The sequence below is a fragment of the Okeania sp. SIO2C2 genome (genome assembly GCF_010692625.1).
GTDB lineage: Bacteria > Cyanobacteriota > Cyanobacteriia > Cyanobacteriales > Microcoleaceae > Okeania > Okeania hirsuta.
In genome coordinates this window covers 1-57,671 of the sequence record NZ_JAAHGM010000025.1, presented here as the reverse complement: position 1 = coordinate 57,671, position 57,671 = coordinate 1, and the positions used below count along the sequence as shown (strand labels likewise).

The following is a 57,671-nucleotide window of genomic DNA, read 5'->3' as shown; positions in this document are numbered from 1 at the left end:
TGTAGCTAAGTTGTTTAATCCTATATAAATACTGGCACAACGATTTTTCTCTAGCTCATATTGTTTTTCATTAGCTTTATAAATGACCTCTATTACATAAGTACCTAGACAAAATTAATTGTATATTCTGTGCCAAAGTTTACGAGAATTTCTTCTACGGCTTCTACTAAAGTAGAATAATTCTCGTAAGCCTCACTTTCTAGCCATTTATATTTGATCAAGCGCCACAAAATTTCGATCATATTTAAATGTGGAGAATAGGTGGGCAAAAAAAATATTTCTACCCCTTTTTCTCTCCATTCATTTTCTTGATCCCAGAAATTATTATTTTGATGTATTGAAGAGTTATCCATTACCAAAAATCTCTTGTTCGTTACTGTTTCACAAAATTTATCTATACAAGCGATAACCACATCACTGTTTATACTACATCTAAAGGTATATGCATCTAATTTATTGGATTTACTTAAGATACCTAAAACATTTAATCTTTTACTTTGTTGGCTCTTGATTTCTATTTTTTGACCAGTCTCTTGCCAAGCATAAGGAACATAAGGTCTTCAACAAAAACCACTTTCATCTACATATCTTATCTCTATTTCTCCTATTTCTTCTTTCCTTTTTAATTCTTCTAGTTCTTCTACTTTTCTCTGATAAAAACCGGGGCATGGCTCCCCTCCTACCTTTCTTTTTATTCTATGCCATTCCATTTTTATTGATTTTATTACCCTCTTTATTGTTTTTTTGCTGACTTTGATTTCCCATTGCTTTTTGATTTTTTATTGAACTTTATCGAGGTTTTTCGGTGTAGATTTTACCCAGTCCTTTATTTGTTCTTCTTATGCTGAATCAAAGGTTTTATTTCTGCCACGACCTGGTTGATTATATCATCCTACCAAGCTTGATGATTCCCACAAATTGAACCAATTATAAATTGTGTTACGAGTTACTTTAAAGATTTTCATTAATTCCGAAATCTTAGCTCCTTGATAGCTGAGTTTAATCCAATGCGTTCTCTGTCTTACTTGATAATATTTGCTATGTTTATAAATTCTGTCTAAGAGTTTCAATGTATCTTTTGTTAAGTCCTTTATGTATCTCATTTTTGTCCTGTTCTTTTTTAGCGATCGCGCTACTTTATTTTTCTCTAAAACTCATGATAAAATAGTTATTTTAAAATATACAATTAATTTTGTCTAAATAGTTAATGATTAATTTTAAGGACGAGACGAACTTGTTTAATTTATGAAGTAGGTACTAATGTTTTTAGATCAATCCATGTTTTACTTGGATTAATAATTACTTGTTTAACTTGCCTATGGCTGATGGCTTGTTTTGTATAAACTACAATATTTCTTCCCGTTATTTTATTTTTATATCCCGGAAGACGAGGACGAGCATTAAACTTTGATGGCTTGGTGTTGATAAACTTCGTTCGCTGCTAAAAAACTCTTCGGTGTTTCGATCTATTATCATCAAGATTTGTTGAGATACTTTAGCTGGCATTGCTTGATAGTCTCCTTGAGATTGTAGCTTCTTTTGCAGGTCTAAATAGTGACGATAAGTATTTTCAAATATCAAATACTGATGAACTAAATAATTAGCATGAGTTTAAGAGATTTTTCGACAAGAAACACGGTCGGTCAATTTCAGGATAAAACCGATGATTTTTTTGAATCATAAGTCTCTCAAATAATCTCATAAATCAAGGGGTTAAAATTATATGAGGAGCAGAGCATTTATTAATCTTTATTATGGTGATTTAGCCAGGGATTCTCAGCTACCTGCCGATTATACCATTAAACATAAAGCCTTTGAGTTATTAAATTTTTCAAATATTTAGTAGCTAGTGAGTACAATTTCACGAAGATATTTGACATTGTTTGACTACATAAGACTATATTTATGTACAACGTTTATTATACCATTAAATCTTGGGCAACTTCATTAGATTTCTTTGCTCTTCAAAGTTAAAATTTAATTTTGCTTTCTCTGACGATCGATTAGAGATAAATAAATTAACTTATGTGATAGATAACTTTTTTTATCTAACTAACAACCTACTCAAAAAAATATATAATCCACTTAATCTATTTTGATTCTAGACATTTTTAAATCTAAATTTTGACCAGGATAATCTGTCAGTTCCAAGGAAAGTTCTTTGGCATTATCTAATAATGCAACTGGAATCGTAATAATACCATAATATCTTCTACCATTGGGTGGTAATTCTCCTGGTAAATCTTCTGTACTTGCGCTGAGAGACCTTCCCTGGTCATCTGTAACATTCAAAAAACTGTACAGAAATCTTACAGCTCGGTCTCCTTCATTTTTTAAATTGACATCTAAAACTAGAGAATTACCCCATCGACGAACATCATTAACTTCTAGAGCTACTCCAGCGTCACTACTCACAATTGGAAAACTTTGCTGGGATTGATTTTCTTGAGAAGACTTTGCTTTGGCTTGTTTGTTCTGGGAGTCTTTTTTAGTAGTTTTTTCTTCAATTACTCCACCATTTCTGATAATATTTTTTACACTGGTAATAATTTTTTCCTCTTCTAACAAGACTAATCCTTCTTTGCGATTTGAACTGTCTCTAGCACCTGCTAAATTATTAGTGGGACGAGTATCTGGTTGAGTAATTCCTTTTAAAGCTTCCCTTCCTAGCTTAAACCCCCAAGAAGCACTACCCAAACCTGCACCAAACATTAGGGTTAGTAAGCTTAGAGTTAGCACAATACTAGAATTCATAGTTTTTTTATTTCTTAGGCATAATATTGTTTTCTGTTATGATATACTATGTTTTAGTATAAGTTTAAAAATATTTATGTCCAAAAACTTAACTTAACTCCAGAAACTATGTTATGATACGTTAGATTATTTGAGAAAAGTCCAAGCTAGCTTAATGTGATGATATAAAGGTAAACTTAGAAATAGGCGCCTTTGGCCGATTGGGGAGGCAGCGAGCTCATAATTCGCTTTCAGGCTGGTTCGATTCCAGCAGGGCGCATACAACTCTATCAAATTAATTCCTCGAAATATACTAAAATCTTTGCTGGTTAAAGGTTTTAGCATTTTATATCTGAAATGGAGCTAGAGGACTCCCGGTATAATATCCGATTTACCGGGAAATGAATCGCGACCAAACAAAAAATAAGCACTCCATTCAGATAGAATTATCGGGACTGGTGGTGGTGCATAGTAATGGTAAAGGAAGCACCGGGAGTTTGGGGGGATGGGGAGATGGGGAGATGGGGAGATGGGGAGTGTGGGAGATGAGGAGTGTGGGAGAAATTAAAAAATATGTATCCTACCATTACTATGCAGGACTATCTCGGGACTTAGGCAAATATAGATGGGCAGAGGCTTTTGCGTTAAAAAGACATAAATACTGAATTACTAAGGGTTCTAGCCATTTTTAAGGCATCGATGTAATTCCCTTGTCTAGACTGACTTTAACGCATTTTTCCTACTAGAAAATGCCTAAATACTACTAACTTCTTTGTAAATCAGGAAAAAAATCCATATCAGGACTTTGATATTTTTGACGGTGAAAATGGCTTTAAACTCAACAGTAGCAAAGAAAATACGTCAACAGGATAAAAATGGTTCTTTGGGTAGCATGACCCAGGAAAACCTAAGATATGTCAAGAAATAGCCTATTTTAACGTTAAAGCATTACCCAGCAAGATTTTAAGGCTTTTTTTAAGGCGTTTTTTGCTAAAGTCCCGATATATAGCAGTCGAAGCAAAAGTTAGGACACTAGACAGTGCAAAGTTCTGGGAATAACTATTGCTAGTCAAGGGTTTCACGGACTCAAGGTTAAAAATTCTCCATTCACAACAGTAGGTGCTGTAAACCTTTCCCAGTAACACTTTCAATCTTGAGAACCAACTGTTTTTTAGCAGAACTTTGTACTCTCCAGTTAAGACATATCAAAAGCTTAAAACTCAGACAACGCAAAATTTTTCCAACTTCAGTCCTTCCTTCTTTCTTCTGCTATGCAAGTATCAGCATTATTTATGATTACTATAATTATGACTTATTTAAACTTGTCCATGTCTTGAAGAAGTAGGTACAAATACTAAAATAATTAAAAATTATCAAAGATAAAATTAAACATTAGTTATTTAAAATAAAATTAGCAAAATTAGTTCAACATCCCTTTTTAAGGTGCAATTTAGGGCGAAAAAAGATGCAATCGCACCTCTATTTCCTACTCCTATATAAAAAGCTGAAAATCTTGATAGATAAACAATACAGCATTGATTGCTCAAAAGTAAAATTTAGTGTATTTTGGAATTAAGAATTTGGCTATGCCTAGAAGCTTAATAAAATGAATTGAGATAAATGGGATTGCAAAACAGAAATTGTAAATATAGGTAGAGTATATTAATGGCAATCAAGCTCAGAAAAAAATTGTCACATTCCAACTCCCTAAAAGGGCACAAAATTTATCATTCCTGAATAAGCTACAACGAATACTCAAACCCTTGAAATTCCAAGAAAACTATACTGGATAGTACGGTGACATTTTTATCCTTCCTGTTTGTTGAGCCAATCATAATCATCAGCAACCCAAAAGCATTTTTCGACTCCCTACTCCCTAACCGAAAATAATTTTGTGGTCTACTTAAATAGACATCTCCAAAAATCATCAGGCACTTGCTATAACTATCTTTACTGGAGCGATCGCCAGCTCCTCCAGAGCGTCATTTTTTACGCGTTTTACAGTATTATGCCAACTTGATAAATGTTTACTACAAAAAAAGCATATTTCTTAGGAGTCAGGAGTCAGGAATCAGGAGTCGTATGGGAATGGCTTTAATAGCAGTTTTTAAGTATGAATTTATCTTTTTAGCCCAAGAGACATCTCCTATAAAGTATTTTAATTGCCCTGATTATTCGTAACATTCTTTTTTTTAATAGTATTATAGACAGTCATTGTTAATTATTAAACATTTTTATCTAGTTTTTTATTACTATATTAGACATCTCCAAAAATACTCAAAGGCCTATCCTAACTATCTTTAGTGGAGAGATAGCGTACGCTTAACCGGAGGTTATCGCCACTCATGAAGGTAGTTAATTTGTACAGTTTTATGGTTATCAGAGATACTTCGTGTTACTAATATAAATATTTATTGTACTTTTATTTCTTATTTTAATCCCAATTTTTGAGGAGGTTTACTAATATAAATATGCCAATTATTAGTCTGACTAAACCACATATTGTTAAGATTACTTTTTGATAATTATTATCTTTTAATCTGAATCTTTCTCTAGGAACTCCAAATATTTTAATTAATCTTATTACATGTTCTACAAATATTATCTTTTTGGCTTTTTCTTGATTTTATTCTTTGATTTATGGTAGCATTTCTTTTGTTCTTGGTTTCTTTTTTGGTGTAGTTGTTCTTTCTACTCCTTCATCAGCTTTATCTCCTTGAAATTTTTTTTTTATCAAACTCCCATTCGTTGTTTTCTGAATATATTTACATCATTTACTAGACCTTTTTATCCTACTATTACATCTACTATTTCTTTTCCTGTCTTGAGTGCTTCTTACATTCGCCGTGCGACGGCGAATTAAGCACTCGCTTTTGGTGTCGTTATTATTTGATTTTTAAAAGTATGATTTTTCTTTTTTCCTGAGTAATATTTTTCTTGGTCTTTATATCACTTGGTCTTTCTCTACTTTGTTCTATACTATCTACAATTAATTCTAATTCTGTTAATATCTCCTTTACCAATTCCAATTCATTTTCTTTTTTTTTACTTGTTATAATCAGCTTGCTGGCAGTAATTCTCTGAGAATATCTATCTAGTAATGAAAAATATTATTAGCACTTGATTCACTTATACGAAAGTTGATTCCTAATGTTTGAAAACTTGGTATTTGATGTAAATAAAATAACGTTAAAATTATTTCTTATTCCTGAGTTAAATTCTTTTTTCTTCCTCCATCTGCTGTAATTAATCTTTTTTCTGTTTTGGCGTTGGCGGAGCCTAGCGGCAGCTACATCGCCTCTTTTTTTTCTGATTCTATTATTTGGGCATTTTCTATTAATTTTATTAGCTGTTTGTCAGTAATACCAATAATTCTTTTTGTTGATGAGTGGATGGTTATAAATATATTCTAAAATTGGATTCATTTGGGATACTACATACATAAATGGTTTTGATGATTTTACCTGATTTTCTATTTTGGAGATATCTATTGCTTCTAGTAGCTGAAATTTTGGTACATGATGCAAATAATATAACGTCAAAATTATTTCTTCCCCCTTGCTTAAAGACTTTTTTCTTGCTCCTCCTACCTTGATTAATATCTTTTCTTGACTAGCGTTAGCGTTAGCGATGCGGAGCATTATCGCCTGTCTTTTTTTTATTCAACTTTTTGAGCATTTTCTATTAATTTTATTAGTTGTTTATCTGTAATACCAATAATTTTTTTTGTTGATGAGTGGATGATTATAAATATATTCTAATACATTAGACTAATTGCCAAAAGTAATTATCTACTTAGGTAACACTTCAGTTATTAAGTAATTAAACTATCCTAATATTTTTTTTGCTAATTTGAGCATATTTAATATGAATTATTATTATTTTTACTTCTCCCCCACTCCCCCACTCCTATACTCCCATACTCAAGAAAATGTAGAAAAGTTTTTGAGAAATGGTGTTATTTATTTGGGGACAGCGTATATATAGCGCTGTGCGCAGGCAACAGGCAACAGGCAACAGGCAACAGGGGGAATAAAAATCTGATAATATAAGACTTTTAGCTATTGGACAGTTCTTGTAATTTGTAAATATGCCAGCGCACATTGCTATATAATTGGTCACTACAATTTTACCTTAATTTTGATTTTGGAGATGTCTAATGAAAAGCGCTGTAAAGATACATGATATAAATCAACATTTTGCTTCCTTTTATCTGAGGATATATTTTGATGATAAAAATAGGCAATTATAGTAGTTTAACTTAAAAATGAGACGTTTTTTCGTCTGAAACTCTCTCATAGCAAGAAAGCTTTGTCTCAATCTAAAGTAAATGACTATAATTTTGTGTGTCTACTAAATGCCTGGGCAAAAACTTACAGCGCTTTTCACTCGAGTAGACCAGAAGGTTAGTCATCTATTGTGGAATTCGCAGCCCTCGTTTCACCTACCACCTAACTTTTTAACTGTGGTTTACCCATCTAAAAACTGCCGTAGTTTCCATGCCGATGTCTATGGGTCGTGCTCATCTTTCATACTATCAATAGTTTTGATAATCTTTTCGTATTCTTGTCGCTTTCCTTGTTGTTGATAAATTTCTGCTGCTTTGTGTAAATCATCAAGAGCAGCTTGAAAGTTTCCTAATTTCATATATCCTTCACTACGAAAAGAATAAGCGTGACCTAGATTAGGATTAATATCTAAAGCACTGCTTTGATCCTTAACCGCTTGAGCATAGTCTTTTAACTTCATATAAATTAGCCCTCGGTTAATATAAGCGTCTATTTTTCTCGGATACAATTTTAATACTTCGTTATAGTCTAGAATAGCTTGCTGCAAATCTCCCATTTCACAGTGAATTAAGCCCAAATTATAGTAGGCTAAACCATAGTTGGGGTTGATTTTTAGCGCTGCTTGACAATCAGCGATCGCCTCAGAAAAGCTTCCTAATTTCAAACGAGCTAAACCTCGATTATTATAAGCAGGAACATAGTTGGGACCAATGCGAAGAGTCTCGCCAAACTCATCAATAGCTCCCTGAAAATCTCCTGTTTGAAAGCGAGCATTTCCGAGATTATTATGTGCTTCGGCATAGTTAGGATTAATTTGTAGAGCTATCTCAAAGTCTTTCATTGCGCCTTTTATATCTCCTAATCTAAATTTGGTAAAGCCTCGGTTATTATGACCTTCGGCATAGTTAGGATTAATTTGTAGAGCTGTTTCAAAGTCTTTCATTGCCCCTTTTATATTTCCCATTCTCAGACGTACAATGCCAAGGTCGTTATAAGCTTGATGATATTGGGAGTTGAGATGTATGGCGGTCTGAAAATCAGCGACTGCTCCAGGAAAATTTCCCAGACTTCGCTGAGTGTTACCTCGATGATAAAAAGCTTCTGCATTTTTGGGTTGAAGTTGTACTGCACGGTTTAAATCTTCTAGGGCGCCACGATGTTCTCCAAGATCGAAACGAACTATACCTCGTTTGATATAAGCATCCATATAGTTAGGATTAATTTGTATAACCTGGTTAAAATCTTTTAGGGAGCCATTGTTATCTCGCATCAAACGGCGAACTACAGCTCGGTTGTAAATGGCTTCAGGATGTTTAGGATTAAGTTTAATTGCTTCGTTGAAGTCGGCGATCGCTCCTTTTGTATCTTTCATGTCAAACTTAACAGCACCTCGTTGGGTATAAGCATCTACAACTTGAGGATTGAGTTTTAATAATGTGGTAAAATCATTAATTGCACCTTGCCTATCTCCCAGGGAACGACGGGCAATACCTCGATTATAGTAAGCTTCTATTTTTGTGGGATTAAATTTTATTGCTCGATCATAATCTGCGATGGCTCCTTGTGGGTCTCCTGCTTTAAAATGAACTACTCCTAAGTTATGGTAAATTTGAGAGTCTTGAGGATTAAATTTCAGAGCTTGAGAAAAAAAATCTATGGCTTGATTTAACTTGCCTAATTCTGCATAAGTTGCCCCTAAATTATGATAATTTTGGAGGTCTTTTGGTTCAAGTTTTAATGCTTTGTGAAAATTTGCTATTGCTGCCTTTAAGTTTCCCAATTGAGCCATTGCAATACCTTTGTTTTTGTAAAATTGATGATTATTTGGGTCTAGTATTATTGCTCGGTTATAGTTTTCTATAGCGCCAGTATTATCTCTTTTTTGTAGTTTAATTAGTCCTTGTTTATGTAGTTCGTTTACTCCTCGAAGGCGGCATTTTTTTGCTTTTTCTTCCATTCCTGCTATTTGATATTGAGTAATAGCTTTTTCCCATTGTTTTTTGTTTTCAAATTCTTTGGCTCTACACAATGCTGCTTTCTGAGGAATTTTGGCTAAGTCATATTTATCAGCAGCTTTAATCCATTGTTTTTTCTCTTCAAATTCAATAGCTTGGTATTCTGCTTTTTTTTCGGGAATATTCATTTTACAGCGTTTATAATTAGCAAAGTTTTCGAGTTCTTTCCATTTCTTTGCTGCTGCTAACCATTCTAAATTTACTTCTAAGTTGTAAGCTTCACAAATTTTTTGCCTCTGATTTTCTCCAATTTTTCCCCAACATTTTGCTGCTGATTGCCATTTTTTTAATTTCTCAAATAGTAGTGCTGCTTCTTGCCATTCTCTTAACTCAAGAAAAATTTTTGCTGCTTCATCATAAGCTTGTTTTTGAATTAATAATTTGGCTTGAGCTTGTTTTTCTAAAGTTAGATCGCCGGATTTAGTAAAACATTCTTTTGCTTGTTGATAGAATCCTGCTTTTAAATAATATTCCCCTTGTTTACGCCATATTTCTGAACTAGGATTTACTCGGTCGCTTCTTACTAATTCGGGAATTATTGACTGAAATAAACCTTGAAATTCTGGTTCTTGCCAGAGGGTACTAAGCTGTGATTCCCAAATATTTAATATTCTACTAGCACGGGTAATTGCTACATAAAGTAAGTTTAATTCTAGTTGAAATGCTGGTTTTTCTTTTTCTTTTATTAAGCCACCTCGTATGACTTTACCCCAAAGTTTTTTTGTAGGCTGAAAAAATTCTACGAGAAAAACTGTATCAAATTCTAATCCTTTGATTTCTTCAATTGTAAAAACAAAACTAGAATTTAGTTCAGCTCTAATTTTTTCTTTATCTGATTCTTGTCTGACTAAAATAGCATCACCAGGATATAAAGATGTTTCTTTTAATGTTTTTATTAATGTTTGATAATCTGCTGAAATCGTCCTAGCTAATTGACCCTTACTACTATTTGTCGTCGAATAATTTCCTTTAGGTTCTCCTAAGTATCGAGAGCGTAATTTTAGTAGTTTATTCGCTAAATTTACTAAACTTCCTACACTACGAAAATTAAACTTTAGGGTTTGTCTATCTACTTTTCTGTGAGGATAAAATTTATCTTTTAGTTTTTCCCATTGAAAACCACTAGGACTAATCATCTGATAAGAGTCTCCAGCAAAAAATAAATTTCCATTGGGATTAACTAACTTAAATAATAACTCTAATTGTATTTCTGTAAAATCTTGCACTTCATCACAAACAATCAGATCGTATTTTTCACTATGATTATTTTCAATCAATTTCAACACTTGTCTGACTAAATCTATTTCATCATATAATTTTTCTTTTTGAAGTTTTTTTTGATACCATCTTGCAATTTTATAGATTTCTCTACGATGTCTTTCCTCCAGACAAGTCATACTATTTTTACTGATTTCTTCGTAAGCTTTTTCAGACAAAATATCTTCTGTTATAGATAGTTGTTTTCCTTTAATAGCACTTCTAATTTCTTCCCACACTAAAGACGTTGAATATTGTTTTTTTCGAGGATGTGCCTTGTACATTTCCGAGAAAACTTGATAGTTTACTTCATTTTGAACGTAATATTCTTGATGATAGCTACTCAGAATTTCCAAACATAGTTCCTGAAGATTTTTAAACTCAAAAATTATTTGACTTATTTGATTATTTTCTGCTTTTTCTAATTCACTATCTGCGACTATTTTATAAAATTGTTCTTCTGCATTATTAACCAGCAAATTATTATAGGCTATATATAAACGTTTCCCTGAATTTTTATACTCTCTTTTTTGCAGCATTCTATATAATGCCACTGTGGTTTTGCCTGTACCAGCACTACCATTTAATAAAAGATTTCCTGAAAGTCTAGCAAGTTCATATTCTTCTGCTGTCAACTTTAAAGGTAAATCTGTATTTTGCTCAATAATTGCTTTTTGCCATTCCGTTTCTGACTCTAATACTCGCCACTGAATATTTCCTAACAATTCATCATCTGTAAAATCTGAATTAAGTTCTAACTCTAGAGCTTCTACTATGTCAATCTTTGTTTTTTCTGCTGCTGAATATTGATTATTTCCATCTGCGTAATTATCTAAATTTTTAAAGTCGCTAGTTTCTAAAACCACTTCCACTTCTTCTGTTTCTAACCATTCTGAATCAGGACTTTTATTCCTCGCTTTAGCACGTCGTGATACATCATCATGGTCTACACAAATATCTTGAATTACCAGATAAACTTGCGTCCTTCCTGTTTCTGGTTGCGATGACTTATTGTAGGTAAAAATTAAGCGACTAGCACTGTTAATTCTAGCTTCCCATACTCTTTTATTGATTCCCTTCAGCTTTTTAACCCGCAATCCACCATCAAATTTTTGCTGCTTCAGTTTTTTAATACATTCCCATACTTTTTTTTGTAAATTACTTTCCACATCTTTTCGGAGAAATTCAACTATATCAGGATGTAAAACAGCAGGCAGTAACATACATTGACTTTATTACTCTTCGATATTTATAATAATAAATAGTTTAACACAGTACTATTTTTCATGTAATCTACGAAAGTAGAAGAAGGAAGAAGGAAGAAGGAAGAAGGAAGAAGCAAAAAGTGGATTGGGACTCAAACCCCAACCAATTGTTAACACCCTCAGACGGTGGGGTATTAAACCCAAAATCAAAAGATAAATTACTATCTCTATTTGTTCATTTTCTACTGAGCGGAGAAGAGTAAAATTCTAATCTTATAGCGATCGACTCAATAGACCTCTTTGGAAAAAAGGGAGTAGGGAGTAGAGAGTAGGGAGTAGGGGGAAAGAATTGATAATTTCTACGGGATAATTGATTTGATTTTTTATTATTGGAGATGTTTAATAATCTCACAAATAATTGAACAATAAACAAAAAAAATAATCTGAAGTTCTTATCAGCTCAAGTTTTCAGACAATAAGTATTACTCAATAAATATTAGTTTTGACGATCGGATAAATGTATTAAATAGTACAGTAATATATATTTTTCTATGTTAAAGGCTGAAGAATTAAGAAAATGGTAAATAGCTAATTAGTCAAAGTGTTGGAATTCAATGAGCAAAGATAAGAAATTCAACTCAAAAATATCTTTAACTGGCAATGTTAAAATTATCAACTATAGCAATCCTAAATAAGTTGTGACAAATCAAAAAGTAGATAAAAAAACTGAAACTCCCACCTGTTCCCTGTTCCCTAAAAGCGGTAAGATTTTTATACACAAATAAAATAGAATTGCTATAGCTAAACTCAAATTCTTAAAAAGTATGACCTTTATTCTCACCAACGATGATGGAATTAATGCTCCTGGCATTAAAGCACTTTGGGAAGCTGTCAATAATGTCAATTTACCTTTAGCATCTTCTAAAAAAAGTATAATTGTCGCTCCTCAAGAACAATTATCTGGCTGTGGACATCAAGTTACGACTCAAGAACCAATTAATATCCAAACTCTGTCTGAGGTTGAGTATGCGATCGCCGGTACACCAGCAGATTGTACTAGAATTGCCCTAACACACATCGACAATAATGTCAAATGGGTACTTTCAGGTATTAACTCAGGGGGTAACATGGGTGTAGATGTCTACATATCTGGTACAGTAGCAGCAGTAAGGGAAGCAGCATTCCACAGAATTCCAGGAATCGCCCTTTCTCAATATCGTCAAGCAAAAAAACCTGTGAATTGGGAAAGAGTAACTCGTTTAGCAGAAATAGTATTAGCAGATTTACTCAACCGCCCCCTTGAACCAGGAGCTTTTTGGAATGTAAACTTTCCTTATTTAGAACCCGAAGCACCAGATCCAAAAATGGTATTTTGCACACCATCAACCCAACCATTACCAGTAGCTTATCAAATGGAAGGAGAAGATTTTTATTATACCGGAAAATATGGAGAACGCGACCGCACTCCTGGTACGGATGTAGATGTTTGCTTTGCTGGTAATATTGCGATTACCAAGATTCAACTTTAATCAACTATTAAACATTTATATTATGTCCGGTTGAATAGTTATAAATAACTAGAGAGAAGTCAGAAGTCAGTCCTCAGGAGTCAGTAGGGAAAAACAAGGAAGAAGAAGAAATGAAGGGGAAATAAGAAAGAAGAAGAGGAGAAAATTTTTTCATCACTAATTATCCGGACATGATAGTTATAGCTTGCTGATTAATTCTCAAAGGATTGATAGATAAAGGTAAGTGCCTTTTTAGAACAAAAAAAAGTGCAACAATATTTAAGCTGGAGCGACCAAAAAGTTAGCATTTTGAGCAGACAAGGGTAGAAAAATTCAAGGACAAAATATTCGACCACATCCTTTGTAATTCCTGTTTCTCCTGTCTCCTGTCTCCTGTCTCCTGACTCCTACCCTCACCCAAAGGCGTTGGTAAAGCGCGGGTATGATATTAATCTTAATTACTTAGGAGTCAACCCACCCCTAACCCCTCCCAGGAGGGGGAGGACCGATTCAGGAGGGAAGAAAGAAGAAGAAATAAGGAATAGAAGGAGAAAGTTTTTTGTTTGCACTCTTATCCGGACAATATATCATACCTCTTTTCACCAACACCGAATTTAATTTTGACTTTGCACAGACCTGATACCAGAAGGAGGAATTTGCTCAATATTAATCAAAGACTTAATGACCGACTTAACAATAGGAGCTGCCACCTTTCCCCCACTACCCTTAATAGGTTCATCAATAACCGCCAAAACCACATAACGGGGAGACTCCATTGGTAAAATACCAACAAAACTCGTAATCTTAGCCTTCTTAGAATAACCCCCAGTCTCAGAAGCTTTTTGAGCCGTACCAGTTTTACCCGCAATTCGATATCCACGAATTTTGGCTCTTTTACCAGTACCACTTTCAACCACCCTTTCCATCATTGCCAATACTTCTGTCGTAGTCTTAGAAGAAAACACCTGTCTAGGACTTGGCAAAGACAACTGCCAATATGGTTGTCCTTTACTATCAAACAAACCACGCATCACATGAGGCGTCACTAACTTACCCCCATTTGCTAAAGCTGCATTAAGCTGTGCTAGTTGTAGAGGAGTAAGAGAAAATCCCTGGCCAAAAGCAGTAGTAGCAGCTTCCACTGGTACCATTAAAAACTGGTTGCGGCCCTTTAAAATACTCGGTGCTTCAAAGGGAAGGTCTGTACCAGTAGTACCTCCTAATCCTAAGCGTTTAAGGCCATCATAGAAAACAGCTCGAGGCATTTGTTCAACAATTTTCACCATACCTACATTACTGGAGTGTTGAATAATCTCAGTCACAGTGCGTGCCCCACCGCTACCATCGGAGTTAAATATAGGCCAATTTCCGATGACTATTCTACCTGTGTCGTAAAATACACTATCTCCCTCAATTGCTCCTACTTCTAAAGCTAAGGCCACATTTACTGGTTTAAAAGTAGAACCTGGCTCATAAACATCTGTTACAGCCCAATTTTTGAATAGTGTTACGTCATAGTTATAGTATTGATTGGGGTCATAAGAAGGTTCTGATACTAGAGAGAGTATAGAACCATCATTAGCGTCCATCACTATCACAGTACCTCGTTTGGCCTCATACTCTTCTAATTGTTCTTTGAGGATAGTTCGTGTTGCTCGTTGCAAGCGAGAGTCAATAGTTAGATGCAAAGAAAGGTCATCTAACTGTAGAAAACCTGTAGTTAGTTTGTCTGGAACAAGAACACCTTTGATTAAGCGCCGAAATTGGATTTTTGGTACAGAGCGCTCTAAGAGATTTTGTTGGCTATATTCAATCCCAGCTTGACCTATACTTTCTCCATCTACATATCCTACTACTTCAGCAGCTAGTTCTTTTTGAGGATAAACACGTTGTGGATGTTGAATTAATTCTAAGCCATCAACAAATAAATTAGTAATTTTATCTGTAGTTTCTTGAGGTATGAAGTCGGCAACTTTTATACCTGTCTCTCTTTCATTGAACATTTGGAGTAGGTCATTTGAAGTTAGGGTTTTCTCTAAATTTGCTCCTTCTAAAATAGTTGATAATTGATAAGCAACTTCTTGTTTTGAACGATTAAAAATTTGGGGATGAGCATAGAGGGTATAGGCTATTTTATCAATTGCTAAAGTATTGCCATTTCTATCAACTATTGGGCGTCTGGGAACGAAAGGAATTGATTCTTCAGTTTGCTGGTGTTTTGCTTGTTCTTGTAATGCTTTGCCTCGCAACACTTGTAAGTAGAATAGGTTAATTATTAATCCTAATAAGCCAAGTATTAAAAGTACCCAGACCTGGTAAAGTCTAGATTTTTGACATTTTTCTGGTTTTTGGCGAGAGGGCATTGATAATAATTTTTGATGAGTATTTTTGACAGAATATGTTTCACTTTGAGACTTTTTATTTTTGAGTTTAGAACTAGATTGTTCTGTTTGTTTGTTTTTGAAATACTTACGACGAACTTGAGTATTTGAAGTATAGTTATAACCAGACATTTGAGTTATTTATTAATAATAATTAATCAGGAAAGAAGAAGCATTAATTTGTGGTTAAATCTCTAATTTAATGTAAGCAACTTTAAGAAGTGGGAGATTTAAACCCTTGCCTTCTTTAATTTTCTTCCTTTGAGTTAAATATTAACTAATTTAGTTGTTTGCTTGTTTGTGAAGCCATCAATGGTCAAAAAAATCTACAGATAGAGCGAAGAAGACTTATCCGTGGAGAAGGACAAATGCTTTCAGTCTTCCAAGAATGTTGATTAATTAATGGGGTAAAAGTATGGGTTCCACGAAACTGTTGATTTTCAAGTAATATTATGTCCGGTAATACCAATTATTAATACTAATGATCTGTTTAATTAGACTCTCAAATAAATGTCTATGACTAATACTAATACTCCGAAATGATGGACGATGTATTCCTACTTAGGAATAGAGTTATTCTGTATTTTCCAGAGTGCTCTGTATTCAACGGCCATGATACAAGGAAGCATTTATCAGTAAGCAAAGTATTGTTTGATTAAGTGCTTGAAGAAGTAGTAAGTAGTTGATAGTTGGTAGAGCTGAGAATGGGGTCAATGGTAATTCTCACCTCATCAACCCTATTAAAACTGCAGGTGATGGTGGGTTATTAAACCAATAAGGGAAAAGATCGAGCTTAGGTTTAAATCCTCACTGTCTACACAGCTCATAGTTTCAGGCAGGATTCAAATCCCCAAAAAGCATTCCGTAAGAAATGCTATTTAATATCCCACTGGTGTTTTGAGCAGATATTTATGACCAGAAGTAGATTCTAGATAAGGTTTAGGAGCATTAGGAGCAGGACGTGGAGGTGCTGGGTCTAAAAATATCCGCTTTACAGAATTTTGTGAAACTAAACCATTATCAGAATTTGAAGCTTGTTCAGCTATTTGATTTTTCAATAACTCATTAGCCACACTTATCTGTTGTTCTTTTTGTCTAAGTTTTTGTAATTTTTGATATTCTGTCGTCCATTTCGACTGACCATAAATTGTCCAGCCATAAATTGCTACACTGGTACTTGCTAATAATACTGTTACCATGGATGAAGTTAGTTGTGTCGCCATCAAAGATTTTAACCAGAGTGGTTTGGACTTAGGTAAGGATATGACTTGAGCCAAATTCTGTTCTTGAATTATTTGTGAGTCCCTACTATTTTCTGAAGCATAGCTACTATGAGATAAATTTTCTTCATACGTTAGTTTTTGTCGGCGAGCTGATTTTTTTGAGACGACAGACAAATTTGTTTTTGGGGACTTATTGTTTGGGGCTAAAAATGTACTTCTAACTGCAACCATATAATTTACCTATACTGACATCTAATTTATAAGCATACAAAATATAACAGTATCTAATTTTGAGTATATGTTTTAATTTCCCATTCAAATTTTAATTTGAATTTTTATATCTATCAGCTTCTAAGTTATTTGATTGATAGTTTTAGTTGTATTTCCTACCTTGACAATTATTGTAAAAGATTATCTATTATATCAGATTACTTTAATTGTATATGAAAAATTTTGAAGCTAAAACTTTTAAATAGCAATGTTAATATACCAATTTAGTTCTTATTTAATCGATCGTAATTTATTTTGAATAGCTATACAACATTTAGTCGTACAAATTAATATTAATCTTAGTTAATATTTTCCCAATTGTAATTAAACTGCAAAGTATCTATGCTGATTTAGATACAATTTCCCATCAAATTTAATTTTTTAATAGTCGATCGCATTTGTCATAAAATCCATTTAAATGTCCCAATAGTCACCGATTAAATAGACAAAAATTTAATTTAAAGGAAGAATAGATAAATAAAGACAAAACACATAGAGGTATATAGAAAATAGAATTATATAAGCTTCTTTTAGGGATAATTTTCTCTTTAATGTCGAGAGAATATCTGCACCATAAGGTACATTTTCCTGACACAAAGCTGACGCTTTTTCCTACAGAATGCTGCCTCTTAGATCAAATCTTACGCATTTTTGCTACACCTTATTGAGAACAGGGAGTAGCAGTGCGACCCCGCGACGACGACAGTCGCAAGTAGTCCAAACCCGACGTTCCCCTTCCGGGACCATAGGGAACAGTCTCCTCACCATGGGAATACCGACCAAGAGAGGGAAAGTGCACCAAGATAGGGAGTAAGTGAATAACGAATTTGTATTCATAATTTGTATACTTAACATTAATTGTGTAAAACAAAAAATCCTTTTATAACTATTGAGCGTGTCAGAAGCACTTGTCATGGTAAAAAGGTGAAAGTTGAATTATTGTTTAACCCTTAGACATTAGCTGTGTATGCCCAATATTTGGAGAATATGTGCTAATAAAGCATCGACTAGCATATCTTTTCCCATTCTGGAGCCTTCCTAATTAATTGTTAACAAAATTATATTGACAAACATGACGATTTCTGCAGACCAAGTTAACCAAATAGTTTGGAACCATCACCATGACCCTTTTCAAGTCCTTGGTGTCCATCAGATAGAACAAGATGGCAAAACTGTGACAGTAATCCGAGCCTACCAACCAAGTGCTGAAGCTGTCTCGGTCATTTCACCGGTAGATCGGAAAGAATACCCAATGCAGTCAGTCCATAATCCACATTTCTTTGAATGTGTAATAGACGTTCCAGAACTGGCCAACTATCAACTCAAAATCAAAGAAGGAGAACACGAACGAGTCATCTACGACTCCTACGCTTTCCGCTCTCCGAAACTCACAGACTTCGACCTTCAACTCTTTGGAGAAGGAAACCATCACCGCATCTACGAAAAACTAGGGGCACATATCACTGAAGTTAACGGAGTCAAAGGAGTCTATTTTGCTGTTTGGGCACCCAATGCTCGTAACGTTTCAATTTTAGGAAACTTCAACTATTGGGATGGTCGTAAACACCAAATGCGGAAAGGCCACACAGGTATCTGGGAATTATTCATTCCTGATATTAGCCCTGGAGAACACTACAAATATGAGGTGAAAAACTGGGAAGGACATATCTACGAAAAAAGTGACCCTTATGGATATCAACAGGAAGTAAGGCCCAAAACAGCTTCCATTGTTGTTGACCTAGACTCATATACTTGGAATGACCAAGAATGGATGGAGAAACGTCGCCATACCGACCCCCTCACTCAACCTATTTCTGTCTATGAATGCCACCTGGGTTCTTGGATTCATGCCTCTGCTGCTGAACCTGCTAAACTGCCTGATGGGAAAACTGAGGCTGTAGTTCAAGTCTCGGAACTCAGACCTGATGCTCGTTTTCTTACCTACCGAGAATTAGCAGATCGCCTGGTTTCCTATGTTAAAGATTTAGGCTACACCCATATTGAAATGTTGCCTGTAGCAGAACATCCTTTTGATGGTTCTTGGGGTTATCAGGTAACAGGATTTTTTGCCCCTACTTCTCGCTACGGTAATGCTGAAGATTTCATGTACTTTGTGGACAAATGCCATGAAAATGGTATTGGCGTAATTGTAGACTGGGTACCGGGACATTTTCCAAAAGATGGACATGGTTTAGCGTTCTTTGATGGTACTCATCTCTATGAACATCCAGACCCCCGCAAAGGCGAACACAAGCAATGGGGTACTTTAGTATTTGACTATGGTCGTAATGAAGTCCGTAATTTCCTAGTTGCAAATGCACTTTTCTGGTTTGAAAAGTATCACATTGATGGTTTTAGGGTAGATGCGGTTGCTTCTATGGTCTACCACAACTATATGAGACCCGACGGTGAATGGGTTGCTAACCAATACGGAGGTGTAGAATATATCGAAGCTGCTGATTTCCTCCGTCAGGTTAATCATTTGATTTTTGGTTACTATCCTGGTACTCTCTGCATTGCAGAAGAATCTACTGCCTGGCCAATGGTAACTTGGCCTACTTATGTTGGTGGTTTGGGCTTCAACCTCAAGTGGAACATGGGTTGGATGCACGATATGCTGGACTATTTTGAAATGGACCCTTGGTTCCGACAGTTCCACCAGAATAATGTTACTTTCAGTATTTGGTATCACCACAGTGAGAATTATATGTTAGCTCTGTCTCACGATGAGGTTGTACATTGTAAGAGTAATATGTTGGGTAAAATGCCTGGGGATGATTGGCAGAAGTTTGCTAATGTTCGGGCGTTGTTTGCTTATATGTTTACCCACCCTGGTAAGAAAACTATGTTTATGGGGATGGAGTTTCCTCAATGGGGTGAATGGGATGTTTGGGGCGATTTAGAATGGCATTTGCTCCAATTTGATGCTCACCAAGGAATGAAGCGATTTTTCCGGGATGTGAATCACCTCTATCGTTCTCAACCTGCTTTGTATGAACAAGATTGTAATGAGGAAGGATTCCAGTGGATAGATTGTAGTGATAATAATCATAGTGTGGTGTCGTTTATTCGTCGCGCTAAAGATGGGAACGAATTTGTGGTAGCGGTTTGCAATTTTACTCCTCAACCCCATAGTCACTATCGTATCGGTGTACCTGAACCAGGGTTCTATACTGAAATATTTAATAGTGATGCTGGTAATTATGGTGGCAGCAATATGGGTAATTTGGGTGGTAAGTGGACTGATGATTGGTTCTTCCATAGTTATCAACAGTCTTTGGATTTATGTTTGCCTCCTTTGGGTATTTTAGTCTTGAAGTTAGACCGGGAGAAAACGTTAGCAGTGATGGACCAGTCTCAGGAGACAGAAACTGAAACTGAAACTGTTTCTGAAAGTTAAATGACTGAGAGCTATTACTGAAGCTGAAACTATTTCTGAAGGTTAAATGACTGAGAGCTATTAAAGCAAAATTGAAAAGATGGCATTGCATAAATGCGGGATGATTTTAATAGTTTTGTAGTCTTGTAATCTTGTAGTCTTGTAATCTTGTGGAATGGGCATCTTGCCCGTTCCTCTCCCCTAACTGAAAATAATATAACAGAGGAGAATATGCTTGGTTTATCATCAGTATTTCAGTGTAAAAAGTCTCAGCCTAGAGGTGATATAGTTTTTGTTCATGGTTTGGCTGGCCACCCCTGGGGTACATGGCATCCTCAAAGCAAAAGAGATAATCAAGATTTGGACTTTTGGCCGTTTTGGTTGGGGGAGGAATTACAAGCAAATGTCTGGACTTTTGGATATGATACGCCTCGCTTTGGATATGTTGGTCAGGGAATGCCCCGTTTTGACCTAGCAAGTAATTTACTGGAATATCTTGACGTTAATGATATAGGCGATCGCCCCCTGATATTTGTGACTCACAGTATGGGTGGGTTGGTTGTTAAAGATTTAATTCGTACAGCTCAAAATTTTGATGCTAAAAAAGCTATTATCAAACAGACTCAAGGGATTGTATTTTTATCCACTCCCCATCAAGGCTAACATTTGGCTAATTTAATTGATAATTTTAATGAACCTATCCCAGTAATAAGATTTTTGCTAAAAACCCTAAATATTTTGAGAGTTAAAAACGAAAAATTAAGCTTTTAAAGTATATTTAATTTCAACAAATAAGCCTGTTAAAAATAGTGGGATAGGTTCAATGTTTTGACGAGAGCAACAGTCAATATTCAGGAATTAAAACTGCATACGCCTCAGTTACGCCAACTTAATGAGTGGTATCGACAAAACGTTGATAACTTAGGAATTAAAACTCAGGTATTCTATGAAACTCAACCCATGAGAGGGGTTTTGGTTGTGGATGAGGATAGCGCTAACCCAGGAATTAAGGATGTCAAACCTGTTGCTATTCCAGCAGACCACAATTCTATTGCTAAACTTGGAAAAAATGATTTGGTTTATCTTTCTGTAAAAAAATTTGTGAAAAAATGTTTTCCAACTCTAGTTACAACAGAACAGTTAGAATTGACTTATTCCAAGCACCACCTCTACCAAGATACTATGTAGACCGCCCGGAATACAGTGACAATTTAAAGGCTAACCTACTGAAAAATTCATCGGATACCCAAGCTATTGTGGTGACAGCTATCCACGGTTTGGGTGCTGTGGGTAAATCTACTCTGGCCACGGCTTTAGCTTATGATGACGAGGTACAATCTCGTTTTTCTGATGGTATTCTCTGGGTAACTTTGGGTCAAGAACCTAATATTCTGCCGATGCTCAGTGGTTGGGTGCAAGCATTGGGTGACTATAATTTCAAACCAACAAGTGTGGAGGCGACTGCTAATCATTTACGGACTTTACTTTATGACAAATCTGTGCTATTGGTGGTCGATGATGCTTGGAGTCCAGACCATGCTCAAATATTTAATCTCGGTGGTCCGCGCTGTCAGGTTTTGGTCACGACAAGGGAAAAGGCGATCGCCGATTTCTTAAAAGCTGAAACTTACAGTCTGGATGTGATGACTTTATCCCAGTCAATGCAACTTCTCACTCAAAAGTTAGGGTGTGAAATTACGGGAGAGGAAGCAAAACAGGCGGAGGCTTTAGTTAAGGAACTGGGATATTTGCCTTTAGCTTTGGAGTTGGCAGCAGCTCAAGTTGCGGATGGTATGTCTTGGGGAGTGCTGTTAGAGGATATTCAAGGGGAAATTGTTGAGTTAAAAACCTTGGATAGAGAAGGTGCAGAGGATGTTACTGATGAGGCTAGTTTAAAACGGTTGAGTTTGACTGCTTCCTTGAATTTGAGTATTAAGCAACTGCCACAGGAAACCAGGGATAATTTTATTTGGTTGGGAATATTGCCGGAGGATGTTCAGATTACTCCAGGAATGACGGCGGTACTTTGGGAGTTGGATGAACAGGATGCGAGGGATAAGTTGGGGTATTTGCGGAATAAGGCGTTGTTGTTAGATGGTGTGATTTTAGCTGATGGCAAGTCTACTTATCGTTTACATGACTTATTTCACGATTTAGCACGTTATTTGTTGAGTGCGTCGTTACATCCGACAGAAGAAAGTAATTTGTCGGGGTTGGGTATTAGTCTAACTGAAGCTCACGGAATATTTTTAGAGAAATACAGAAGGTTAACAGATAATAATCTTTGGCATACCTTACCCAATGATGGTTATATTCATCAGCATCTAGTTTGGCATTTGGAAAAAGCAGGGAAAATAGAGGAAATTCATGGGTTATTAGCGGAGGAGTCGAAAAGTGGGGGTAATGCTTGGTATGAAACGTGCGAACATTTGGGCAAACCCGGGCTGTTTATTAATAATGTGGGTCAAGCTTGGGAGTTGGCAGAAATTGACTCAGATGAAGGTAGGTTGCCTGAAGTTATTAGTTGGCAATGTCGTTATGCTTTGATAACTGCTTCTATTAATAGTTTGGCAGGGAATTTACCAATAGATTTGTTGGTGGCTTTGGTTAAACATGATTTCTGGTCTCCCGAACAAGGGTTAGTCTACGCATTACAAAAGCCAAATCCAGAGGATAAAGTAGACTCTCTAGCAAAATTAGTTGATTATTTGCCAGCCAACTTAAAAAAACTAGCTATTTCAGAAGCTCTGTCTGCTGCTCGACAGATTTGGGATCAGAGAAATCACGTCCCAGTTCTTAGTGTTTGGGCTAATAAATTGACATCAGAATTATTACCAGAAGCACTAACTTTGGCTCGACAGATTAGGGATGATGGATATCGCGCCGAAGTTCTCAAAGCTTTGGCCGATAAATTAACACCAGAGTTATTACCAGAAGCACTGGGTATTGCTCGACAAATTAGGGATGAGTACCATCGCGCCGAAGTTCTCAAAGCTTTGGTTGATAAATTTCCCGAATTATTACCAGAAGCACTGACTACTACTCGACAGATTCAGGATGAGTTTCGTCGCGCCCAAGTTCTTAGTGCTTTGGCTAATAAATTACCACCAGGGTTATTACCAGAAGCACTGGCTGCTGCTCGACAGATTCAGTTTGAGTATAGTCGCACCCAAGCTATCTGTGCTCTGGCTGATAAATTTCCACCAGAATTATTACCAGAAGCACTAGCTGTTGCTCGACAAATTAGGGATGAGAGATTTTGCGCCGAAGTTCTCAAAGCTATGGCTGATAAATTTCCACCAGAATTATTACCAGAAGCACTGGCTGCTGCTCGACAGATTCAGGATGAGGATGATCGCGCCGAAGCTCTCAAAGCTATGGCTGATAAATTTCCACCAGAATTATTACCAGAAGCACTGGCTGCTGCTCGACAAATTAGGGATGAGTATAGTTGCGCCCAAGTTCTCAAAGCTATGGCTGATAAATTTCCCGAATTATTACCAGAAGCACTGGCTGTTGCTCGACAGATTCAGGATGAGGATCATCGGGCCGAAGCTCTCAAAGCTATGGCTAATAAATTACCACCAGAGTTATTACCAGAAGCACTGGCTGCTGCTCGACAAATTAGGGATGAGTATAGTTGCGCCCAAGTTCTCAAAGCTATGGCTGATAAATTTCCCGAATTATTACCAGAAGCACTGGCTGTTGCTCGACAGATTCAGGATGAGGATCATCGGGCCGAAGCTCTCAAAGCTATGGCTAATAAATTACCACCAGAGTTATTACCAGAAGCACTGGCTGCTGCTCAACAGATTGAGTCTCACAGATATCGCGCCGAAGTTCTCAGTGCTTTAGCTGATAAATTTCCCGAATTATTACCAGAAGCACTGGCTGTTGCTAGACAGATTCAGGATGAAATATATCTGGCCAAAGCTCTCAAAGCTATGGCTAATAAATTACCACCAGAGTTATTACCAGAAGCACTGGCTGCTGCTCAACAGATTGAGTCTCACGGATATCGCTCCCAAGTTCTCAGTGCTTTAGCTGATAAATTACCACCAGTATTATTACCAGAAGCACTAGCTGCTGCTCGACAGATTGAGTCTCACGGATATCGCGCCCAAGTTCTCAGTGCTATGGCTGATAAATTACCACCAGAGTTATTACCAGAAGCACTGGCTGCTGCTCGACAGATTAGGGATGAGTACCATTGCGCCAAAACTCTCAAAGCTATGGCTGATAAATTACCACCAGAATTATTACCAGAAGCACTGGGTATTGCTCGACAGATTGAGTCTCACGGATATCGCGCCGAAGTTCTCAATGCTTTGGCCGATCAATTTCCCGAATTATTACCAGAAGCACTAGCTGCTGCTCGACAAATTAGGGATGAGCATAGTCGCGCCCAAGTTCTTAGTGCTTTGGCTGATAAATTACCACCAGAATTATTGCCAGAAGCACTGGCTGTTGCTCGACAAATTAGGGATGAGCATAGTCGCGCCGAAGTTCTCAAAGCTTTAGCTGATAAATTACCACCAGAGTTATTGCCAGAAGCACTGGGTGTTGCTCGACAGATTAGGGATGAGAGAAATCGCGCCGAAGTTCTCAAAGCTTTAGCTGATAAATTACCACCAGAATTATTACCAGAAGCACTGGGTATTGCTCGACAGATTAGGGATGAGAGAAATCGCGCCGAAGTTCTCAAAGCTTTAGCTGATAAATTACCACCAGAGTTATTGCCAGAAGCACTGGCTGCTGCTCGACAGATTAGGGATGAGTACCATTGTGCCCAAGTTCTCAGTACTTTGGCTAATAAATGGACACCAGAATTATTACCAGAAGCACTAGCTGCTGCTCGACAGATTCAGTCTGACCGAGATCGTACCGAAGTTCTCAAAGCTTTAGCTAATAAATGTACACCAGAATTATTACCAGAAGTACTGGCTACTGCTCGACAGATTCAGAATGAGAGATTTCGCGCCGAAGTTCTCAAAGCCTTAGCTGATAAATTGACACCAGAGTTATTACCAGAAGCACTGGCTACTGCTCAACAGATTAGGGATCAGTACCATCGCGCCGAAGTTCTCAGTACTTGGGCTAATAAACTGATACCAGAATTATTACCAGAAGTACTAGCTACCGCTCGACAGATTAGGAATGAGTTCCATCGTGCCTGCATTCTTGGTGCTGTGGGTGATAAACTACCACCAGAATTATTACCAGAAGCTCTGGCTACTGCTCGACAGATTAGGAATGATCACCATTTTGCCCAAGTTCTCAGTACTTTGGCTAATAAATTGACACCAGAATTATTACCAGATGTACTGGCTGCTGCTCGACAGATTCAGGATGAGAGATTTCGCGCCCAAGTTCTCATAGCTTTAACTAATAAATTGACACCAGAATTATTACCAGAAGCACTAGCTGTTGCTCGACAGATTAGGAATGAGGGATATCGCGCCGAAACTCTTAAAGCTTTGGCTGATAAATTTCCCGAAATATTACCAGATGTACTGGCTGCTGCTCTACAAATTCAGGATGAGAGATTTCGCGCCGAAACTCTTAAAGCTCTGGCTGATAAATTTCCCGAAATATTACCAGATGTACTGGCTGCTGCTCTACAAATTCAGGATGAGAGATTTCGCGCCGAAACTCTCAAAGCTCTGGCGAATAAATTGACACCAGAATTATTACCAGAAGCACTGACTGCTGCTCTACAGATTCAGAATGAGCATCATTGCGCCGAAACTCTCAAAGCTCTGGCGAATAAATTGACACCAGAATTATTACCAGAAGCACTAGCTATTTCTCGACAGATGTATGAGGAAGATAGCGCCTATGGTCTCTGTGCTTTGGCTAGTAAATTTCCTGAAGTATTACCAGAAGCGCTAGCTGCTGCTCGATATATTCAAGAAGAGGATGATCGGCTCGAAGTTATCAGTCCTTTGGTCGATAAATTGACACCAGAAGTATTACCAGAAGCACTGGTAGCTGCTAGACAGATTATAAATGAGGGATATCGCGCCCAATTTCTCATAGCTTTGGCTGATAAATTGACACCAGAAGTATTACCAGAAGCACTGGCTGTTGCTAGACAGATTGACGACTATGAGTATGACCGCGCCCCAGTTCTCAGTGCTTGGGCTGATAAACTCTCACAAATGCCAAAAACTCTACTTTACTCCCTCTGGCCAAATATCCTTCACTCCCTATCCCTCCGCACTCGCCCCGACTTACTCTCAGACATAACAGCATTAACTCCCGTCATCTTTTCTTTAGGAGGTGAAGAAGCAATCAAAAACACAGCCATTGCTATTCAAGACGTTTCCCGGTGGTGGCGGTAATTTCAGTTATCAGTTATCAGTTATCAGTTATCAGCTATTAGTTTTCAGTTATTAGTTTCTCCAACTGAAGCTAGAGAATTAAAATACTAAAGTTGATTATTTTATGTCATAATAATTTCTAGATTAATATTTGAACAAAAAATAGATTCTACCTATGTATCAACTAACAATTAATATACCAGAAGAAACAGCCTTAGCGTTAAAATTAACCCCTGAATAACTTAGTCAAGAAATAGAAACTAATTGCTGCTATTAAACTTTATGAATTAGGTCGTCTTTCCTCCGGTGCGGCTGCAAATTTAGCTGGAATTCCCAAAGTCTTATTTTTGACAAAATTAGCTGATTATGGTGTAGATACTTTTAGCCTCACTGAAGCTGAATTAGCTGAGGAACTAAAACCTGCCTAAATTATCAATGGATAATGGATAATTCATCATGGACAATTAATCTCCAGAGGTTTAAAGCCTCTTTACCAATGGATAATTAATAATGATTAAAATTTTAAACTTTGAGTAAAAAGCAAACTTTTTGAATGCAAAAAGTCTTCAATTTAGTACAAAAGTTAGCAATCAAATAATTATCAATTATCCATTGTTAATTATTAATTATTTAGTCCACCAATTACCTTTGTTCATAACCTATCACTTTCTTAAAATGTTTGTTAACAGAATAGTATCGGTTTATTTGCGCTTATTTTTTCTAGGTTTTGCTGTTTGGATGCTAGCTTTCTATTTTTTGATTTCAAATCCTAATGTAGAGGTTAATGCTCAAGATTTACCTCCTCTAAAAACTCACCCCTTACCACCTACTTTGGCACAATGGAAAGACACCAGTAATAGCGGTGATTATTTCGATCGCATTGAAGTTCAGGATGTAGGTTATTTAATTTGGTCGCAGTTTCCGATTAAAGTTTATGTCGAATCTTCTCAAAAGAGTGAGAGATCAGAAAATAACCTATTTTCTAGCTCTGTTAAATCAACTCCTGACTCCTTGCAAAAAGTATCTCGCTCTCGTCAATGGGCTAATATTGTCATAGATGCTATCTGGGAATGGAATACTTATTTACCCTTGCAAATAGTAGATAACCCAGAAATTGCCGATATCAAAATTTTTAACAAACGACCTCCTTTAACCCCCGGAAATTTAAGAGCGCGTTCTGCGGAGACTCGCTATCAGCTACATGAAGATGAGAACGGAACTTTATCTCAGAGTTTTGTCATTTGGTTAAGTCCGATGCAAGTAGGTAAATATCTCCCTGCTGCTGTTCGTCACGAGTTTGGTCATGCTTTGGGGATTTGGGGTCATAGTCCTGAGAAAACTGATGTTATGTATTATTCTCAGGTGGCAGAACCTCCTCCTATTTCAGCGAGGGATATTAATACTCTGAAACGGATTTATTTGCAAACAACTAGATTAGGACTTCAATAATTAATAATTAATAATTAATAATTAATAATTACCAAAAAATTGTGGGTATGCGCCTCCCCTTTTAAGGGGATAAAAAAAAAGAACATATTCCTTATTTCAAGCCTCCTTATTGCAGAGGTACTGATAACTGATAACTGATAACTGATAACTGATAACTGATAACTGAAATGACCTCTCCTTGAAAAGAAGAAGATTTACTAAAAGGAAGTTTTTTTCTTATCTTGGTCTCATGGATATGGCGAGGAAACCTAGCCATCCCACACTATGGGAAAGCTGCGCTAACGACCGTTTTTTTATCCTTTAAAGGAGAGGCTTTTTACCTTAATTATTCGGTAAGTTTCCTTTGCAATTAGATTTGGAATAAGTACTTAGTTTATTGCATGAAAGTGGCGATATAGGTGCTGCTAAACTCTGCTAAGGTAGCAAAACCCCTAAGTTTTCTCCAATTTTATAGCAGTCTAAGGAAAGGTTAGGATATATCAAAAGATTAAAACTCAGACAACCGAAGATTGTTCTTTCTTCCTTCTTCCTTCTTCCTTCTTCCTTCTTCCTTCTGCTATAAATTCAAAACTTTCCTCGACCGGAAAATACTACTATCAAAAATGTTACTAACTGTACTAAAACAATACTAGGACCAGAAGGTAAATTAAAACTACCAGATACTATCATTCCTAACACCCCACTCATAGCACCAATTGTCGCGGAAACTCCTAAAAATGGTACAAATTGATGAGAAATCAACTTAGCTGTTGCTGCTGGAATTACCAAAAAAGCATTCACCAACAAAATACCAACTGCTCTCATAGTCAGAGCGATCGCCAGGGATAAAATAATTATAAATATATATTTATATCTTTGTACTGGTATCCCTTGAATTTGTGCTAAATCAGAATTTAAAGTTAATAATATTTGCTGTTGTAAAGTCAGTCCTAACCAACTCAATGTTACGATTAACAAAATAACTAAAAAAAGTAAATCTAGATTACTAATTGCTAAAATATCACCAAATAATATAGATAATAAATTTCCTCGATACCCAGGCACAAAATTAAACCCAATTGTACCCAATGCAACCGAACTAGCAATTACAATACTTAAAATTGTATCTCCACCTAAATTAGTCTTTTCAATTAAATAATTTATTCCTAATCCAAATAATACCAAAAAAATAATCAAAGCGATCATAAGAGGTAACTGTAATAAAGCAACTAATACTACAGCTAAAAAAGCGGAATGACCCAAGGCATTTCCAAATAAAGATAATTGGCGTAAAATCACGAATCCACCAATAATTCCTCCTAAAATTCCTAATAGAATACCCCCTATAATTGCTCGCTGCATAAATGGTAGACTAAATAAATTAATCCATTCTGAAAAATCCATATTTATCAAATACAATTCAAGTAAATTTATTTATATAGCAGGGAACAGGGAACAGTGACAAAAGCTTTTCTCTGTATCAGGTTCATCATCAACATAAGTCCTAACCAACTCATTACTTGCTATAGATATAGCGTTTCTCAGACTACTGAGGTACAGTTGTTTTTGTTCTGTTGTCGCACTCTATACTGCCATTCAATACAGACATAAAATGTCAGAATATCCCAAGATTTTTTCCACTCTCATCCTTACTTTTTCCTGTGTCCTTTATCCTGAATTATACGATAACTAATTAGCCAGATACTATAGCAATCAAGAATCAGATGTGAGAATTTTATTGCTTCGGTGTTTGCCATTCCCTACTCCCTATTCCCTATTCCCTATTCCTTATTCTCTATTCCCTATTCCCTATTCCCTATTTAATGCTGATGAACATATCTAATTAAATTATCCCCATAAACTTCACTCAAGTTATTTTTATCCAAAGCAACACTAGGTTTACCCTGACAACATAAACGACGATTCATACAAATAACTTGGTCACAATAACGACTCACCATATCTAAATCATGGGAAACTTGCACAATCGAAAAACCCTCTTCTTGATGTAAATTTGCCAGTAATTCAGCAAACTGTATTTCTCCAGTCGGGTCTATACCAGCCATGACTTCATCTAATATTAATAACTGTCTATTTTGCACCAAACAATATCCCAATAAAACCCGTTTTAACTCCCCACCACTTAAACTTCCTATTCGCTGTTTTGCCTGATTTTCTAACTTAACTTGTACCAAAGCTTTTTCTATTGCCATAAGCTTTTCCCGCGACTTCATCAAACCTTGCTCTGGGTAACCTAAACTGATTAATTCAGCCACACTTAAAGGAAAACTCCGGTCAAAAGGTAATTTTTGGGGAATATAACCAATTTTTTGCCAATGTTTTCCTAAATCTTTTATTTGTTTACCTAGAATTTCTATATAGCCTGATTCATAAGGAATTAAACCTAATATTGCCTGAATTAATGTACTTTTTCCTGCACCATTCGGACCAATAATTGCTGTATTACTACCAGGAAATATTTGAAATGACACAGATTCTACTGCTTGATATTTTCCTCTAATTACTGTTAAATTTTGTACTTCTACTACTGGCAGATTTTTGTCAATTTCTGCTAATTTCACTGGCAAACTTCCTCTAAAGTTTTTAAATTATTTCTCATGGCAGTAAAATAATGTTCTGAGTCTAACGAACCGCTGTTTATTGGGTCTAATTTTTTGATAGGTAATCTAATATCTTTAGCAATTTGTTGCATCCGATTATCATTAAATCCAACTTCAGCAAGTAAACCTTTAACTTGATATTCTTGAGCTGCTTTTATTACTCTTTGAACATCTCTAGGCGTGATATTATCTTCTGGCAATTCCACCACTGCCATTTGTTGTAAATTGTACCGTTGAGCTAAGTAAGGATAAGCATCATGAAAAGCAATAAATTTACATCCTTGAAAAGGTGATAAACGAGTTTGAAATTCTTGGTGAAGCTCCTGTAATTTACGAATATAAATATCAGCATTAGCTCTATAAGTAGCTTCATTATTAGAGTCAGCTTGAATTAAACCATCCCGAATATTCTTGACTTGTTGTTGGGCTAAAACAGGGTCTAACCAAACATGAGGGTTTCCTTCTTCATGGTGATGACCGTGGTCGTGGTCGTGGTCGTCGTGGTCGTCGTGGTCGTCGTGGTCTTTATCTTCTTCTTCTAGGGGTTCTATATTTTGACTAGCATCAATTTCTTGAAGTTGAGAGTTAGCCGTAGCATCAACTAATTTCTCTAAAAATTCTTCTAACCCCAACCCATTTTTTACTAATACATCTGCCTCTGCAATACTCCGTGCATTCTCAGGCGTTGCCTGATAATCGTGGGGGTCTGCTCCCGCAGGAATTAAGAGTTCTACTTTTCCACTTTCTCCGGTAACTCCTTTGGTAAACATATATATAGGTAAGAAAGTTGCTACTATTTTAGTTTCATTTTGATTTTGGGCCACACTACTAACACTTCCGAGAGAAACAGCCGTGGCCAGTGCTGCTGTTCCTAAGAATAAACAGTGAATTCGTCTAATTGTCTTGAGCATTAGTATACAGGTTATTTTTGGGAATGATTATCATTTTCAAATTTATCATACAATAATGGCTAATACCAAATAGTGATAAAATCATCGGCCTACCCACCAAGCGCCATATGTAGTAGGGGCGAATGGCATTCGCCCTCTACAGATAGCGTATTATCTAAGAATTTGCGTAAGTCCTGAAAATTATTACAGCGCTTTTGATGTGAAAACCACTGTAAACATTGAAGGCGATCGCCTAATATTTATCTTGTTTGATACTTCCCTCTACCTTGTAATCATCGCTACATTTATTTTGACTACTTGAGACTAATATAAACAGGACTTACGCAGAGACTCTAAATAAAGCTAGGGCGAATACCATTCGCCCCTACAGATAGCGTATTGTCTAAGAATCTGCGTAAGTTCTGATTAAATAATTTCCGTAAATTACTGTAGTATTAAAGCTTTGAGCCAATCAAATATAACTTTTGACTTTTGACTTTTGAATTTTGAATTTTGACTTACTTTCCCAAATCTGCAATAGCCATTTGTGCCCTAGCACTAACCGCTAAAGTTGTATCTGTATCAACAATCTCCTCAAACCTGGTCAAAATATCCTCAAGCCATTTTGGATAAGTAACTTCTACAGTTTTGGCCAAACCATACAAACCAACTACAGCAGCATAACGCACTATCCATTCTTGGTCTTGGGATACTTGCAAAAGAGTCTTCATCGTAGATAGTTGACAATCAAAAATCTGAGATTCTGGCAACTTTTTCCAATCAATAAAACCTAAGCCTTTTGCCGCACCACGTCTGACACTAAAAGAAAAGTCATTTATTGCAGCATCTAACAATAAATCTAACCCACGCGGATCGCCAATACCTGCCAATGCTCTAATTGCCCAAGCTCTAGCACCATAATTATAACCATCAAGTTTTTCTAGTATTGGAAGTACTGCCATTTCCCCGAGTAAAACCAACCCATCAACTGCTGCCACTGCTGCACCAGGATTGTTGTACCCTAAAACTGTAATTAATATCGGGATAGCATCTTCTATCTGAACTGCTGCTAAATCTTTAACTGCATCAATTAAACCTTGAGAAGAATCTGCTTCTTCCACTGCTTGGATGAGTTGATTATTTATTGTTGAGGGTTGATTATTCATTTTTAGGGAGTAGGGAGTAGGAGAATTTCAACAATTAATAATTAATAATTAATAATTAATAATTACCTCTGCTTGAAAACGGATAAAATTCACTCAAAAGAAAATTTTTCTTTATTATATCATCTCCGGATAATTAATATCATCTCCGGATAATTAGCGATAGAAATCCGTTCCGCTTACGCAACCAAAAAACTTTCTCCTTCTTTTCTTCTTTCTTCCCTCCTCAATTCTGTTTGCAGAGCATTCCGTAGGAAATTCTGAGTTTATTTATAACTGTTTAATTGGACATGATGTTATCCCATTAAAAGGGGAGGCTTTCAACCACAATTTTTCAGTAAAAATATGAACAATATAAACTAATTAATATTTTTAGGACTTACGCAAATTGACTTTTAAGCCACCATTTCTAGGGGCGAATTGTATTCGCCCTCCCCATAAGTAGAGTATGGTGCGTAAGTCCTGATTTTATAAAAGTGAATCCATTAGAGTCATTACCTCAATAGCCTCATCTGATAATAATAGTTGAGATTCTACCTTTGACTCTTGACTCTTAACTTTTGAATTTATTGTGAGGTGATGCTCCAAAAGTCCTTTGAGGGCAATTAATTTCATACTATTTTCGGCTAAAGTTTCTGATATCGCCTTAGCTGCAGGTAAATAACCGATCGCTGCTAAATCCATCAGTGCGGAGCGTCGTAATTGTAGATTATCGCCATCTAATGCTTGAGTCAGATATTCTCCATAAACTGCTTCTCCGGTTAGTTGATATAGGGCCCGGGCAGCAGCATATTGCACTTTCTGTACAGGATGTTCGATAAAAGGTTTAATTAAAGGAATTGCAGATTGAGCTTCAAGTGTTCCTAAAGCTTCAATAATGTCCTCGTAGGGTTGAACAAGATGAGGCTTACCTGGAACTAATACTGCTGCTTCAACCCCTCCATCTAAAAGTTTAATTAATGCAGAAATGCAGCTAGGGTCTCCCAACATTTCTAATGCTTCTGCTGCTGCTTCTCGTACATAGTAATCTGAACATTCCAAACATTTAATCAAAGCTGGTACAGCTTTTTTTTCTTCTAACTTACCCAAAGCTCTAGCTGCGTTGCGTCTAAGAGGATATCCACCATCCTCTGTTCGGTCAGAATCATCTTCTAGTGCTGCAATTAAGCCTTCTACCGCAGCAGGTATACTTACTCGAAATCTTCCCAACCACCAAGCGGCATAATATCGTTTACCTAACTCTTCATGGCGTAGATTAGCGATCGCCTCTTCTACTGTTAGAGACTCGCCATTCTCTGTTACTTCTTCTGAAGGTAATTCCAAATACTGCTGCTCCATCTTTTAAAGATATAAGCTATCCTTGTTTATTTCTTCCCAAGAAATACTGATAACTGATAACTGAAAAAACGATGCCTGGATAGATAAACAGATACTAACTACACGCCAGCACCTATATACCTGTCCGGGCTACGTTAAATATTAGCTTAGGGTAGTTAATTTAGTGAAAATTCATTTCACATTTACCACCTAATTACGTTTCCAACTACTAGCTAAGAGCGTTAATAGCATAATCAATATAGTTGTTAGCTTCAGTTCCAGGTTGACCAGTTATTCCATGGTTCGCCTTGATGTACTTTAGAGCTTCAATATACCAGCTAGGAGACAACTCGAAGGTTTTGTTAATTTCATCAATTCCTGCAATGAGTATCTCATCCATAGGACCTGTACCACCTGCAATCAGACAGTATGTTACCATCCGGAGATAGTAACCAATGTCACGAGAACACTTTGCTTTTCCTACTGGAGTAGAAGCAAAGGTAGGTCCCTGAGTTGTAGTAGTGTAGGGGAACTTGTTGTATACTGCTTGAGCAGCTCCATCAATCAAGGTTTGAGATTTGCTAGTAAGAGCTTTAGCAGCTTCTAAGCAAGCAGCAGCACGTCCGAAACGACCAAAGGCAGCATTGATTTCTGTGTTAGTCAAAAAGCGGCCTTGAGAATCAGCAGCAGTTACTGCTTCAGTTAGAGGAGTTTTCATGTTTGAGGTACTTCCCTTATTATTGTGAGTACAATTTTTGGTACGATTTTAAAAGCTGTAGAGATGCTCAGGTGCATCCTTACAAAAAAGTTTTTTACAGTTTTTTTTAGGCAACTGCTGCTGCTGCACGGTCGAAGTAGCCACCAATCTCAGAGATTAGAGAGGAGCAGTCTCCAGGAGTAATACCATTTGGATCGTTAGCAATAGCAATAGCTGCATCTTTCATTTTTTGCACGCCTACTGCTACAGAAGCACCAGGAGTTCCTAGAGCTAAGTAAGTTTCACGAAGACCATTGAGGCAACGGTCATCTAGTACACTTGCATCACCAGAGAAAATAGCATAAGTTACATAACGTAGGATAATTTCCATGTCACGCAAGCAAGCAGCCATACGACGACTTGTATAAGCATTTCCACCAGGAGCAATTAACTGAGGCTGATCTGCAAATAGAGAACGAGCTGCATTAGCAACGATAGTTGAAGCGTTGCTAGTAATACGGTTAACTGCGTCTAAACGCTTATTGCTATCTGCTACCATTGCGCTTAGAGCGTCGATTTGGCTAGCAGTAACAAAATCACCCCTGGCATCTGCCTGGGAAACTACTTTTGTAAAAGCATCAAACATCGATTAATTCTCCTAATTTGATTTTTTTTAATTGCTTTTCGATGCTATGGGTATTTTTTTAGTTTTTTCAGCCTAGCTGCCCATGGCTGGAAAAGTAAAATTGGGCTGTTTGAAAATCCTGAGAAAATCCTACACCGTTTATGAGAAGCTTTTCAACCTCATCAATCAATGTTTTTGTTGATTTTCGTTTATCTTTATCACCCTTCAGATATTCTTTATACAATGCTGTTGTGTTTTTATTTATTACAAATTATTAACAAAATTTTCTACACAATAGCAAAGTTAAACAGGATTTAAGGCCAACTGTCTTTCTAGGTCAAATAGAAAGCCATGAATATACTCTTCTGTCCATTCAGGGCCATAAAATCTGGTAAACATTCCCCTAGCTGGATCTTTCTCAGCTCGATATCTCAGATAACGTAGTTGTGCCTCCTTGATTTCTGCTAATTTCTCCACATTACTAATAGGTTCTGCTTGCTTTACAAAAATTAAATAAGCTTGTAGGTAATCTTTGAAGGCTTCAAACACTCTTGTCTCGACTAATTCATTTTTTTGAGGACGAGTCCAAAGAAAGGCTGGAGAAAAGAATGGGATTGCTTCTTCAGGAAAATCTCCTCCCCAAGGCAAATGCTGCTGATGCGTTTGGAAGGTATCCCATATTGGCTGAGTATACTTTTCTTGATACTGAGGATCATCGCGAAATAAGGGCTGCATATCTAGGGCAATGAGATGTCCCCCTGGCAAGGTAACTAGGTCTGCCCCAAAAAATGGCAAATCATAATTAAGGTGGGGAAATATTACAAAATTTAACACTTGGAGGGCACTGCCACCTTGAACATGAGCTGCTCTAATTTGTCGGAGCTTGGGACTACAGTAGGCGTAACTGGTTGTATCTACTTCTTGTTCTTTTTTGCCCTTGCCAGTTATAGCAACTTTATGTTCAAATCCAGAGGGTATAGGGTAAGGTTTTAGTTCTAGTTCTTGCTTGAGCTGAGTTAGAGCATAATCTAGAAAAGGTTGATACAAATTCACTATATTTTCAGTTGGTGTCATTACCTATGTATTTCAGCAATTTATCTACAAAAATTTAGCTCACACCCCCCTGGATGTGTTAGAAGGGTGCGAGTATCAATTTTTAACTGAATAGTTAACAAAATTATTGGAATTATCGGGTTGCATTGGGAACAGCTAATGGTACAGCATCTTCAAACAAGAATTCGTAGAGAAATTTTTCTGACCATTCATGGCCAAAATAACTGCTAAATAATCCTGACGCTGGGTCACGATCTGCACTATATTGATCGTAATCTTTTTGGGCTTTAATTACCTGTTGAATATCTTCTGTTCGATCAAGAATTTCTGCTTTATCTAACATTTCCCAATACAAGTTAATGTATTGTTTATAGGCTTCAAAAAATGTAGTTTTCACTGTTTTTTCATCTGTTTTAGCAAACAGTAAATATTTAGAAAAATATTGGTTAGCATCATAAAATTTCATTTCTAATTTTTGAGCTAAGTCATTATATTTTTCTCGTAGCGATCGCATTGGTTCTATATATTTTTCTAAATAAGATTCTTCTTGAAATAAAGGTTGAAAATCTAATACTACTAAGATTTTACTTTTACCAAAAGATAGTAGGTCAGTTCCTAAAAGTGGAACGTCATAGTAGTAACTAGGATAAATAACACTATTAAATACCTGCGCTGAAGCCCCTGCATCAATATAGGTATAACGTATTTTTCTTAGTTGAGGACACTCATAACACCAACTTTGGATAGTAGCTTGATTCTTGCCTCGATTACTAACATTTGCTTCTAAACCAGCAGGAATTGGTCTACTGCTTAAGTCAAATTTACTGAATAGCTCTTTTTCTAAGTGTTCTAAGAATGGCTTGTACATTGATACTTATGGTCACATATTAAATCATTTTACAGATTAATTGATGGCCATAACCTGAGTCTCATTTCTCATAAACAAAGCAATAATCCTTCATAAAGTCAAAAGGCAAAAATTAAATGTCAAAAGTTTAAATCAGTATGCAAGGGAAAAATTTACTCAATATTCAGTTTGTTTCTTTTTCCATCACTAACACAGCAGGTTTTTGTTTAATGTTCTTTTCTAAAGGTCTAACTTTTTCGACAAACTTAATAAACTGTGTATAGTCTGGAATTTTAGCATGAGGAATATAATCAGCATTTCCAATAATACTTGGTGGTGCTTTCTTCATTAAATCAATAATTCGTTGCTTTAAATTACGGTTTATTTGGGGTTCTAATAAAACCAAACTTGGGGGAATTAATCTGCTTTTGTGAATAATTTTAAAATCATTTTAAACTAATTAGGGTTTGCTGAAAAAGTCTTATGGGTGAGGGTAGGAGACAGGAGACAGGAGACAGGAGACAGGAGAAAAGGGAATGAACGAGGAGGTAGGAGTAAGAATTTTCCCTTGATTTTTCTGCCCAACTCTGGCCTAAAATGCTAATTTTTGAACCATTACGACCTAAAAGCTTGGACTTTTTCTAACTAAAAAATGCTAAAACCTTTATCTGTCAATGCTTTGAGATTTAATCAGCAAGCCCTAATTACCTTGCGGCATCTAGTCCAGAGATGCTTCTCTCCCCAAGCGTTTGCTCTATTGCGTCTTTTCCTACGGAATGCTTCGCAAACGTTATCAAGAGCCTGTGGATCTATGCCCTACGGTACAGTTCAAACCTCAAAAACTTTGGTTCTCTGGTACTTGATGCTTAAAGTTTTATCTACATTAATACTATACTATTCATTTTGACAATAACTATTGAGAATATTCAGAAATATTTCAGAGATATTAAAAATTTAATTCTCAAAAATCAAACTGATTTAGTAATTATTTTTAACCAAGTTCTGATGGTACTTGTTGCCAAAGTAAACGATATAGTTGTATGGGTTTGTCCTTTCCTTTAACCATCACTGGTGGAATTTTTTCTAAGGGAAAATTATGTTCTGTAAGTTTTTCTTTTGTAGTTTGACTAATCATAATTTCGTCAGATTTTGCTTCACTACATATTCGGCTAGTAACATTAGTCGTATCGCCAATAGTCGCGTATTGAATTAATTTTTCTGAACCAATATTTCCAGCTGCTACTTTACCAGAATTAATTCCTATATGAATAGCAATTGGTTGTTGATGACTTTTTTCTCTCTGCTTATTTAAACTACGAACAGCCCACTGCATATCAATTGCTGCTTTTATCGCTTTTTCTGCATCATTAGCAGTTTGATAAGGAGCACCCCAAATAGCAAATAAAGCATCTCCAATATATTTTTCTAGAGTTCCTTCATACCTAAAAACAATATCTTCTACCATAATTTTAAAATATTCATTCAGCATAGATATTATTTGGCGTGGCTCCATTGTTGAAGACATTTTTGTAAAGCCACTAATATCAGAAAATAAAGCAGTTACTTCTGTATCAATTATTTCTAATTTTTCTGTTTCTTTAAGTTTTCTAGCTACATTTCTAGGAAAGAAGCGCTCTAATTTATTTCGGATAATTGCTTCTACTTGTATCTTATTATAAAGTTGAGTATTCTCTATAGCGATCGCTGCTTGATTAGCTAAACCTGTCATAAATTCGACATCTTCATCAGAATAAACATTTGATAATGATAAATTATCGGCATATAATACTCCGATAATTTTATCTCTAGGTTTGAGGGGTATACAAACTGCTCCATGAATTGATTGAGAAACAATTGATTCTGGATTGTTGAAGCGCTGATCGAGACAAGCATTTGTGGTCAAAAAAGTTGTACCTTTTTCTAGAGCAAAATTAGTAATATTTTTGCTATAAAATGAACCTTCAATATTAATTCCTACTCTTCCTTTTACTGCTTTTTGTTCAAGTTCTCCAGTTGTTTCATTCACTAAAAGAATAACAGCTCGGTCTACTTTGATAATCTGAAATAGCAACTCAAGAATTTTTTCTAGTAATATTTCTGGTTCAGTGGGAGAAGAAAGCTGTTTGTTTACTTCCAGCAAAATTTTTAATTTGTCTACTGCTTGGAGATTACTATCTTTTTCCTTCAGTTTAAGCACTGATAATGAATCATCTTGTTGCTGGTCTAATAGTTCGTTCAACTCAGTTTGATTAGACTCTTGTGAGTATTGTTTAACAATATTTGTTAGACCTATATCTTGTGCTTGACTAGAATTAGTAACAAATTTAAAAATTGCATTTCCACAATGAATTAAATCTCCTTCTTTGAGTATGCAGCTATCAATTTTAATTCCATTAACAAAAGTACCATTACTACTATTTTGATCGACAATATTAACGCTATCTTGAGAAATTACAACTTGTGCATGATGACGGGAAACACTTGTTTCGTGAGTAATAGCAATAATATTATCTCTTTCTCTACCAATAGTAATTTCACCTGTGAGTAATTCATATACTTTTTCATTGCCAGTATCTGGAGCATAGATGAAATAAGGCATTTACTGTACCTCCTAAAAAGTATGATTAATTAGGGCTTGCTGATTAAATCTAAAAGTATTTACAGATAAAGGTTTTAGCCTTTTTGGGGGCTTTAAAAAGTGCCTGGTTTTCAGTTCTTCACGCTCAAAAAGTTAGTATTTTAGGCCAGAGTTGGGCATAAAAATCATTCTTAAAATTCTTACTCCTACCTCCTCGTTCATTCCCATTTCTCCCCTCCTGGGAGGGGGAGGGGCGAGGGGTGGGTTGTCTCCTGTCTTCCCCTCCTGGGAGGGGTTGGGGGTGGGTTGTCTCCTGTTTCCTACCCTCACTCATAAGACTTTTTCAGCAAACCTTAATTAAATATATAGCAGTCCTCGACACAGTTATGCAGAAAATATCTGGGAATTAGGGAATAGTTTAACTGGGGTAAGAGTTTCAAACTTTTTATTGATATTAAGTAAGTTTTACAAATCTTGTATATATAAGGACTCTAAATATTCTTTGAACAAATACTAATTTGAGAAAGTACATCTAAAACTTAGTCGAACTTTCCTCTATATACTTTGATTTTTTATAACCTATAGAGGATGTCTATAGTAAAATATAGATAAATAACTAATATCATGTCTGCAGTTTATCGTTTGTGTAAACCCAAGGGTAAATATCTACAGAAAATTTAAGTTTTTTTCAGGCTTTTAAGCCTTTTTCCTTCTTTCTTCTTCCTTACCCGACAATACTGATGCTACTGAACTTGATATAAATCAAATTAAATCTAAAATATTTGCGAGAAGGAATATGGAATAGAGTAAAAGGATTAAACAATTTTTTTTGACCTCATCTTAATTTCGATTTGAGCAGAAAATTGGAATTAGGAACATAGAGAAAATACAGCCTACTTCCGTCAAATATGAAGCTCTATAATTGGTACAAATACACAACATATTTTCAATACCATCACTAAAACTTGATGCAGTTTTACCAAAATTAATTTGCCACTCAATATTATTTAATTAAAATATATATCTGAAAAATTTTCAGATATGCAGTTCAAAATATTTATATTTTATATTACAAACCCCTATTCTATTCTCTGTCCTCTATTCACTCGTCTCATAAATAATATTAAATTAGTATCCTTTTATCTAGATAGGGTGTAGAGCAGATGGGGAGATAGGGAGAGTATTTAATGCAAATTACTAAAAATAATGTGATAGTTATTGAACACTTCAGTTATTAAGTAACAAGTCAGGATAAGTAATTTTTTTAGCAATTATTTGTATGAAGTAAAGATATCTTATTCGTTATTTACCTACTCCCTACTTCCAAGAATATGTAGCAAAAATACATTAACTAGTTGTCCGTTATAAGCTACTAGCAGTCAGCGCAAATAGTCCACATAAAAAAGACATCTAAAAGCTTGGGTTGAAATCCCCGACTTCTAGCTTATCGTTTAATTTTAGGAGGGATTGAAATCCCCTTCTTAAAAGCTGAATGCTAAACGCTCTCTCGCTGTTTGCGGAGCATTCCGGACCGAAGCGCTTTTTAAATTTGGTATAATTACACCCTATAAAGTATTTTTGATAACCGGATTTAGTGTAATTTACGGAAATCGGATGAATATTAAAATCCTATTGAAAAAAACCAGTATTTTAGCTTCTAACAAATACTGGTTTTTTTAATTTTATAATAGTTTATTTTAAAATTGAGTAAGTATAGCAGTCGAAGCAAAGGTTAGGACAGATCAAAAGCTTAAAACTCAGACAACGCAAGATTTTTCCTTCTTCCTTCTGCTATATGGCTAAACTTATTTCAGAAATGAACCTACTACACCATTCATATCACTATCTAAAGGATCGCCCAAAGCAGTAAATTTCCACAATGTATTATCTCGATAAACTGCTCCCATTAACATTGATATTTTACCTTGATAAGTACCATTACCAGATAAAGTATATTTTGCTATTTCTACTCCTTTATGATCAACAGCTCTAACAAAAGCATTTTCTACCATTCCAAATTGTTGTTTCCTTTCTTTAGCTTGATAAATACTTACTGCTAAGATAATTTTTTGGTATTTTTCAGGAATAGAGTTTAGTTTCAAGATTATTTGTTCATCATCTCCATCTCCTTCTCCAGTCAGATTATCACCTGAATGAATTACTGTCTTATCCTTAGATTCTAAATGACCATAATAAATTACATCTTCTTTGTAGTCTTTGAGTTTGTCATTCTCTCCTAATAAAATTGCATAACCATCAAGGTCAAAATCCGATCTATTACCAAATAAACCAGCTAAACCACTTGCAGATTTAGCAACATCCCATCCTAGTCCCATTGTCAGTCTTGATAGATCGTATTCACTTTTATCAAGTACAATTTTTTGTCCTTTTTTGAGGTTGATACTCATATATTTATTACCCTGTATAAACTCTAAAAAATTTTAACAAAAGTCAAGAAGGAATCATACCAATTTGATAAATTTTTGGTACAGATAGGTAGGAGACGTTGATTATAACTACTTCCTTTTTGTATAAACTTCTTGATCTGAATTAAGCGACAAAAATCTATAATTTTAATGCTTTTTTTCTTTGTTTATTCTGCCAACTGTGGTTTTGCTTCTTCCTTACCTATACAATTTGTAACATTCTTTTTCTAGCCTTCCTATCATTTAGTATTACCCTACTAAATAAAATCCGGTTTATAGTGACAGGGTGAAACTCTTACTTCCGAGCAGTTAAATTTAGTGACTCAATTTTTGGCTAAATAGTTAACCAAAATTCTGTAAAAATAATTTTCAGAATCTGTTGTCAATCTCTCAGTTACTAATTTTAATTTTCGGCCTCAACCCAATGTAAGTATTCAGCTATTATCAGCAGTTAGCAATAAAAATTAAGTCAGTTGTTGGGTAATTCAGTCTAGACAATTTGTAGAGGTACTTTGATATATATCTCAGTTTATCTAATCTCCTTTATCTATTTCAATACTTTTAATTCTTCTAACTTCACTTATTATTATGCTAGTAACTAATAGCTGATAAATGAAAGCTAAATGCTTGCCACTCAATTAATTTACAAAACTACTTTTTACCTGGTTGCCAATTAAATCCATATTTATAAAATTCGTCTGCCTGACTATGGCTTTGAAAATATTTTTCCTCTTTAACAATCATAATTTGAGAGTTAATATTTTTTACCAATGCTGCCACACAAAAACTACGATTACTATCAGGATTATTCAATTCTAGATAAATTTCTTCACCATTACTTATCTTGAAGAACATTCTTCCATTTACAGATTGAAAATCTCTAGCACCTTCATATATAAAAGCAAAGAATAGTACCCTTTTAATTAAATCTGGTCTGAAAATATACATATTTTCACCATCATTTGCTATACCTGTCCGGTCATCTTTATCTAAATAAATGTAAGGTGAAATTTTTCTGGAGCCAAAGTTTTTTCCTAAAGGTTGAATAACTCCCTTTTCACCATTCATCATTTCATACATACAGCCTAAATCTAAATCTGGCATACTATTACTGCCAAATATTTTTTCTATCAAACCACCTTGACTATTTTTAACGGCTTCCCAGTTAAGATTAACATGAACTTGAACAGGATTAGCTCTCTCATCTTTGCTCAAGTCTATTTTATGAAAATCTCCAGTTTTTTCCAGTTTAATAACCATGATTTTTAGTCTTTCATAGTAACAACAAAAGTAATAGGGTTTCACGGAAGTTATAAAGTAAACCCCCCTGTTACTCCCCAAGGGGGGAAATAAAAAGTAAGATTTTATAGACTCGAAACTTTTACGATACAGTAATTTCAGGAAATTATTTCACATATTTAGTTTGAAACTGTTTGTGACATTTTTAAAGTGAATTGGTATCAGTATTTAGCTATCTCACCGTCAGCTTATTGCTAATGTAATACCGTCAACAGGAGTAAAAGTTAATCAGAGAGTGCGTTAGTTTAACTTCTACTAAATTCAATCTCAGGAATTCCTATTCCGGCTCTAAAGGTATAGCGCTGTGCGCAGGCAACAGGCAACAGCTCATCTGGCAACAGGGGGAATAAATTGCTGATAATATAAGACTTTTAGCTATTTGGCCTTTCCTGCAATTTGTAAATATACCAGCGCTCATTGCTATAATAGTAGCAAATCAAGTTATTATAGTCTAGTTACCTCCCATTCAAAAATATTTCATCAGGCAAAGACTTTGACTTTTTTAAAATTAACTCTTTGCGCTGATAAATGACGCCTGAATGTTTATTAATAAAGTATTTGGCAATCCTCAAATCTGAATATTATCAGAACTATTCCCTGTTCTCTTTTCCCTACTAGCTACCATTATTTATTAACAACTACTCAGTATTTTTTACTTTTATTTTTCAAGTTTTTTGTTTTAGCGATCGCCTTACCCAAAATACTCTTTTAGTTATTAGTAAACGTATTTTTCTACAAAGGTTTGTAACCCAGCATTATATCCTGTTCCTACTGCTTGAAATCTCCACTCACCATTTTTATTATAGAGACGACCAAATTCTATTGCAGTTTCTCTAGAAAAATCTTCTTCTAATTCATACTTAGTTATTTCTTCTTGAGTCTCCAAATCATAAACTCTAATGAAAGAATTTTTAACTTGCCCAAAGTTTTGCCTTCTTTTTTCTGCTTCATGGATAGTTACAACAAAAAGTAGTTCTTGAATACTAGAATTAACATTAGTTAAATCTACTTCTATTGTTTCATCATCCCCTTCCCCTTCTCCAGTTCTGTTATCTCCCCAATGCTTTACAGAACCATCTGGAGATTTTAAATTATTGTAGAAAACAAAGTATTCGTCCTCTGGAATTTTTCCATTATCTTCTAACATAAAAACAGAGGCATCTAAATCAAATTCTGTACCTGTATCAGTAGGATTAACATCCCATCCCAAACCAATAGCAACTTTTGTTAAGCCTGGTGCATCCTTAGAAAGATTAATTCTGTGACCTTTGCTGAGTTTAACAGACATTTATTTTCCCTCTCTAAATAAATAATTTAAAGCATTTTTCAAGATAATAATTTATATTTATCTTGATTGATTATTTTGCATTAAGGTCATTTCAGTTATCACTTATGAACCTATCCCACTATTTTTAACAGGGTTATTTGATTAAGTAAAATTTGTTTGAAAACCTTGATTTTTCGTTTTTAACTCTCAAAATATTTAGGGTTTTTAGCAAAAATCTTATTACTGGGATAGACTCACTTATAAGTACCTCCTGGAATAGGGATACTTGAAATTCTGAACTTTCTTTTTTTATCTCCTTTAAAGGGGAAGCTTGAGACCTTATTTTTGTGTCAGAATAATTCATGGGGGTAAAGTTTAGCAAATAGCAAATCAAGTAAATTTTGAACTGAACTTTCTTTTTTTATCTCCTTTAAAGGGGAAGCTTGAGACCTTATTTTTGTGTCAGAATAATTCATGGGGGTAAAGTTTAGCAAATAGCAAATCAAGTAAATTTTGAACTGAACTTTCTTTTTTTATCTCCTTTAAAGGGGAAGCTTGAGACCTTATTTTTGTGTCAGAATAATTCATGGGGGTAAAGTTTAGCAAATAGCAAATCAAGTAAATTTTGAGTTGAGGCAATGTCTATGTTACTTAAACTCTCAAATTCTTGAGTAGATTTTCAAACATATACTCGCAGCTATTTTCTAAACTAAACCTATTTCGTAAGCATTTTCTGCGGAATGCGAAGCTAAAAGCAATCAGCTATTAGCCATTAGCTATTGCCGAAGGTCTGAGGCAAAAGCAACCTTTGAAATTGAGAGAGAATTAAAAGTTACTGCTAAAGTAGGTTCTCTTCACCGCAAGCAGTATTCATTTAAACCTCTCCTTTAAAGGTTAAAGGTGGGGATATGATTGCTGATAGCTAACTGCTAAGAGCTGAATACTTACCCTATTTCTATTTTATCAGAGTTATTTTTTCCCCATGAATAATTCACCGAATCAATTAACTAGGTATATTTTTGTACAAAATTTTCTAAGCCAGAATTATAACCTTCTCCTACTGCTTGAAATTTCCATTCACCATTTTTTTTATACAATTTCCCAAACTCTATAGCTGTTTCCCTAGAAAAATCTTCTTCTAGTTCATACTTAGTTATCTCTTCTTGAGTTTCCCCATCATAAATTCTGATGTAAGAATTTCTCACTTGCCCAAAGTTTTGCCTTCTTTTGTCTGCTTCATATATAGTAACAACAAAAATAATTTCTTCAATTGTCGAATCAACCTTTGATAAATCTACAGTGACAGTCTCATCATCTCCCTCTCCTTTTCCTGTCCGACTATCTCCCATAGACTCTACTGAACCATCAGCAGATTTAAGATTATTATAAAAAACAAAATATTTCTCTTGAGGAATTTTGCCACTTGCTCCTAACATAAACACAGAAACATCAAGGTCAAAATCTGAACCTGTATCTGAGACATTTACATCCCATCCTAAACCTGCTGCAGCTTTTTTCATTCCAGGCGCTTCTTTGGACAGACTAACTCTTTCACCTTTACTAAGATTAATACTCATAAATATTTCCTCGATTTATTTACTATTTTTAACTACAACTAGCACAACTCTGATTACGGAAAAGGATTACAACCAAATTTTAATTAAGATTTATAATTATGACAAAAATATGATTCCAACCAACTTTTACTATTTAGTAATGAGATGAAAACCTAAATAGTATCTACCAAAAAATTTCTCTGATTAGGATTGGGAACAGAGAAAAGTTTTATCGTAACCATTAAGCTATTAGCTGTCAGCTATTAGCAATAATATCCCAACCTTAAGGAGGGGGTTTAATGAATATAGACTTTAAAGGATATTTTTGTAGTTAAGATTTAATTTTGACTCAATTAATAAACCTTTTATCTAAAACTAAAGGCAATAGCTAATAGATGACGGCTGAATGCTTAAGTTTTATCCTTAGTTTAAACCTATTACTAGACTGTTTTATCTTCAAAAAGTTTATTGTTTTTGCTAGTATGAAATACCTCAAGTTTTACTTAATCATCTTCTTAAGATTGATCAATCATATTGAGACTACAATATCTCAATTTTTTGAGCAAATCCTAAATAAACTATACTATTTTCAAGAACTATTTATACATTATTTTTTTGATATTAAAAGCCTACTATAAGCGGAAAAATTGGTTTTACCATCAAGGAAAATTTGGATTATTCATTGAACTAATGATAATTGATTTGCAAGTATAATATAGATAGCCATCTTATTTTATAGCATTTCTCAAGTTACTAAGGTACAGTTGTTTTTCTTCTTTTCTATGTAAGTATTCAGTCGTCAGCATTCAGCTATCAGCTATTGCTTCTGAGCTTTATTAAACCCTATATTAAGGGGTATTATTAAGCCAGAATACGGTGATAATTAAATCTTACAAAAGCAGGTTCCTTTGAGGTTAAAGTCTATATTTATTTAGTAAGGATTCAGGTGAGAGTTTTATTGCGCTCGAACTGACAGCTAATAGCTGTTTGCGCAGCATTCCGTAGGAAATGCTTACTTTTCTATTCCCACCGAAACCGAATTACTAATCCCTACTCCTTAAAATAAGCTAATTTTGTATCTAATCAGTAATTGTGATAAATTATAGATTTTTAGGGAACAGAAAACAGGAAATAGGAAAGAAAAAAAACTGTATCCGATCGAAATAAAAAACGCTACACACTAGACTTTTAAGGAATAGTCAAATTCTCACATATGATTCCTGATTGCTATATAAATTTTGTCATTCTTGTTAGAGATTAGGTATTTACAGTGTATTCCTTCTTTTCGCTGATAAATATTTTGCTGAACACTCTGGAAATCTCCCCTTAATTCCTACCTCCTAATTTCTTGATTGAATAATTTGTTTCTGATATTCATCTTCTGTCATTAAATCTGTGGTACTTTCCACACGGTCTAAAAATACTAGACCTTCTAGATGATCGTATTCATGCTGAAAAATTCTAGCAACAAAATCTGTTAATTCTTGTCTTTGAAGTTTTCCCTCTCGATTAGTATATTCTACGTTTATTACTCTATATCTTGGTACTAAACCTCTAATTCCTGGCACACTTAAACAACCTTCCCACTCCTTGACTCTATCTTCTGAATGAGATATTAATCTAGGATTAATCATAGCTGTTGGCTCCATTTTGGGTGCATTTGGATATCTGAGATTGGGTCGAGATGCAACAATGAATAAGCGATCGCTAATTGAAACTTGTGGAGCAGCAATTCCCACACCATTTGTTTCAATTACTGTGGCAATTAAATTATCAATTATTTGCTGTAAATTTTGATCCCAAATATTATTAACAGGTTGAGCTTGACATCGCAATATTTCATTGCCTAACTGAGCTACTTGTAATACTTCCATAATTTTTTCCTCTACTAATTTTCATCAAAAAAAAGGGAATAAATATTTTTTATTGATTCCTCTACTCCCTACTTTGTCACAACTTACAGATTTGTGAGTATTTCAAACTACTTATCTAAGACGTTATAGTTTTAAAATTTATTCAAGTCTATGTTTATTATATAAGCTTCTATAGGGTTTAAATCGTAAATAAATTCAAGGGCAACTTTTTCTGTTTGAGGTAAGTATTCAGCCGTCAGGTATTAAAAAGTTGGTAGTGGGGCATTGTCATGATGGTCTATTGTAATTATTTTGGTCAATGGGAAGGGAAATGGAAGCATCTTGCTCCCTTGCTAGGCGTCGTTCATCCACATTTACCATTACTATGTAGAACTACCAAAAAATTATCTTTGAAGGAAGAATCAGAGTTGAAAAATTGAGCAAAAATTAAAAGTTACTTTCAAAGCAAATTAGCTAATCTTCCTTATTAATTACTTGGTGCTTTTTTACCAACCGAAAAGCTTTTTGTGTAGTATTCCGCAGGAAAAGCTGACCAGCTAATACCTGAATGATTACTGTTTGAGCAATCACTCTAATTACTTGGAAGTCTCCGAAAATAATTTCCTTCGCTTAAGAAGAAGTCTCACAATTGGCAATAGTATTACCATACTAACAGTAAGTATGAACCTATCCCACTATTTTTAACAGGGTTATTTGTTTAAGTAAAATTTGTTTGAAAACCTTGATTTTTCGTTTTTAACTCTCAAAATATTTAGGGTTTTTAGCAAAAATCTTATTACTGGGATAGACTCATCCAAAGACTTTGAGAAATTTGATTCTGAAACAGAATTCCGATTTATACCAATTTGATCAACGTTTGTTACAAATAGTAGAAGTAAGAAAGAAGGAATAAGGAAGAATTAAGAAGGAATAAATATTGAAAAAAAAGGAAAAACGATAGATATAACCATCTAAAATGAACTGGAGAAGCTGTTTTTCAACAGATATGATCGAGATGCACTTTTTATAGCATTCTTTTTTCAAACTGGTATTAGCGACCGCTAATAGCAAGTGCCCAACGCAAATTTTATTCCATTAATTCACCTAGGACAAAACTTAAGAGAAAAGGTGTCAAAGAATATTGTAATTTGCGCAAGAAATAACCAAAGACTCCGATGGCTAACATTAACAAAATAGACAGAATACTACCGTGGATAGAGAAAACCTCAATAAATGCCATTACTGCTATTCCAGCTACTAGCAGCCAATTAGGCAAGAGCAAAATACGAGCAAACAAACCTACCAAAGAAAGATTTAGGAACAACAACATTAAGTTCCCTATATACATTGAAGCAATTAGTCCTCCAGCAATTTCCGGCTGTTGGGTAAATAACATTAGGTTGAGCTGAATACTATAGAGTAATAATGCACCCAGTAAAATAGCAGTAGTACCACTACCTGGAATTCCTAAAGTCAGTATGGGGACAAAAGCTCCCCCTGCCGCTGCATTATTAGCTGCTTCTGGGGCAGCTAAACCCCGAAAATCTCCTTTACCAAAAGTTTGTTCCTTTCATTTCACAAAAATATTTCTGGTGTCAATTTTCTTTTGGGTGAGTAAAGATTACCAAATAATTAAGTAGAGCAAGCTAAAAAAAAGACGTTGCATACTTAATCCAAAAACCCCTAAAGCCATTGAATATAAACTTTTGAGCTAATTTACAATTTGATACATAGCGCCCAAAATTTACCATGTTTTACTTAGTAGATGGATGAGAACTAGCAATTCCTAGAACGGGAGCAAAATGCTCCCACTGCCTTGCCCTATTACAAAAATAATTACAATGGACTACTAACATTAGACATCTAGGAAAATCAATCTCAAACCTTTGCAATTACTAGACTAAAATTTAGTTTCTGGAGATGTCTATTAAAATGTACCACTACCCCGCAACAAAGCCCAAATAACCTCTAAACTATCCTCTTAATCGAGATGGTAAGTTACCAGTACGCAACTGAAAACTTAAGTTCTGACCATTACGATTAACTTCCAAATCCAACAAACTACCCACAGTTTTATTCTGAACAATTTGTTGTACATTTTCAGATTCAGTAATAGTTTGATTGTCAATTCTTTGAATTATATCTCCTGGTTGTAAACCACTTCTATCCGCAGGAGATCCAGGCACAACTTGCATAATTAATACCCCTTGGTCGCTGAATAACCGAACATTTGTACTTAAGTTTCGGTTGAGTTCTTGCCTAAGTTCCGGTGTCAGAGTTTGCATCGCAATACCCAAATAAGCGTGTTCTGCTTTACCCCCCTTAATTAATTGTTGAGCAATTTGTTGAGCATTATTGATAGGAATTGCAAATCCTAAGCCTTGAGCGCCATCAATAATAGCTGTATTAATGCCAACCACCTCACCATTTTGATTGAGTAGAGGGCCACCAGAATTACCAGGATTAATCGCAGCATCTGTCTGAATAAATCCTACTCGCTTATCTGGAACACCCACATCACTACTAGAACGACCCGTAGCACTAATAATACCAACTGTTACAGAATTATCTAGACCCAGAGGGTTGCCAATAGCGATCGCCCATTCTCCAGGTTGCAGGTTATTTGAATCTCCCACAGTTACGCTAGGAAGGTTATTAGCATCTATTTTAATCACAGCTACATCAGTTATAGAGTCTGTGCCCAAAACTCTACCTTGTAAGCGACGGCCATCTTTAAGGACAACTTCCACAGTCGTTGAACCTTCTACAACATGAGCATTAGTGAGGATATTACCATCAGAGCTAATGATAAAACCAGAGCCAGTACCTCGCTCAACTGGTCCAGAACGTGAGGGAGGTTCATAACCATAGAAATCTTCTGGTATTCCTCGACCAAACATATTAGGTCGTTGACTGAATGTTCGAGAAGCATTAATCCTAACTACTGCCGGACCAACCTTTTGGACTGCATCTACAATAAAGTTACCATTGGAAATAGGTGCTCTAACTGGTAACCAATTAGAGTTTTCTGAGTTAGGAATACCATAATTATTAGAAGATGATTGAACGATCTGTGTTGAATTTTCCGAAGAGCTAGTTGTCTGTGGGAATATAATACGTTGGCCCAACAATGCTCCTCCAGCTCCTGCCAGTATTAATAGATAGGTTAAAGGTTGTTGCCAAAATACTTTGTCTGTGGTTCTTTTCATTGTTATTTGTTTATGTTTGTAATTGGTTCGTCTGTTAAGAATGAATAATTAGGGTTTAGCTTCCTGATGAATAATTTTTCTTTAATTTTTACTACAATACCTCTGGGGTTTATTACTTATTTTTTACTGCTGAATGTTTACATGAGATAGCGATATGTTAAATTTAACACTGATCGAAAATGATGTCCGGTTATTTAGAGTTAGTGATTCCACACCTATACTTAAGTTTTTTATACCATTTTCATAAAATATTCCTACATAGACCGAAGAAGTAGTACCGGAGCAGCAGTGCGACCCCCTAAATTTCATTAGTTGATCTACTTGTGGAGACCTGAATACCTCACTAACTCACCCTGTACCACACCAAGAGAGGGAAAAATAAGTGTATGGAAAAAGATAAAAAAAGGGTGTTGCTGATTTTTGCTATGATCTTTCTTGAATAGCGATTTCGGTACGGAACGCGCACGGGAATCGCCTAACTATTAACTCAAAATAACTCAAAAGGATTTTAGACTTTGCCCAATTTAATTTTCATAGCTTGATTCAGCAACGCCTATGGAAAAATATAAGAAAAAGGTTAAATACTTACAATATCTGCGAGGGATTAAATTTTATATTTAAGGCAGAAAACACAAATTAAGCTCTAACTACCTTGGGGTAAATAGGGTGATGAAAATGCAACGTTCAACTTTCAATTAGTTAATTTTTATCAAATAATTATCATAAGTACTTGTGCCAAATTTATTTAATATTTGTTAGTAGGGAGTAGAGAGTAGGAAGTAGGGAAGAAAAATATAATTGTATACTTGAGCAATAGATATAAAAATATAAAAATGATTTTGTCTAATTATTTAACCCGGTCATTAAATATACAATTAATTTTCTATGACTACTTACTAAGTTACATATAAATTAATCTACTATTACCTCTCTATTAACCTTTATAGCAATGTGCGCTGGAATATTTACAAATTACAAGAACTGTCCAATAGCTAAAAGTCTTATATTATGGTTTTTTATTCCCCTTGTTGCCTGTTGCCTGTTGCCTGTTGCCTGCGCACAGCGCTATACTATATTTACTATCCCTAAAAAAAATATCCGGTTGTTTTTACACAAATCAGTTTCATATCATTTCTGCATACACCTATGATTTATTTAATGGCTGCTTATTAATAAAAAAAATGATGACAAGATATAAATCTAACGCTAAAAAAAATTTTATTCAAAATTACTTTTGTTATTGACTTCTGAATTATGAACAAGCTAAATGATGATCAAGTATTCCTATAGAAGCATTAATATTAGTCTATCTAACCCTTTTAATCTCAAGAGATAAAATGTCAAAATAACTACTTGTTTACCACTATAGAATTGCTATTAATTTAATTTTAAATCACCAATAAAAAACCTTTTTATCAATCTAAATATTTCGGGTTTCCACATATAAATAAAGTCTTTTTGGCAAAACACATGAGAAACCCGACAACTAAAATTTGACAGTATAGGTGAGGATAAACTAAGTCAATAATTTAGTGAATTAATCTTCAGCAAAAATGTAGCGATAGAGTTCATCTGCTCCTGGTTCTGGACTACCTGTAGCAAACTCAACTGCTTCAGCAATCAACTTTTCAATCTTTTGATCGATTGCTTCCAACTGTGCAACATCCGCCAAATTATTTTCTGTCAGATAAGCTGTAAATTGTTTGATAGGGTCACGAGAAAACCAATATTCTTTTTCTTCCTTATCCCGTAATTCATCAGGGTCAGCCAAAGAATGTCCTCGGAATCGATAAGTTAAAGCCTCAATTAAAGTAGGTCCTTCACCAGCACGAGCTCTCGCAACAGCCTCTTGAGCAGCAGAATGTACTGCCAATACATCCATACCATCAACCTCCACACCTACCATACCAAAGGCATGAGCTTTCTTATAAATCTCAGGTTCAGAAGTAGCCCGTTCGTGAGCCATACCAATTGCCCACTTATTATTCTCCACTACATAAATAATTGGTAGTTTCCACAACGTGGCCATATTAAGGCATTCAAAAAATTGGCCGTTATTACAAGCTCCATCTCCAAAGAAACAGGCTGTCACTTGGTCTGCAGCTTCATTCCCCATGCTTTCCCGACGATATTTACTCTGAAAAGCAGCCCCAGTTGCTACAGGAATACCTTCAGCAACAAAAGCATAACCTCCCAATAAATTATGTTCAGCCGAGAACATATGCATCGACCCACCACGACCTTTAGAACAACCTGTAGCTTTACCAAATAATTCAGCCATAACTTCCCGTGCTGGTACACCAGCGCTTAAGGCATGAACATGGTCTCTATAAGTACTGCAAACAAAATCTTCATCTTGGCGCATAGCTTTAATCACACCAGAAGAAACTGCTTCTTGTCCATTATAAAGATGAACAAAGCCAAACATTTTACCTCGATAATACATTTCAGCACACTTATCTTCAAACAAGCGCCCTAAAACCATATCTTCGTATAGTATTAATCCTTCTTCTTTAGAAATTTTTATACTATTGGTATCAAAAGTAGGTAATGTACGTTCTTGGATCATTTTATCTATCCTAAGTTAGTATTATTAGTAATAAATCTTATATTACAAGTTAAAGGTTTAGTAAAAGGCTCCAATGAATTTATATTTAGTAGTTTATAGGAGAATTGCGTATTAGAGCAAACAAATGTAACTAGCTTTTTACTGATAAAGTGCCATAAAGTTTGAAATATCCTTTGCTTTAGAGAAGAGATAAAAAATAATATGTTTGTCTTAACAATAGCGCTATATGATATGATTAAGAGTTGATAAAACCTAAATTATAGGGGTAGGATTTGGCTCCTTATGTAATTAAGATGCTAGAATTAAATAATGAAGTAGTGAAGATACTATAAAAAACTCATGTATTCTAGCCGAATCCAAACTACGGGGCGCACTTAAACATTACAATCAAAACTTATGTGAGATTGTGGCTCTGGGGTCTAAGTTTTTGAACCTACATAATTATATAGTTTTTCTGTATTACAGATAAAGATGATCGGGAATTGTGAATATTTCTGTTTGAATATTTTCAAAATGGTTATTGTTCCAACTATTCCTCGTGCTTTAGCTAAGAGGTGGTCGAAAAGATTGGTAAAGTGACAAAAATCTTTCTAAATTTAGTTAGCAATATCGGATATTATCGGCTAACATAATAAGCTAATTATAGTAAATTATATTAACTCGCCTTTGAGGAAGTGCACTGTGCGGATTCCATTAGATTATTACCGAATTTTGGGTTTACCAATTCAGGCTACTGTCGAACAGTTACGACAGGCACATCGTGATCGCACTCAGCAGTTTCCGAGAAGAGAGTATTCGGAGGCGACAATAGTTGCCCGCAAACAACTTGTAGACGAAGCTTATGCTATTCTGTCTGACCTAGAACAACGGCAAACGTACGATGGCAGTTTTCTGAGTAAAACCTACGGTCCGGAATTAGAACAAGTAAGTCCAAGTTCTGAGATAAATCTTGAGAAAGTACAACAAGAAGAAGAAAAAGAAACAAAACTTCAACAAACAGAAGAAATCCTTCCAAAAGTAGCTTCTAGGCGTTTAACAAGAGGTATCCGCTCTCACGGTAGCGAAACTCCAGTTACCCATGAGTTTGACCCTAACACTCCCAGTATAGAAATAGAAGATAGACAGTTTGTGGGTGCTCTCTTAATTTTACAGGAATTAGGAGAATATGAGTTGATCTTAAAGCTGACTCGTCCCTACCTAATCAATAATAGTATTGCTGTCAAAGATGGGCGTTTTGGAGATCCAGTATTAGTTCTACCAGATATTGCCCTAACGGTTGCTTTAGCAAATTTAGAATTAGGTAGAGAGCAATGGCAACAAGGACAATATGAAAGTGCGGCAACAGCTTTAGAAGCAGGTCAGGGATTATTGCTACGAGAAAACCTATTTGTCCAAATTAGAGGAGAGATACAAGCTGACCTCTATAAGCTACGTCCTTATAGAATAATGGAATTAGTCGAACTACCAGAAGAAAAAGCATTAGACCGTCGCCGTGGGTTAGAAATTCTTCAAGATATGTTGAATGAAAGAGGAGGAATTGATGGTCAAGGTAATGATCAATCTGGATTAGGGGTTGAAGATTTTCTGAAGTTTGTTCAGCAGCTACGTCACTATTTAAGCATGGCAGAACAAAAGAAATTATTTGAGTCTGAAGCTCATCGTCCTTCTGCCGTTGGTACATATTTGGCAGTTTATACTTTTTTAGCTCAAGGGTTTGCCCAAAAACAACCAGCCTTAATTCGTAAGGCTAAGTTTATGCTGATGCAATTGGGTAGAAGTCAAGATGTCAATTTAGAGAAAGCTGTATGTTCATTACTTTTAGGACAAACTGAAGAGGCTAATAGATCGTTAGAACTAAGCCAGGAACACGAACCTTTATCCTTTATTAAAGAAAATTCTCAAGAATCTCCAGATTTACTACCAGGTTTGTGTCTCTATGCTGAACATTGGTTGACGGAGGAAGTCTTTCCACATTTCCGCGACTTATCTGACAAGCCAGCTTCTTTGAAAGACTATTTTGCCGATCAGCACGTTCAAGCTTATCTAGAAGCTTTGCCTGCCGAAGCAGAAGCAACTAATCAATGGGTAGTTGTTCAACCCCGTCGTGGTCATGATACAGAAGAGACATTCTATCAAAAAGAAACAGACCAATCTTCAGCCTTAAATTTGGAACAAAAACGTATCTCTAGTGTGGGTAACGCTGCTACTGCCACTATGGCCTCAACTAGCACAGGAACTTCGAATCAACTAGAAGCTAGTTCTTATCAGTCACCTCAAGAAACATATAAATCATCTTCTATAGATATACAAAAACAAGGAAATTCCTTGAGCTATAGTCGCTATTCAGAGAGAGTTAGAGAAAAGAGTAGAAGTAGTTTACCTCAGTTAAATGAAAATATGTCAGTGGGTAGTAAAGAATTACCCCAATCAATGCCTGAGCAAAGTCCACGCAGAACATCAACCAGAAGAGAACCTGTTAAGATTGGTCGTTTAATATTAATAGCAGTTTTGGGATTATTAGCAATAGGATTGATTGGGTTTGTGGCCATAAAAACTATTGGCTGGTTAGCAAATGCTTTGGGTTTAGGTAGGGAACAACCCATGGTACAATTGGATAGACCTCCATTGGAAATTCCAGAAATTAATCAGGACAGTCTCACAGCATCAGGTCCAATTAAAGAAGAAATCGCACGCATAGCTATTCAAAGTTGGTTAGATACTAAGGCTACAGCTCTAGGTCCTAATCATCAAACTGAGCAATTAAAAAATATTCTCGTGGATCCAGCACTGGAACGTTGGTTACCTACAGCTAATGCTTTGAAGCGAGAGAACTCTTATCGAAAGTATGAGCATAGTTTAGAGATAAAAAATTTAAATATGAGTAACACTAATACCAATCAAGCTCAAGTGGATGCTCAAGTTAGAGAAAAGGTAGAGTTTTATGATAATGACAGATTAACCAATTCTCAAAATGATAACTTGCTTGTTCGTTACTATTTGGTTCGTCAAGATGGAAAATGGAAAATTCGTAATTGGAATGTACTCCAATAACTTTTAAGTCGTAATTCTAATATCTTGTTTTTTTCTTCTTATGATCCTGAAGCTAAATCTATTTTTATCCTATATTCCGCACGACAAAATGTAGTACATAAAGATGGGAAAACTTGAGTAAGTATTTAGAGTTATAGTAAATAGTAGTGGAGTGGCACACCTAAAACTGTGCAATAGATTTTTGTTTCTAGGTGTCTTGATCTCCCCATCTCCCAATCTTCCCATCTTCCATCTAATATCATGTCCGGATAAGAGCGTGATCAAAAAAACTTTCTCTTTATTCTTCTTTCTTCCCTCCTGACTCCTGACTCCTGACTCCTTCGTCGTTTATTTATAACTGTTCAACCGGACATGTATTATATCCTACAAAATGCTACTTAATCTAGTGTCTTAATAATCAGAAAGTATGATAGTATGAAAACTCCAAAAAATATTTGGGTTTACTTTGATGAGGAAATACGTGAAGAACATATTTCTCTCGCGAGTCAAAAATTTTCTTATGTCTATAGATCACTGGACAGTACAAAGTTCTTAGTGGAAAAAACGGCGTTGGTGAATTAAGGTATGATTTGAGAAAGGAGCGATATAGCTGCCGCTAGGCTCCGCCAACGCTAATTAGGCAGAAAAATTATGAAATGT

At 35.5% G+C, this 57,671-nt stretch carries 36 protein-coding genes, 1 tRNA gene and 2 pseudogenes; 10 read left to right on the top strand and 29 right to left on the bottom strand.

Annotated elements, in window-relative coordinates:
- Nucleotides 1-104 precede the first annotated feature (104 nt).
- From F6K18_RS20080 to F6K18_RS20070, 3 genes and pseudogenes are all read right to left on the bottom strand, one after another.
- Nucleotides 105-1,103 (bottom strand): annotated as a pseudogene (locus F6K18_RS20080) (IS630 family transposase).
- A 259-nt stretch (nucleotides 1,104-1,362) separates the two neighbouring features.
- Complete coding sequence (locus F6K18_RS20075; RefSeq protein ID WP_287523294.1) at nucleotides 1,363-1,581, bottom strand: hypothetical protein; 219 nt, start codon at nucleotides 1,579-1,581, stop codon at nucleotides 1,363-1,365.
- A gap of 504 nt (nucleotides 1,582-2,085) precedes the next feature.
- Nucleotides 2,086-2,754 (bottom strand): hypothetical protein, encoded by a 669-nt coding sequence (locus tag F6K18_RS20070; RefSeq protein WP_287523292.1) that lies wholly within the window; start codon nucleotides 2,752-2,754, stop codon nucleotides 2,086-2,088.
- Between the two features lie 186 nt (nucleotides 2,755-2,940).
- Here F6K18_RS20070 and F6K18_RS20065 point away from each other — a divergent pair.
- Together F6K18_RS20065 and F6K18_RS20060 are read left to right on the top strand one after the other, a co-directional pair.
- Nucleotides 2,941-3,013: transfer RNA gene (locus F6K18_RS20065), tRNA-Ile, on the top strand.
- 121 nt (nucleotides 3,014-3,134) lie between these two features.
- Nucleotides 3,135-3,398: a hypothetical protein gene (locus tag F6K18_RS20060; protein WP_287523289.1), complete on the top strand. Its 264-nt coding sequence runs from the start codon at nucleotides 3,135-3,137 to the stop codon at nucleotides 3,396-3,398.
- 2,429 nt (nucleotides 3,399-5,827) lie between these two features.
- Here F6K18_RS20060 and F6K18_RS20055 read toward each other — a convergent pair.
- The 3 genes from F6K18_RS20055 to F6K18_RS20045 all read right to left on the bottom strand — a co-directional run bounded on the left by F6K18_RS20055 (nucleotide 5,828) and on the right by F6K18_RS20045 (nucleotide 11,517).
- The gene (locus tag F6K18_RS20055; RefSeq protein ID WP_287275059.1) at nucleotides 5,828-5,902 is read right to left on the bottom strand and encodes a transposase family protein; all 75 of its coding nucleotides are present in this window, start codon (nucleotides 5,900-5,902) and stop codon (nucleotides 5,828-5,830) included.
- A gap of 187 nt (nucleotides 5,903-6,089) precedes the next feature.
- On the bottom strand, nucleotides 6,090-6,374 hold the full coding sequence (locus tag F6K18_RS20050; protein WP_287523286.1) for a hypothetical protein: 285 nt from the start codon (nucleotides 6,372-6,374) through the stop codon (nucleotides 6,090-6,092).
- 868 nt (nucleotides 6,375-7,242) lie between these two features.
- Entirely contained in the window at nucleotides 7,243-11,517 is a 4,275-nt protein-coding gene (locus F6K18_RS20045) for a tetratricopeptide repeat protein (RefSeq protein WP_287523285.1), read from the bottom strand.
- Between the two features lie 806 nt (nucleotides 11,518-12,323).
- Between F6K18_RS20045 and surE the strand changes: the two genes are divergently transcribed.
- Nucleotides 12,324-13,028, top strand: a complete 705-nt coding sequence (surE, locus tag F6K18_RS20040) for a 5'/3'-nucleotidase SurE (protein WP_287523282.1) — start codon at nucleotides 12,324-12,326, stop codon at nucleotides 13,026-13,028.
- Between the two features lie 593 nt (nucleotides 13,029-13,621).
- On the opposite strand, the gene F6K18_RS20035 is transcribed toward surE, so the two are convergent.
- Entirely contained in the window at nucleotides 13,622-15,520 is a 1,899-nt protein-coding gene (locus tag F6K18_RS20035) for a penicillin-binding protein 2 (protein WP_287523280.1), read from the bottom strand.
- A 746-nt stretch (nucleotides 15,521-16,266) separates the two neighbouring features.
- Entirely contained in the window at nucleotides 16,267-16,842 is a 576-nt protein-coding gene (locus tag F6K18_RS20030; protein WP_287523279.1) for a hypothetical protein, read from the bottom strand.
- Between the two features lie 1,111 nt (nucleotides 16,843-17,953).
- On the opposite strand from F6K18_RS20030, the gene glgB reads away from it, so the two are divergent.
- The 6 genes from glgB (at nucleotide 17,954) to F6K18_RS20000 (ending at nucleotide 28,032) form a co-directional block, all read left to right on the top strand.
- Nucleotides 17,954-20,281 (top strand): 1,4-alpha-glucan branching enzyme, encoded by a 2,328-nt coding sequence (gene glgB, locus F6K18_RS20025; RefSeq protein WP_287523335.1) that lies wholly within the window; start codon nucleotides 17,954-17,956, stop codon nucleotides 20,279-20,281.
- Nucleotides 20,282-20,428: 147 nt separating this feature from the next.
- The gene (locus F6K18_RS20020) at nucleotides 20,429-20,923 is read left to right on the top strand and encodes an alpha/beta fold hydrolase (protein ID WP_287523277.1); all 495 of its coding nucleotides are present in this window, start codon (nucleotides 20,429-20,431) and stop codon (nucleotides 20,921-20,923) included.
- 165 nt (nucleotides 20,924-21,088) lie between these two features.
- Complete coding sequence (locus tag F6K18_RS20015) at nucleotides 21,089-21,448, top strand: hypothetical protein (protein WP_287523276.1); 360 nt, start codon at nucleotides 21,089-21,091, stop codon at nucleotides 21,446-21,448.
- On the top strand, nucleotides 21,370-26,604 hold the full coding sequence (locus F6K18_RS20010; RefSeq protein ID WP_287523275.1) for an NB-ARC domain-containing protein: 5,235 nt from the start codon (nucleotides 21,370-21,372) through the stop codon (nucleotides 26,602-26,604). Before F6K18_RS20015 ends, F6K18_RS20010 begins: the two co-directional genes overlap by 79 nt.
- 242 nt (nucleotides 26,605-26,846) lie before the next feature.
- Nucleotides 26,847-27,011, top strand: coding sequence for a UPF0175 family protein (locus F6K18_RS20005; RefSeq protein WP_353735128.1), 165 nt, complete (start codon nucleotides 26,847-26,849; stop codon nucleotides 27,009-27,011).
- Nucleotides 27,012-27,321: 310 nt separating this feature from the next.
- Complete coding sequence (locus tag F6K18_RS20000) at nucleotides 27,322-28,032, top strand: peptidase (RefSeq protein ID WP_287523273.1); 711 nt, start codon at nucleotides 27,322-27,324, stop codon at nucleotides 28,030-28,032.
- Nucleotides 28,033-28,596: 564 nt separating this feature from the next.
- On the opposite strand, the gene F6K18_RS19995 is transcribed toward F6K18_RS20000, so the two are convergent.
- The 21 genes and pseudogenes from F6K18_RS19995 to pdhA form a co-directional block, all read right to left on the bottom strand.
- A complete protein-coding gene (locus F6K18_RS19995; protein ID WP_287523271.1) occupies nucleotides 28,597-29,415 on the bottom strand; it encodes a metal ABC transporter permease in 819 nt (272 codons plus the stop codon).
- A gap of 416 nt (nucleotides 29,416-29,831) precedes the next feature.
- Entirely contained in the window at nucleotides 29,832-30,593 is a 762-nt protein-coding gene (locus F6K18_RS19990) for a metal ABC transporter ATP-binding protein (protein ID WP_287523269.1), read from the bottom strand.
- Complete coding sequence (locus F6K18_RS19985; protein WP_287523267.1) at nucleotides 30,590-31,543, bottom strand: metal ABC transporter solute-binding protein, Zn/Mn family; 954 nt, start codon at nucleotides 31,541-31,543, stop codon at nucleotides 30,590-30,592. The genes F6K18_RS19990 and F6K18_RS19985 overlap by 4 nt, the downstream gene beginning before the upstream one ends.
- Nucleotides 31,544-32,040: 497 nt before the next feature.
- Nucleotides 32,041-32,688 carry a HEAT repeat domain-containing protein gene (locus F6K18_RS19980; RefSeq protein ID WP_287523265.1) on the bottom strand — a complete coding sequence of 216 codons (648 nt, stop codon included), beginning with the start codon at nucleotides 32,686-32,688 and terminating at the stop codon, nucleotides 32,041-32,043.
- A gap of 465 nt (nucleotides 32,689-33,153) precedes the next feature.
- On the bottom strand, nucleotides 33,154-34,023 hold the full coding sequence (locus tag F6K18_RS19975; protein ID WP_287523263.1) for a HEAT repeat domain-containing protein: 870 nt from the start codon (nucleotides 34,021-34,023) through the stop codon (nucleotides 33,154-33,156).
- A gap of 208 nt (nucleotides 34,024-34,231) precedes the next feature.
- Nucleotides 34,232-34,720 (bottom strand): phycocyanin subunit alpha, encoded by a 489-nt coding sequence (gene cpcA, locus F6K18_RS19970; protein ID WP_287523260.1) that lies wholly within the window; start codon nucleotides 34,718-34,720, stop codon nucleotides 34,232-34,234.
- Nucleotides 34,721-34,826: 106 nt separating this feature from the next.
- Nucleotides 34,827-35,345 (bottom strand): phycocyanin subunit beta, encoded by a 519-nt coding sequence (locus tag F6K18_RS19965; protein WP_287523258.1) that lies wholly within the window; start codon nucleotides 35,343-35,345, stop codon nucleotides 34,827-34,829.
- Between the two features lie 67 nt (nucleotides 35,346-35,412).
- Nucleotides 35,413-35,568, bottom strand: a complete 156-nt coding sequence (locus F6K18_RS19960) for a hypothetical protein (protein WP_287523255.1) — start codon at nucleotides 35,566-35,568, stop codon at nucleotides 35,413-35,415.
- A gap of 59 nt (nucleotides 35,569-35,627) precedes the next feature.
- A complete protein-coding gene (locus tag F6K18_RS19955) occupies nucleotides 35,628-36,398 on the bottom strand; it encodes a phycoerythrobilin:ferredoxin oxidoreductase (protein ID WP_287523252.1) in 771 nt (256 codons plus the stop codon).
- A 112-nt stretch (nucleotides 36,399-36,510) separates the two neighbouring features.
- Nucleotides 36,511-37,245, bottom strand: coding sequence for a 15,16-dihydrobiliverdin:ferredoxin oxidoreductase (locus tag F6K18_RS19950; RefSeq protein ID WP_287523249.1), 735 nt, complete (start codon nucleotides 37,243-37,245; stop codon nucleotides 36,511-36,513).
- A gap of 163 nt (nucleotides 37,246-37,408) precedes the next feature.
- Nucleotides 37,409-37,630 carry a hypothetical protein gene (locus tag F6K18_RS19945; RefSeq protein WP_287523246.1) on the bottom strand — a complete coding sequence of 74 codons (222 nt, stop codon included), beginning with the start codon at nucleotides 37,628-37,630 and terminating at the stop codon, nucleotides 37,409-37,411.
- Between the two features lie 585 nt (nucleotides 37,631-38,215).
- On the bottom strand, nucleotides 38,216-39,823 hold the full coding sequence (locus F6K18_RS19940) for an adenylate/guanylate cyclase domain-containing protein (RefSeq protein WP_287523244.1): 1,608 nt from the start codon (nucleotides 39,821-39,823) through the stop codon (nucleotides 38,216-38,218).
- A gap of 124 nt (nucleotides 39,824-39,947) precedes the next feature.
- Nucleotides 39,948-40,136: a hypothetical protein gene (locus F6K18_RS19935; protein WP_287523242.1), complete on the bottom strand. Its 189-nt coding sequence runs from the start codon at nucleotides 40,134-40,136 to the stop codon at nucleotides 39,948-39,950.
- 1,471 nt (nucleotides 40,137-41,607) lie between these two features.
- Nucleotides 41,608-42,210 carry a TerD family protein gene (locus tag F6K18_RS19930; protein ID WP_287523240.1) on the bottom strand — a complete coding sequence of 201 codons (603 nt, stop codon included), beginning with the start codon at nucleotides 42,208-42,210 and terminating at the stop codon, nucleotides 41,608-41,610.
- A 669-nt stretch (nucleotides 42,211-42,879) separates the two neighbouring features.
- Complete coding sequence (locus F6K18_RS19925; RefSeq protein ID WP_287523238.1) at nucleotides 42,880-43,488, bottom strand: hypothetical protein; 609 nt, start codon at nucleotides 43,486-43,488, stop codon at nucleotides 42,880-42,882.
- A 754-nt stretch (nucleotides 43,489-44,242) separates the two neighbouring features.
- Nucleotides 44,243-44,815, bottom strand: coding sequence for a TerD family protein (locus F6K18_RS19920; protein ID WP_287523236.1), 573 nt, complete (start codon nucleotides 44,813-44,815; stop codon nucleotides 44,243-44,245).
- A 986-nt stretch (nucleotides 44,816-45,801) separates the two neighbouring features.
- Nucleotides 45,802-46,371: a TerD family protein gene (locus F6K18_RS19915; protein ID WP_124154806.1), complete on the bottom strand. Its 570-nt coding sequence runs from the start codon at nucleotides 46,369-46,371 to the stop codon at nucleotides 45,802-45,804.
- Between the two features lie 1,319 nt (nucleotides 46,372-47,690).
- Entirely contained in the window at nucleotides 47,691-48,224 is a 534-nt protein-coding gene (def, locus tag F6K18_RS19910) for a peptide deformylase (RefSeq protein WP_375341332.1), read from the bottom strand.
- Nucleotides 48,225-49,290: 1,066 nt separating this feature from the next.
- Nucleotides 49,291-49,758: pseudogene (locus tag F6K18_RS19905) on the bottom strand (tripartite tricarboxylate transporter permease); the annotation flags it as partial.
- 418 nt (nucleotides 49,759-50,176) lie between these two features.
- Nucleotides 50,177-51,412, bottom strand: coding sequence for an HhoA/HhoB/HtrA family serine endopeptidase (locus F6K18_RS19900; protein WP_124146643.1), 1,236 nt, complete (start codon nucleotides 51,410-51,412; stop codon nucleotides 50,177-50,179).
- 1,537 nt (nucleotides 51,413-52,949) lie between these two features.
- A complete protein-coding gene (gene pdhA, locus F6K18_RS19895; RefSeq protein ID WP_287523234.1) occupies nucleotides 52,950-53,981 on the bottom strand; it encodes a pyruvate dehydrogenase (acetyl-transferring) E1 component subunit alpha in 1,032 nt (343 codons plus the stop codon).
- Between the two features lie 681 nt (nucleotides 53,982-54,662).
- On the opposite strand from pdhA, the gene F6K18_RS19890 reads away from it, so the two are divergent.
- Complete coding sequence (locus F6K18_RS19890) at nucleotides 54,663-57,032, top strand: IMS domain-containing protein (protein ID WP_287523232.1); 2,370 nt, start codon at nucleotides 54,663-54,665, stop codon at nucleotides 57,030-57,032.
- Nucleotides 57,033-57,671 lie beyond the last annotated feature (639 nt).

Bases quoted from the DNA above. Each gene is read 5' to 3' on its own strand.
- F6K18_RS19935 (WP_287523242.1), bottom strand. From the start codon at position 40,136: ATGAGTGAGGGTAGGAAACAGGAGACAACCCACCCCCAACCCCTCCCA.
- pdhA (WP_287523234.1), bottom strand. From the start codon at position 53,981: ATGATCCAAGAACGTACATTACCTACTTTTGATACCAATAGTATAAAA.
- glgB (WP_287523335.1), top strand. From the start codon at position 17,954: ATGACGATTTCTGCAGACCAAGTTAACCAAATAGTTTGGAACCATCAC.
- F6K18_RS20045 (WP_287523285.1), bottom strand. From the start codon at position 11,517: ATGTTACTGCCTGCTGTTTTACATCCTGATATAGTTGAATTTCTCCGA.
- def (WP_375341332.1), bottom strand. From the start codon at position 48,224: ATGGAAGTATTACAAGTAGCTCAGTTAGGCAATGAAATATTGCGATGT.
- F6K18_RS19995 (WP_287523271.1), bottom strand. From the start codon at position 29,415: ATGGATTTTTCAGAATGGATTAATTTATTTAGTCTACCATTTATGCAG.
- F6K18_RS20070 (WP_287523292.1), bottom strand. From the start codon at position 2,754: ATGAATTCTAGTATTGTGCTAACTCTAAGCTTACTAACCCTAATGTTT.
- F6K18_RS20010 (WP_287523275.1), top strand. From the start codon at position 21,370: ATGTTTTCCAACTCTAGTTACAACAGAACAGTTAGAATTGACTTATTC.
- F6K18_RS19955 (WP_287523252.1), bottom strand. From the start codon at position 36,398: ATGACACCAACTGAAAATATAGTGAATTTGTATCAACCTTTTCTAGAT.
- F6K18_RS19975 (WP_287523263.1), bottom strand. From the start codon at position 34,023: ATGGAGCAGCAGTATTTGGAATTACCTTCAGAAGAAGTAACAGAGAAT.
- F6K18_RS20000 (WP_287523273.1), top strand. From the start codon at position 27,322: ATGCTAGCTTTCTATTTTTTGATTTCAAATCCTAATGTAGAGGTTAAT.
- F6K18_RS20035 (WP_287523280.1), bottom strand. From the start codon at position 15,520: ATGTCTGGTTATAACTATACTTCAAATACTCAAGTTCGTCGTAAGTAT.
- F6K18_RS20050 (WP_287523286.1), bottom strand. From the start codon at position 6,374: ATGCTCCGCATCGCTAACGCTAACGCTAGTCAAGAAAAGATATTAATC.
- F6K18_RS19950 (WP_287523249.1), bottom strand. From the start codon at position 37,245: ATGTACAAGCCATTCTTAGAACACTTAGAAAAAGAGCTATTCAGTAAA.
- F6K18_RS19920 (WP_287523236.1), bottom strand. From the start codon at position 44,815: ATGTCTGTTAAACTCAGCAAAGGTCACAGAATTAATCTTTCTAAGGAT.
- F6K18_RS19965 (WP_287523258.1), bottom strand. From the start codon at position 35,345: ATGTTTGATGCTTTTACAAAAGTAGTTTCCCAGGCAGATGCCAGGGGT.
- F6K18_RS20030 (WP_287523279.1), bottom strand. From the start codon at position 16,842: ATGGTTGCAGTTAGAAGTACATTTTTAGCCCCAAACAATAAGTCCCCA.
- F6K18_RS19940 (WP_287523244.1), bottom strand. From the start codon at position 39,823: ATGCCTTATTTCATCTATGCTCCAGATACTGGCAATGAAAAAGTATAT.
- cpcA (WP_287523260.1), bottom strand. From the start codon at position 34,720: ATGAAAACTCCTCTAACTGAAGCAGTAACTGCTGCTGATTCTCAAGGC.
- F6K18_RS19915 (WP_124154806.1), bottom strand. From the start codon at position 46,371: ATGAGTATTAATCTTAGTAAAGGTGAAAGAGTTAGTCTGTCCAAAGAA.
- F6K18_RS19985 (WP_287523267.1), bottom strand. From the start codon at position 31,543: ATGCTCAAGACAATTAGACGAATTCACTGTTTATTCTTAGGAACAGCA.
- F6K18_RS19980 (WP_287523265.1), bottom strand. From the start codon at position 32,688: ATGAATAATCAACCCTCAACAATAAATAATCAACTCATCCAAGCAGTG.
- F6K18_RS19930 (WP_287523240.1), bottom strand. From the start codon at position 42,210: ATGAGTATCAACCTCAAAAAAGGACAAAAAATTGTACTTGATAAAAGT.
- surE (WP_287523282.1), top strand. From the start codon at position 12,324: ATGACCTTTATTCTCACCAACGATGATGGAATTAATGCTCCTGGCATT.
- F6K18_RS19925 (WP_287523238.1), bottom strand. From the start codon at position 43,488: ATGGTTATTAAACTGGAAAAAACTGGAGATTTTCATAAAATAGACTTG.
- F6K18_RS19900 (WP_124146643.1), bottom strand. From the start codon at position 51,412: ATGAAAAGAACCACAGACAAAGTATTTTGGCAACAACCTTTAACCTAT.
- F6K18_RS20060 (WP_287523289.1), top strand. From the start codon at position 3,135: ATGAATCGCGACCAAACAAAAAATAAGCACTCCATTCAGATAGAATTA.